45 protein-coding genes are annotated in these 44,266 nt (G+C 60.2%); 22 read left to right on the plus strand and 23 right to left on the minus strand.

Annotation, left to right across the window (positions count from 1 at the left end):
- Positions 1-160 precede the first annotated feature (160 nt).
- On the minus strand, positions 161-313 hold the full coding sequence (locus tag Q8N04_02820; GenBank protein ID MDP3089582.1) for a hypothetical protein: 153 nt from the start codon (positions 311-313) through the stop codon (positions 161-163).
- A 322-nt stretch (positions 314-635) separates the two neighbouring features.
- Here Q8N04_02820 and Q8N04_02825 point away from each other — a divergent pair, with 322 nt between their 5' ends.
- The gene (locus tag Q8N04_02825; protein MDP3089583.1) at positions 636-1,613 is read left to right on the plus strand and encodes a serine hydrolase domain-containing protein; all 978 of its coding nucleotides are present in this window, start codon (positions 636-638) and stop codon (positions 1,611-1,613) included.
- Positions 1,614-1,651: 38 nt separating this feature from the next.
- On the opposite strand, the gene Q8N04_02830 is transcribed toward Q8N04_02825, so the two are convergent.
- The gene (locus Q8N04_02830) at positions 1,652-2,563 is read right to left on the minus strand and encodes a hypothetical protein (protein ID MDP3089584.1); all 912 of its coding nucleotides are present in this window, start codon (positions 2,561-2,563) and stop codon (positions 1,652-1,654) included.
- 207 nt (positions 2,564-2,770) lie between these two features.
- On the opposite strand from Q8N04_02830, the gene Q8N04_02835 reads away from it, so the two are divergent.
- Both Q8N04_02835 and Q8N04_02840 read left to right on the plus strand, forming a co-directional pair.
- Positions 2,771-3,304 (plus strand): hypothetical protein, encoded by a 534-nt coding sequence (locus tag Q8N04_02835; GenBank protein MDP3089585.1) that lies wholly within the window; start codon positions 2,771-2,773, stop codon positions 3,302-3,304.
- Positions 3,305-3,340: 36 nt separating this feature from the next.
- A complete protein-coding gene (locus Q8N04_02840) occupies positions 3,341-4,309 on the plus strand; it encodes an AEC family transporter (protein ID MDP3089586.1) in 969 nt (322 codons plus the stop codon).
- A 3-nt stretch (positions 4,310-4,312) separates the two neighbouring features.
- Here the strand turns inward: Q8N04_02840 and Q8N04_02845 are convergent, their stop codons facing one another.
- Positions 4,313-4,666, minus strand: coding sequence for a helix-turn-helix transcriptional regulator (locus Q8N04_02845; protein MDP3089587.1), 354 nt, complete (start codon positions 4,664-4,666; stop codon positions 4,313-4,315).
- A complete protein-coding gene (locus tag Q8N04_02850) occupies positions 4,663-5,001 on the minus strand; it encodes a type II toxin-antitoxin system RelE/ParE family toxin (protein MDP3089588.1) in 339 nt (112 codons plus the stop codon). Before Q8N04_02850 ends, Q8N04_02845 begins: the two co-directional genes overlap by 4 nt.
- Before the next feature lie 133 nt (positions 5,002-5,134).
- Here Q8N04_02850 and Q8N04_02855 point away from each other — a divergent pair, with 133 nt between their 5' ends.
- The gene (locus tag Q8N04_02855) at positions 5,135-6,019 is read left to right on the plus strand and encodes a lipase family protein (GenBank protein ID MDP3089589.1); all 885 of its coding nucleotides are present in this window, start codon (positions 5,135-5,137) and stop codon (positions 6,017-6,019) included.
- Positions 6,020-6,079: 60 nt separating this feature from the next.
- On the opposite strand, the gene Q8N04_02860 is transcribed toward Q8N04_02855, so the two are convergent.
- The 8 genes from Q8N04_02860 to Q8N04_02895 form a co-directional block, all read right to left on the minus strand.
- A complete protein-coding gene (locus Q8N04_02860; protein MDP3089590.1) occupies positions 6,080-6,376 on the minus strand; it encodes a helix-turn-helix transcriptional regulator in 297 nt (98 codons plus the stop codon).
- 28 nt (positions 6,377-6,404) lie between these two features.
- Entirely contained in the window at positions 6,405-6,749 is a 345-nt protein-coding gene (locus tag Q8N04_02865) for a type II toxin-antitoxin system RelE/ParE family toxin (GenBank protein MDP3089591.1), read from the minus strand.
- Between the two features lie 143 nt (positions 6,750-6,892).
- On the minus strand, positions 6,893-7,906 hold the full coding sequence (locus tag Q8N04_02870; protein MDP3089592.1) for a methyltransferase: 1,014 nt from the start codon (positions 7,904-7,906) through the stop codon (positions 6,893-6,895).
- A 47-nt stretch (positions 7,907-7,953) separates the two neighbouring features.
- Positions 7,954-8,688 carry an FAD-binding oxidoreductase gene (locus tag Q8N04_02875; protein MDP3089593.1) on the minus strand — a complete coding sequence of 245 codons (735 nt, stop codon included), beginning with the start codon at positions 8,686-8,688 and terminating at the stop codon, positions 7,954-7,956.
- A 231-nt stretch (positions 8,689-8,919) separates the two neighbouring features.
- Positions 8,920-10,383, minus strand: a complete 1,464-nt coding sequence (gene zwf, locus Q8N04_02880) for a glucose-6-phosphate dehydrogenase (protein ID MDP3089594.1) — start codon at positions 10,381-10,383, stop codon at positions 8,920-8,922.
- A 62-nt stretch (positions 10,384-10,445) separates the two neighbouring features.
- Positions 10,446-11,498 carry an aldo/keto reductase gene (locus tag Q8N04_02885; protein MDP3089595.1) on the minus strand — a complete coding sequence of 351 codons (1,053 nt, stop codon included), beginning with the start codon at positions 11,496-11,498 and terminating at the stop codon, positions 10,446-10,448.
- Between the two features lie 246 nt (positions 11,499-11,744).
- A complete protein-coding gene (locus Q8N04_02890) occupies positions 11,745-12,332 on the minus strand; it encodes an NAD(P)H-dependent oxidoreductase (GenBank protein MDP3089596.1) in 588 nt (195 codons plus the stop codon).
- A gap of 24 nt (positions 12,333-12,356) precedes the next feature.
- Positions 12,357-12,851, minus strand: a complete 495-nt coding sequence (locus Q8N04_02895; protein MDP3089597.1) for a hypothetical protein — start codon at positions 12,849-12,851, stop codon at positions 12,357-12,359.
- A 312-nt stretch (positions 12,852-13,163) separates the two neighbouring features.
- Between Q8N04_02895 and Q8N04_02900 the strand changes: the two genes are divergently transcribed.
- Both Q8N04_02900 and Q8N04_02905 read left to right on the plus strand, forming a co-directional pair.
- Positions 13,164-13,892, plus strand: coding sequence for an ATP-binding cassette domain-containing protein (locus Q8N04_02900; GenBank protein ID MDP3089598.1), 729 nt, complete (start codon positions 13,164-13,166; stop codon positions 13,890-13,892).
- Positions 13,879-14,814 (plus strand): SufD family Fe-S cluster assembly protein, encoded by a 936-nt coding sequence (locus Q8N04_02905; GenBank protein MDP3089599.1) that lies wholly within the window; start codon positions 13,879-13,881, stop codon positions 14,812-14,814. The genes Q8N04_02900 and Q8N04_02905 overlap by 14 nt, the downstream gene beginning before the upstream one ends.
- A gap of 245 nt (positions 14,815-15,059) precedes the next feature.
- On the opposite strand, the gene Q8N04_02910 is transcribed toward Q8N04_02905, so the two are convergent.
- Both Q8N04_02910 and Q8N04_02915 read right to left on the minus strand, forming a co-directional pair.
- Positions 15,060-15,521 (minus strand): YbhB/YbcL family Raf kinase inhibitor-like protein, encoded by a 462-nt coding sequence (locus tag Q8N04_02910; GenBank protein ID MDP3089600.1) that lies wholly within the window; start codon positions 15,519-15,521, stop codon positions 15,060-15,062.
- A gap of 126 nt (positions 15,522-15,647) precedes the next feature.
- Positions 15,648-16,334: a phosphoribosyltransferase gene (locus Q8N04_02915; GenBank protein ID MDP3089601.1), complete on the minus strand. Its 687-nt coding sequence runs from the start codon at positions 16,332-16,334 to the stop codon at positions 15,648-15,650.
- Between the two features lie 322 nt (positions 16,335-16,656).
- Here Q8N04_02915 and Q8N04_02920 point away from each other — a divergent pair, with 322 nt between their 5' ends.
- The gene (locus tag Q8N04_02920) at positions 16,657-17,595 is read left to right on the plus strand and encodes a M20/M25/M40 family metallo-hydrolase (GenBank protein MDP3089602.1); all 939 of its coding nucleotides are present in this window, start codon (positions 16,657-16,659) and stop codon (positions 17,593-17,595) included.
- A gap of 268 nt (positions 17,596-17,863) precedes the next feature.
- Here Q8N04_02920 and Q8N04_02925 read toward each other — a convergent pair whose 3' ends face one another.
- From Q8N04_02925 to amrS, 3 genes are all read right to left on the minus strand, one after another.
- Positions 17,864-18,376 carry an Hsp20/alpha crystallin family protein gene (locus Q8N04_02925; protein ID MDP3089603.1) on the minus strand — a complete coding sequence of 171 codons (513 nt, stop codon included), beginning with the start codon at positions 18,374-18,376 and terminating at the stop codon, positions 17,864-17,866.
- An 80-nt stretch (positions 18,377-18,456) separates the two neighbouring features.
- Positions 18,457-19,182 carry a BON domain-containing protein gene (locus Q8N04_02930; protein MDP3089604.1) on the minus strand — a complete coding sequence of 242 codons (726 nt, stop codon included), beginning with the start codon at positions 19,180-19,182 and terminating at the stop codon, positions 18,457-18,459.
- 264 nt (positions 19,183-19,446) lie between these two features.
- The gene (amrS, locus tag Q8N04_02935) at positions 19,447-20,511 is read right to left on the minus strand and encodes an AmmeMemoRadiSam system radical SAM enzyme (protein ID MDP3089605.1); all 1,065 of its coding nucleotides are present in this window, start codon (positions 20,509-20,511) and stop codon (positions 19,447-19,449) included.
- 231 nt (positions 20,512-20,742) lie between these two features.
- Here amrS and Q8N04_02940 point away from each other — a divergent pair, with 231 nt between their 5' ends.
- From Q8N04_02940 to Q8N04_02985, 10 genes are all read left to right on the plus strand, one after another.
- Positions 20,743-21,084, plus strand: coding sequence for a metalloregulator ArsR/SmtB family transcription factor (locus Q8N04_02940; GenBank protein MDP3089606.1), 342 nt, complete (start codon positions 20,743-20,745; stop codon positions 21,082-21,084).
- A 71-nt stretch (positions 21,085-21,155) separates the two neighbouring features.
- Positions 21,156-23,480, plus strand: coding sequence for an MMPL family transporter (locus Q8N04_02945; GenBank protein MDP3089607.1), 2,325 nt, complete (start codon positions 21,156-21,158; stop codon positions 23,478-23,480).
- Position 23,481: 1 nt separating this feature from the next.
- Positions 23,482-24,279 carry an outer membrane lipoprotein-sorting protein gene (locus tag Q8N04_02950; GenBank protein ID MDP3089608.1) on the plus strand — a complete coding sequence of 266 codons (798 nt, stop codon included), beginning with the start codon at positions 23,482-23,484 and terminating at the stop codon, positions 24,277-24,279.
- Positions 24,280-24,292: 13 nt separating this feature from the next.
- On the plus strand, positions 24,293-25,555 hold the full coding sequence (locus Q8N04_02955) for a hypothetical protein (protein ID MDP3089609.1): 1,263 nt from the start codon (positions 24,293-24,295) through the stop codon (positions 25,553-25,555).
- Positions 25,556-25,582: 27 nt separating this feature from the next.
- Positions 25,583-26,242 carry a class I SAM-dependent methyltransferase gene (locus Q8N04_02960; protein MDP3089610.1) on the plus strand — a complete coding sequence of 220 codons (660 nt, stop codon included), beginning with the start codon at positions 25,583-25,585 and terminating at the stop codon, positions 26,240-26,242.
- An 81-nt stretch (positions 26,243-26,323) separates the two neighbouring features.
- Positions 26,324-26,677: a DsrE family protein gene (locus Q8N04_02965; GenBank protein ID MDP3089611.1), complete on the plus strand. Its 354-nt coding sequence runs from the start codon at positions 26,324-26,326 to the stop codon at positions 26,675-26,677.
- A gap of 88 nt (positions 26,678-26,765) precedes the next feature.
- A complete protein-coding gene (gene rtcA, locus Q8N04_02970; protein ID MDP3089612.1) occupies positions 26,766-27,827 on the plus strand; it encodes an RNA 3'-terminal phosphate cyclase in 1,062 nt (353 codons plus the stop codon).
- 17 nt (positions 27,828-27,844) lie between these two features.
- Positions 27,845-28,357: a Mut7-C RNAse domain-containing protein gene (locus Q8N04_02975; GenBank protein ID MDP3089613.1), complete on the plus strand. Its 513-nt coding sequence runs from the start codon at positions 27,845-27,847 to the stop codon at positions 28,355-28,357.
- The gene (locus Q8N04_02980) at positions 28,354-28,719 is read left to right on the plus strand and encodes a DUF1614 domain-containing protein (GenBank protein ID MDP3089614.1); all 366 of its coding nucleotides are present in this window, start codon (positions 28,354-28,356) and stop codon (positions 28,717-28,719) included. Before Q8N04_02975 ends, Q8N04_02980 begins: the two co-directional genes overlap by 4 nt.
- Positions 28,712-29,068 carry a DUF1614 domain-containing protein gene (locus Q8N04_02985; protein MDP3089615.1) on the plus strand — a complete coding sequence of 119 codons (357 nt, stop codon included), beginning with the start codon at positions 28,712-28,714 and terminating at the stop codon, positions 29,066-29,068. The genes Q8N04_02980 and Q8N04_02985 overlap by 8 nt, the downstream gene beginning before the upstream one ends.
- Positions 29,069-29,165: 97 nt before the next feature.
- On the opposite strand, the gene Q8N04_02990 is transcribed toward Q8N04_02985, so the two are convergent.
- From Q8N04_02990 to Q8N04_03015, 6 genes are all read right to left on the minus strand, one after another.
- The gene (locus tag Q8N04_02990) at positions 29,166-29,366 is read right to left on the minus strand and encodes a hypothetical protein (GenBank protein MDP3089616.1); all 201 of its coding nucleotides are present in this window, start codon (positions 29,364-29,366) and stop codon (positions 29,166-29,168) included.
- Positions 29,367-29,511: 145 nt separating this feature from the next.
- Positions 29,512-29,733, minus strand: coding sequence for a hypothetical protein (locus Q8N04_02995; protein ID MDP3089617.1), 222 nt, complete (start codon positions 29,731-29,733; stop codon positions 29,512-29,514).
- Positions 29,734-29,811: 78 nt separating this feature from the next.
- Positions 29,812-30,258 carry a response regulator transcription factor gene (locus Q8N04_03000; GenBank protein MDP3089618.1) on the minus strand — a complete coding sequence of 149 codons (447 nt, stop codon included), beginning with the start codon at positions 30,256-30,258 and terminating at the stop codon, positions 29,812-29,814.
- Between the two features lie 280 nt (positions 30,259-30,538).
- Positions 30,539-31,186, minus strand: a complete 648-nt coding sequence (locus Q8N04_03005; protein ID MDP3089619.1) for a response regulator transcription factor — start codon at positions 31,184-31,186, stop codon at positions 30,539-30,541.
- Positions 31,183-34,158, minus strand: coding sequence for a PAS domain S-box protein (locus tag Q8N04_03010; GenBank protein ID MDP3089620.1), 2,976 nt, complete (start codon positions 34,156-34,158; stop codon positions 31,183-31,185). Before Q8N04_03010 ends, Q8N04_03005 begins: the two co-directional genes overlap by 4 nt.
- 86 nt (positions 34,159-34,244) lie before the next feature.
- A complete protein-coding gene (locus Q8N04_03015; protein ID MDP3089621.1) occupies positions 34,245-37,280 on the minus strand; it encodes a CheR family methyltransferase in 3,036 nt (1,011 codons plus the stop codon).
- A gap of 238 nt (positions 37,281-37,518) precedes the next feature.
- Here Q8N04_03015 and Q8N04_03020 point away from each other — a divergent pair, with 238 nt between their 5' ends.
- The 5 genes from Q8N04_03020 to Q8N04_03040 all read left to right on the plus strand — a co-directional run bounded on the left by Q8N04_03020 (position 37,519) and on the right by Q8N04_03040 (position 44,062).
- Positions 37,519-37,779, plus strand: a complete 261-nt coding sequence (locus tag Q8N04_03020; protein ID MDP3089622.1) for a hypothetical protein — start codon at positions 37,519-37,521, stop codon at positions 37,777-37,779.
- Positions 37,780-38,379: 600 nt separating this feature from the next.
- Entirely contained in the window at positions 38,380-38,508 is a 129-nt protein-coding gene (locus tag Q8N04_03025) for a hypothetical protein (GenBank protein MDP3089623.1), read from the plus strand.
- Positions 38,505-39,509, plus strand: a complete 1,005-nt coding sequence (locus Q8N04_03030) for a sugar phosphate nucleotidyltransferase (protein MDP3089624.1) — start codon at positions 38,505-38,507, stop codon at positions 39,507-39,509. The genes Q8N04_03025 and Q8N04_03030 overlap by 4 nt, the downstream gene beginning before the upstream one ends.
- 18 nt (positions 39,510-39,527) lie before the next feature.
- Positions 39,528-39,779 (plus strand): DUF2934 domain-containing protein, encoded by a 252-nt coding sequence (locus tag Q8N04_03035; protein ID MDP3089625.1) that lies wholly within the window; start codon positions 39,528-39,530, stop codon positions 39,777-39,779.
- Positions 39,780-39,808: 29 nt separating this feature from the next.
- On the plus strand, positions 39,809-44,062 hold the full coding sequence (locus Q8N04_03040) for an acyl-CoA dehydratase activase (GenBank protein MDP3089626.1): 4,254 nt from the start codon (positions 39,809-39,811) through the stop codon (positions 44,060-44,062).
- The last annotated feature ends 204 nt before the right edge of the window (positions 44,063-44,266 follow it).

The raw sequence follows: 44,266 nt of genomic DNA on the forward strand, positions 1-44,266 counted from the left end.
GTGATCGGCGACAGACAGCCCGACAGCGTCAGGCTACAGATCTGTAGCCTGACGCTGTCGGGCTGTCTGTCGCCGATCACACTGAATCGCGCCGTGACGCCGGCCGATTAGTGCTGAGTCCTGGGTTCTGAGTGCTGGGGCGGGTGTCTTCGCTGGCGGGTTATCGGCGGAATGCGTCCTTCCCCTTAATCACTTCCGAGAGCATCTGGTCCGCCAGCTTGGCGGCAATCCGCCGACGGTACCACCGGCGTACCAGTCCGATCACAACCATGCCTACTGCAGCGGCTACCAGCGCCCAACCTGACTCTTCCATAGAGGCAGCTTAATTCAGTCCGCTGCCCCAGACAAGATGGGGAAGAAACCAGTGTCATTTCCATCGTCCTGCCTGCTACAATTCCGCTCTCGTCGGCCCCCTTACTCCCGACAAAGTGGCGCCAGGCTTAGATTCACAGCAGGTCAACGGATCTTCGGGTTCCGCGTTACACACTCACATGCGACACACCTTCTTCCCGACCATTGGCCTTTCGTTTGCCCTCAGTCTCCTTGCCGGCTGCAGTAGCGGCGGATCGGATACTCCTCTTGCTACGCCCCCGGCAACCGGCCCGTCCTGTTCGGTGGCACAGCTTGAGAGCGACATGGACTCGACCTTGGCCGCTGTTCCGCTGGCCCCAGGGGATACGCCGAACTTTTCGTTCTCGGTCGAACGGCAGGATGGCCGCCGCTACACCTACAACCGGGGCGTCTCCACGCTACAGATCTCCTATGAATCCGCCTCGACCTCGAAACTGGTCTCAGCAGTCATCATTCTGCGGCAGGTGGAGCGGGGATCTTTGCGACTGACTGACAAGCCTCAGGAACGCATTCCAGGATGGCCCATTACCAGTAACAGCAATTCACTCTACAACATGACCTTGGAACACTTGCTCAGTTTCACCTCGGGCCTGACCGATGAGCCGCCGTTTCTTGCGTCGTGTCTCAATCGCCCCAACGACGACTTTGAAACCTGTGTCATCAGTCTCGCGACCTTCAACGCCAACAATGGTCACATCCCCGGACAGGAATTTTTCTACGCCAGCCCCCACCTGCAAGTGGCGGGGCTCATGGCGATCAAGGCGCGGGGCGTGGCCACCTGGCAGGATGTCTTCACGGAATTCAAAACCCAAACCGGCCTCTTCCCCACTTCGACTTATGATCTCCCCTCAGCCACGAATCCCCGTCTGGCCGGCGGCATGCACTGGACCGGCGAGGAATACATGGCCTTTCTCAAGGCGCTGAAGAATGGCTCGCTGTTGAACAGCACCTCCATGGGTCAGCTGTTGGCAGATCACACCGCCTCCGTCGTGATCGCCTATTCACCGGCCCTGGTCGGCGCAGGCGAAGACTGGCACTACGGATTCGGGCTCTGGCATGAATGCCAGAGCCCTACGTTCAATTGCACGGCCGGCACCAGAGTCTCCAGCCCCGGCGCCTACGGAGCCTATCCGTTCTGGGATCGCAGCAAAGACTATTTCGGTCTCGTCGCCCGCCAGGGCGCGCTCGGAACCTTTCCAAACGGCGTCGCCATCGAACGATCCGTCAGTCCCGACGTCGAACAGTGGCTGGCCTGCCCCTAAGAACTCGTTGGATCAAGGAGAGAGGAGATGCGCCCGAATCAAGCGGCCATCTGCTTCACGGCAGGCTTGATTCGCTTGCGCACATGCAGATGGAGCCGATCTTCCATCGCATCGATCAGTCGGTGCAGCTGCGCCTGCTGTAACCCGGTCCGCTTCAGCCAGGGATCACTGAACATCCCCGCCAACAGGCTCATGCAGGTGACAAAGAGGCCTACACACAGCGTGGCCCACACCACCTGCCACACCGACGGCTTGGGCGGGAACACGGAGTAAAACGCGGACCCGAGGCCCGCGCCCAGCACGAAGTGCGAGGCCGCCCGATCGCGAGCCGCCTTTCTGGCGATCTGATCGCCGATTCCGGCAATGCCGAGGGAGTGATCGCCGAACAACATCCATCCCATCATCAGCGTCAAAACCGTCGCCGCCATATCGCACACCAGCCCGCGGCTGGATGAATGGGATTCGAGCACTTTCGTGATGTCGGGCAGGTCCTCCAGTGCCGCCTCGATACTCGCCTGCGACGCTAACAGCGGGACGACGGATTGATCCCGCTTCAGCATCTCCCCCAGTCCATGGGGGACCGTCACACCGGTGCCGCCCTCGCATGGCCACGCCGGCAACTCGGTGGCGATCATGCGTTCGACTTCTTTCTGATACCGCGTCTTGATGCCAGAGGGGAGCAGCCCGACCAGATCGGCCCCGGCATGCCAGCCTAATTTCTCCGGCACCTCGACGACTTTCTTCAGCAACAGATAGGGAATCGCCCAGAGGGTATTGACGGGATGGCAGAGCAGATCGCTGACAAACGACTGCTTCTGCAGCGTGATGGTTTCTTGCAGTGAAAAATGCCGCTCGACAAACCCGTCGACCCGGGCATGACACTCGCCAATATCCCGGTCGATGCAGTCTTCAATCGCCGCCACTGCCATTGCCGCATATTGAGCCGTCACGGGCACCTCTCCTCCGGAAGATGTCTTACGATACAGAACTCTCGTTCACGCTCAAGCAAATCGCCCCTTCGCAGAAGCGTGAGGCCATTCCACACACCTTCGCTCTCACTGGTTTTTGACAACCAGGCGATTCTTGCTATCCTTATCTTTCAATTCTTCTCACCGCCGGCCCGTAGCCGGCGTATCGGCACGAAAGGAGTCTCCCTGATGCGCATCGTTCACGGTCTTCGAAGGGTCCTCGCACTCGCCTGCCTGAGCGGCGCCTTGCTCACTGTGACGCCGACCGCATCACTTGCGTCGGAATTGCGCCAAGGCACATGGACCGGTGGCGCGGGCATCGGCTTTCTGGGTAATACCCCGGATAGCATAGCCTTGGCCTTGAATTTCAACGCGGACTACTTCCTCATGCCGCAACTCTCGATCGGTCCACTGGTGCAATTCGCCTTTACCGGCGACTTGTTTCAAATGGGCGCCTCCGGCCAGGTCAAGTACTGGTTCCACCTTCCGGGCGTCGACAATCGCTTAAAACTGAACATCCAAGGCGGTGTCGGGCTGCTCTATGCCGACCGCTTTAAATCAGACACCTCCTGGCTCATCCCCATCGGCGTCGGCTTGGACTATGCCCTCAATAATAACCTCGCACTGACCGCCACATTCCTGCTCAACTTTACGGACGTGAATACAGGACGTGGGTCAGACGCATCCGTGATGCCGGGCCTCACTTTCGGCGTTCGTTTCTAGCCTCATGCCATCGAGACGGGCGCCCACGAGACTCTCGTGAGCGCCCGCACGCTCTACAGCGCAACACCTCCTCAAACTTTTCTGCTACTCTCCTCCCCCATGCCTCCAGCCCTGCAAGCCTTTCTGATCCTCTTCGTTGTCGGCGCTACGCTGCGTCTGTCGGGCCTGCTCGGAAAACCGCACGCGGAACGACTGGGGCTGTTCGTCTTTTCTGTTACGCTGCCGGCGACGATTCTCGTCTCGCTCGATCGCGTGGCCTTTGCCCCGACGGCCTGGAAGCTGCCGCTGGCTGCCTGTCTGGTCTCGCTGCCATTGGTGTTGGCCTCCTGGACGATTGCACGATGGCTGCATCTCGCCCGCCCGACACAGGGCGGATTCCTCCTCGCCATCGGCTGCATCAACTCCGTGTACTTCGCCTATCCCGTCGCCCTGGCGACGTTCGGCGACGAGGGCCTCGCCCAGGCAATCCTCTTCGACCTCGGCCAAACCGCACTCACTCTCACCGCGCTCTATGCCCTGGCCGTGTGGCATGGCACCGCGGCGCGCTCGGCGCTCACGCGCCTGCTCACGTCGCCTCCCTTCTGGGCCGTAACGATCATGCTGGCGATGAAAGCGGCCGGGCTTCATCTGCCTTCCTGGCTCCATACCATTTTGACGCCGGCGCATCTCATGACCACGCCGCTCGCGAGTCTCGTCCTCGGCCTCTCGATCAGGTTCGCGGCGCTGCGACGGACCTGGCGGCTCACTTGCCTGGGTGTGGCAATGCGGATGCTCGGTGGATTGTTGCTGGGATGGTTCGCTGCCTGGCTGCTGAATCTGACGGGAATGGAACGGGCGGTGGTGATTCTGATTGCCGCGATGCCCTCGGCGGTGACGGCCGTGATCTTCGCGACGGAAACCGGATTGGACGAAGATCTCGTCGCCTCGATCGTGGCGCTCTCGATCTGTCTCGGCGTGGCCCTGCTTCCCTGGCTCCCGGCGCTTGCCGCCGCGCTACTGGGCTAGACCCTACGCTGTAATCTTTCCGACCCTGGCTACTCTTGCCCGAACAGTTCCCCGTCGCCGTCCACGCGCCGCCTTCTGAACCGTTACTTCTACGTCCTGGCCCAGAAGTGAGAGAAAGTGAACGAGGCGCTCAATAGAAAATCCCGCCATCTGACCAGCTAAGAGTTTTGATATCTTGGCCTGGTCGATGCCCAACTGCGCCGCCGCTTCGATCTGCTTCCACCCCTGTCCCTTGATTGTCTCCTGCAATGCTTGCAGCAGACCACTTTTCAGAATCAGCTCGGCGGACTTCTCTTGGGAAAACCCCAAATCCAGAAACACATTCCCGCTACCTTTTGTCACTGTGGCACGCGTCATAAATCTTCCCCCTTTCGCCATCTCAGCAAATCGGCATATCGACCTTTAGCAAGCCGGATATCACTATTCAGCGTCTTCTGGGACCGTTTCTCAAAGACGTGGAGCACATACACGGCCTCCTCGAACTTCGCCAAGTAGAGCACTCGATAGCCTCCGCTCTCATCCCGCACCCGGATTTCATTGACGCCGAGGCCTACCGCCGGCATCGGCGTCCAATCGTCCGGCTCTTTCCCCTGCTGCACCTTGAAGAGTTGATGCCCTACCGTCTCCCTGACATCATCGGGCAAATCCCGCAGGCGTTCCCGCGACGATCCCACAAAATGAACCGGCTTCATCTCGCTCCTGCCTTACTGTGCCCTACTGCATCATATGCCACAAGTGGCATATCTGCAAGGCCCCTCCTTGACTTGCTCCGACGAGCCAGATACAAGCCTCTCAGGATTTCACCTTCACCAGGACGTTCTGCCCATGATCGCATCGCCAAATACTACACCGTTCCGCACGTTCGCCTTCATCGTGACGCTCGCCGGTCTCGTCGCTGCTTCCGCAGGCTGTTCCAAGAGCGCCCTGCCGAAACCAACGCCTTCACAACCGCCTGCGCCCATCGATTTCGCGCTCGCGGTACAGTATGCGCAACGGGCGGCCCTGGTCTATGAGAGCGATGCGTCGATCAAGCAGAAGGCGCCGGCCGGCACAATGGTCTCCTTCATGGTGGAAACGCCCAGAGGGGTGAAGGCCTACATCGAAACGGACGATGCGAAAAAGATTCAGTGGGTGGCCGTGCGGGGAACCGCGACCCTGGAGAACGTGAAACTTGATGTGGACTACAACAAGGTGGTGGACGGACGGTTACAGATCCCGCTGCACAAGGGTTTCGCCGACACGGCGCTGCAGGTCTATGCCTTTGCGAAGCCGCTGTTGCGGCCGGGCTATGAAGTGCGCGTGACGGGGCACAGCCTAGGCGGCGCGGCGGCGTCGATCGTCTTGATGCTCTTTAAGGAAGACGGGGTGAAGCTCGGTCAGGCGATGACGTTCGGCCAGCCGAAGGTGACGAACCGCGCGGGCGTCGAGAGGTATCGGGGGCTGCCGCTGCTGCGTTTCGTGAACGACAAGGATCCGGTGCCGCTCCTCCCGCCGCTGGATATCTCCACGATCCTCGACGAAGGCCCGTACAAGCATATCGGCCCCGAAGTCGTGCTGAAGGACGGGGCCAACTACGCCTATTTCAGCGACGCCCAGGCGGAGCGCTTCTCTGTGATCTCGTTCTGGAACTCGCTCGGCAGGCAAGAGGTCCCGGACCATTCCATCGCGAATTACCTGCAGAGCCTCCAGGCGAAGACGGGCGTACGGTAGCGCGCGGGGCTCGTGAATCGAAGAGTCATCCGGTCAACAGATCTGGGGGATCGTTCCGGTCTAAGCCGCAGGACGAACTTTCACCGTCAGACGCACCTGCGCGCCAAGCCTCGCCAGTATATCGATTAAGGCGTCCGTACTGAATAAGTCGATGCGCCCACGAAGGAGATCGCTGACGCGGGGCTGTGTCACGCCAAGTATCTTGGCTGCGGATTTCTGTTTGAGGCCGCGTGCCGCGATGATCTTCTGCACCTGAATCATCAGATCCGACCGGACCAGCAAATGCTCGGCCTCCTCGCGCCCAAACCCAAGATCACGAAAGACATTTCCGCTGGACGGTGTGATTTTAGCTTTCATGTGCAGCTCCCTCTCGGCCCTGTTGTATTCAGCGTTGTGTTATGAGCGCCTGATAGCGTTGCCTGACGAGCTCGATGTCGCGTTGCGCTGTTTTCCTCGTCCGCTTCTCAAAGGCATGAAACACATAAGTCGCTTCCGCAAACTTGGCGACATAGCAGACACGATGTTCGACGGCCGTATGGATTCTCAGCTCACAGACGCCAATTCCGATCGTCGGCATCGATTTCCAATCCATCGGGTCCAGGCCCTTCTGAACCTGACGAAGCTGAAAGCCCGCTAGACGCCGAGCGTCTGACGGAAAGGCCTGAAGATCCCGCCGCGAGGGCCCGATCCACTTGATCGTTTTTTTTCGACCACGGCCATAAATATGCAAGTTTCAGTATATGAGTGTCAAGCAACTGGCTCACTGCACGGGGTGCCAGGCGATCAACGCTTCAAGCACTCGTACGTATGAAGGCTCTTCCACCAGACGAAACGCCCCTAGCGGCGAGACCAGCGCAGGTCCCCGACGACCGCCTACTTATAGCCGATCACCATGCCGTCCGGTCCGGCCAGCCGCTCCACCTTGGTCTTCTTGAAGCCGGCTTCTTTCATCCACTTGCGGCAGTCGGCGCCGGTGAAGTCGAAGCCTCCGGGGGTTTCGATCAGCATGTTGAGGCTCATCAGCAGGCCGAACGCGTTCTCCTTGCGCGCATCATCGATGAGGGCTTCATGGACGATCACCGCGCCGTTCGGCGGAAGCGCCTCGTAGGCCTTGCGCAGGAGCATCAGTTTTTCGTCGAGGTTCCAGTCGTGGAGGATGTGGCCCATGATGATGACGTCGACCTGCGGCAGCGGCTCGTTGAAGAAATTGCCGGGACGGAACTGCAGCCGCTTTGCCAGGCCCTTACTCCGGGCATAGGCCTCGAACACCGGGTGCACGACCGGCAGATCCATGCCGAGCCCGGTGAGGTGCTTGTGCGCGAGCGCGATTTCGACGGCGACACCGCCCTGCGCGCAGCCGACATCGGCAAAGGTCTTGTATTTCTTCCAGGCAAATTTCTTGGCAATTCCGCGGCCGGACCCGATGCTGAGGCCCGTCATGGCCTTTAAAAATCCTTCCAGCCGCTGCGGATCGCTATAGAGCGTGCCGAAGAAATCGCCGCCGGTCTTCACTTCATTCTGCGGCTGGCCGGTGCGAAGCCCGTCGGTCAGCGAGCCCCAAAAGTGATACAGCCGCGCATTGCACATTTCGAAGATGCCGCCGATATAGGACGGCTTGGCCCGATCGAGAAACAGCGCGGTTTCCGGCGTATTCGCGTAGCGTGTGCCGGTACGCTTCAGCATCCCCAAGGCGACCAGCGCATCGCAAAAGTCCCGCGCGCTGCGCGGATGCAGACTCAGCCGCGCGGTCAACTCGTCCAGCGTGCGCGCCCCTTTCGCCAACTCGGTGAAGAGCCCAAGCTCGATCGCACTCAGCAGGGTCTTCGACCCGAAAAATCCGGAGCCCAACTCCATGACCTTCGCCGGTGTCAGAGGCTTCTTTGCCACGGTGCGATCCTTTCGTCAGGGAGTTATGCCGATCGTTGCGCGTCCGTTTAGTCTTTCGCGGCGGCGGCTGCATCGTAATACTTTTCGCGATAGATGGGGCACAGGCCCTTCTGCTGCAGAGCCTTCGTCACGTCGGCAATCATGCCGCCGCTTCCGCAGAGATAGACGGCGAGATGCGCCACCGATGTGACGCGCTCTTCCACCAGTTGCTGCACACGCCCGGTCGCTCCGGACCAGCCCGGCTCGGGACGAGAGAGCGTGAGGACCGTCGTCAGGTTCGGCATGTGACGCGCAAGTGCGATCAAGTCTTCCTGATAGTACAGATCGCGCTGGCTCCGCAGTCCCCAGAACAGAGTGGCTGGTCGGGGATCGGGCCGCTCCGCGTTCGCCAGGAGCATCGACCAGATGGGCGTGATGCCGGTGCCGGTGGCGACAAAGAGCAGGTCACGCCCAGGATCCTCGCGCAGCGTGAAATGGCCGGCCGGTCCTTTGAATCGCGTCGTATCGCCTTCTTTGAATCCATAGAGCAACGTGGAGCCAGGCCCGCCCGACACGCGATTGAACAAGAGCGTGACAACGCCGGGACGGCTGGGTGATGAGGCGATGGAATAGGCCCGCGTGACGAGACGGCCGGTCTCGGGATGCGGGAGTTCGAATGAAATGAACTGGCCCGGTTTGAACTCGATCGTCGCCGGCTCGACGAGCCGCAAATCGAGCTGCCGCACATCGTGCGTCAGATCTTTGATCGACTCAATCTGTGCCGTCACTGTGTGGATACTCACCGTGAACCAGCTCCAACGTCTGTCAAACCGGTGTCGTAGTTGGTGCGCCGGTGGCCGAGTACGCGTCGGTACATTGAGCCTGTAAGTGATGCGAGGACGCTGCCGGCCGACTGTTCCAGCATCCTGCCAGAGACCGGCGCATTATCGGCTAGCTGAGTCCCCAGCGTCAAGAATGGGAGGATGACGAGCGGGTTGAATGACCGACTTGAAGCAGAATGCCATGGAACTGGCTCACCAGCCGAGTTGCCATTGATGGCCCTGTCGCTCTACCAACGCATCCGCCTCGCGCGGTCCCCAGGAGCCGGCCGAATACGGATGGACGACTTGCGTGCCGGTCAGGAGCGGATCGTAGAGCCGCCAGGCCTTTTCCGTGAACTCTGCGCTGACAAACAGGGTCTGGTCCCCGATCATCACATCGCGCAAGAGCGTCTCGTACGCCTCAGGCAGCTGGCCGAATGCTTTCTGATAATCGAATTGCAGCGCATGGTCGCTCAGCATGAACGGCCGTCCAGGACTCTTCACGGAAAAGCAGAGGGAGAATCCTTCGCTGGGCTGCAGAGTGATCAACAGCTTGTTGGACGCGATGCTGCCCGGATCGATGGACGGAAAGACGTGAGCCGGCGCCTCGCGGAAAATGACGGCGATCTGGGTGAGCTTCCTGGGAAAACGCTTCCCGGTCCGCAGATAGAACGGGACGCCCTTCCAGCGCCAGTTGTGAATCTCCGCTTTCAACGCGACATAGGTTTCCGTGTTGGAATCCCTCGGCACGCCCGGTTCCTCGCGATACCCGGGGATCGTCTGGTCGCCGATCTGCCAGGAGGTGTACTGGCCGAACACGACGTCTCGCTCCGCAATCGGCGCAATGGAATGGAGCACTTTCATCTTCTCGCTCTGAATGGCCGCCGCATCGAATGAGACCGGGACCTCCATCGCCACGACAGTCAGGAGCTGGGTCAAATGATTCTGCAGCATGTCGCGCAGCGCGCCGGCCTGTTGGTAGTAGGCCCCCCGATGTTCGACGCCGAGATCTTCAGCCACGGTAATCTGCACGTTCTCGATGGCGTCGCGCTTCCAGAGCGATTCGAAAATCGGATTGGCGAACCGGAAGGCCAGCAGATTCTGGACGGTTTCCTTTCCCAGATAGTGATCGATCCGGTAAATCTGCGATTCGTCCACATACCGGTGCAGCGTGGTATTCAGCTGGCGAGCCGATTGGAAATCGTGCCCGAAGGGCTTTTCGAAGACGACGCGCACCCACCCGCGCCCCTTGAGCAACCCCGCCCGATCCAGTCCTTCGATGGCATTGGGCGCGATGTCCGGCGGCACAGCCAGGTAGAATACGCGATTTCCCGGCATGACGTGTTCCAGTTCAATGCGCCGGATGTAGGAAGCTAACGCGGCATAATCATCATCCGTCCCGCGACCGATCGTGTGGTAGTAGAGACAGGCGTCGCACCACTCGCGCAATTCGTGGTCGTTGTGCCAGCCGGCCTTGTGCAACCCTTCATGCGCCCAGAGCCGAAACCCGTCCTCACCGACTTCAGGCAAGGCCGCACCCACAATCAGTGTGTTGCGGGTTTCCAGGATCCCCTGATCCCGCAAATGATAGAGCGCGGGCAGCAGTTTGCGGCGGGTGAGATCGCCGGTGGCTCCAATGATGACAAAGACGTGCGGCTCAACCTGCTGTGGCGGCATGCGATCCGTTCCTTCCATTCCCGATCATATCGACTGCGGTCCCGGCGTCCCGCCACCCAGCGCTAGGATAAACCATGCTGCTCCCGCCCGATGCGGCCGTCGTAGCGGTTTGTGGACTTGAACAACTCGAATCGCCCGTCCATGGCGTAGCGGGCCACGCGAGTCCGCAGCCCCTGCATCTCGGCGACCGTCATCGGGACGTAACGCCGCATGATATCGAGATTCTGCTGTAAGACTTCCCGTGAATCGATGCCGCTGACCAGAGCGGCGATCGGCAGACTCAACACATACCGCAACGCTTCCTCCGGTGTGACGAGACCCTGCTTGATCGGCTCGGCATTGCCGCTCAGGCTCTTCATTCCAATCGGAGCGATGCCCCGCTGCGTGAGGACCGGCAGCACCTCCTGCTCGAAACTCCGATAGGTTCCGTCAAAGACATTGAGCGGCATCTGGCAGGTGTCGAAAGGAAAATCATGGGCGAGCATTTTCAGATGAATCTTCGGATCTTTGTGTCCGGTGAAACCGATGAACCGCACCTTACCCTGCCGCTTCACTTCGAGCAAGGCCTCGGCCGCCCCGCCCGGCGCAAAGTGCCGATCCGGGTCGTCGAGATAGACCACTTCGTGAATCTGCCAGAGATCGAGATAATCCGTCTTCAGGCGGCGGAGCGATTCGTCGAGCTGCTGCAATGCCACCCGCTTATCGCGTCCGTGCGAACAGACCTTCGTCATGAGAAAGACCTGCTGCCGCCGGCCTTGCAGGGCCTTCCCCATGAGCTCTTCAGAGCGTCCGCCGTTGTACTCCCAGGCATTGTCCAGAAAGGTCACGCCTGCGTCGATCGCTTCCTGAAGGATGCGAATCGCCTCGACATCGTCTTCGATTCGGCCCCAATGGGCGCCGCCGAAACAGAGCGCGGAAACCTGCACGCCGGTTTTCCCCAACAGGCGCTTCGGGATGTCCCCGGTCGTAGACGAGCGCACCGGCTCCAGCGCATCCGCCAGTCCGCGAGTGCCGCCCAGCGCAACCATCGATCCGAGCGCACCGAGCGCCTTCAACAGCTGCCGACGATTAAGCGACCCTTCCCCGCCATCTCGATCAAGCCTTCGTGATTTCATAGTGGAGCCTCCGAGTCCTTTCCTTCCTCACCCCCACCACCACAAGGCGGATGATCGGACGGACTGCTTCGACTGCGACATCGCGCCATTTCCAATGCTCCTACAAAGCTTGCTGAAACTTTCTCTTCGGAGGGCGGTCTGGTCGGTCTCCCACTGCGCGCATCCAACGAGCACCGCCCGCAACGCGAAGATTCGATCACATTTGCGTGCGCGTTGGGCGAGCACAGGAGACCGACCGGACCGCCCTCACTTCCCCACATCCCCCAATCCCCGCATCTCATCCAACCAGTCGGCCCTCTGACGGTCCGTCAGCCCGTCGATAGATCCGATGATAGTGGATTTCACCGGGCCGATGCCACAGAACCAGAGGGTGTTGCGCTTGAGAGATTTGAGACTGTGGGCGAAGAAGATCCAGCGGTACACAAACGCCGGCATCCCCATGGTCACGACGATGCGGGCCGACTTTCCCGTGAGCAGCTTTTTCGCCATCCCGCCGGACTTCTGATACTCGAAGGCAAAGCCCGGACGCAGAAGCTGTTCCAAGAACCCTTTCAGTAATGCCGGCATCGATCCCAGCCAGAGCGGATAGATGATCACCAGGTGATCGGCCCAGGTCACGACATCCTGCGCCTGCTTGATCGCTTCCGGAGGTTGGCCCTTCTCGAAATCCTGTTTTGTCCGCAAGAGAGGAAAGTCGAGCGCCGCCACGTCGATACGCATCACATCATGTCCGCCATCCTCTGCCCCCTTGGCATATTCGTCGGCCAGCGCATGGCAGAAATGTCGAACCGTCGAGTCGGGATGACCCTGAATGATGGCGATATGCTGTGCCATGGGAGCCTTACTCGCTGTGGCTATCTAGAAGAGTGGATGATGCGGCGCACTGCTGGGCGATACGGACTCCGTAATCCCGCCCTTGTTGCCGAGGAACCGCCAGGCCCCGTCTTCGTAAATCAGATAGTGAACCTCGTTGGCCCAGCTATCGATCGTGATGGTCTTTCCTGACTCCTTATCGATGCCATAGAGCCCGCCGGTACAGGTGACCGAGGCCTTTTTCACTTTTACGGTCTGCATCAGCTTCACGTCGGTGAACACATGACGGGAGGAGAGATCGCGATAATGCACAAAGACTTCGGCCCAGATGCGACGGACATCGGCCGGCTTCAGACCATAGTAGTTATAACCTTTTGCATAAAACGGCATGAGGGCCTCAATGTCGGCCTGCCGCACCGCCGCATCGGCTTGATCGAACGCCGCCACGACATCCCGCATCAGCGCTTGGTCACGCTCCCCCACCACCCCCGGCACGACCTCGACATCGGCAGCAACCGGCGCCGGAAAATAAAGAGACATGAGGGCAAGAACGCCCCCCAGCAGCACAACACTCAGGATAAAACTGTTCCGTTCCATATCGATTGAAAAAGCAATGATGATGCCAGGCGCTCGACGTCCGCGCGTAGGAACTTCTCTCGCCAGAAAAGACGGTTCTGATGTGATTGCCGGGGCGCCGACTCCGCGAGTTGGGGCCTAACTCCCCAGCCTCCACTTTTGCTCTGCTGCACAATGCACCAATAAAAGAGCCGGACAACCGGCAACTGCCACGTATCCAAGAGACCGGGCCGGGCATACCGGATGCATTTCCTCTCAACAAGGAGATTTGCGCCGATGCCGGTTCCCCTGCTCGATATTGCTGCGCTCACCTTCGAGGCGGATCATCATCCCATCCTGGATCGGCTCGACTTGTCGATCCAGCCGGGAGAGATTCATGCCCTGCTCGGCGCCAACGGATCGGGGAAAACCACGCTGGCCTATGTGTTGATGGGATGCGAAGGCTATGGGCCGAGCGGAGGCCATATCGTATTCAACGGGATAGACCTGTTACCGCTCAAGATGTATGAACGGGCCAGATTAGGACTCACGCTCGCCTGGCAGGAGCCGGCGCGATTCGAAGGGGTCACGGTGCGCGAATATCTCAGCCTGGGAAAGCCGGACTTCGATCCGGCCTCGGCCCTCAGGCAAGTCGGTCTTGACCCGGACCGCTACCTGCATCGCCGGGTAGATAAATCCCTCAGCGGAGGGGAACGCCACCGGATCGAACTCGCCTCGGTGTTATCCATGAACCCGAAGCTGGCAATCCTCGATGAGCCGTCGGCCGGGATCGATATGCTCTCGATTACACACATTATCGGCATCATTCGCGCCGTGAAAGCCGGCGGCGGATCCGTCATCTTGATCACCCATCAAGAGGAGGTCGCCCTCATCGCCGATCGCGCGTCACAACTTTGCGCCGGACGCATCATCTTCTCCGGCAGTCCCCGAGAAGCCGTCGATCATTTCCGCGGGCGGGCCTGCGTCCGTTGCGACGGGGAGGTGTGTACCGATGTCCGACCTTGACGACCTCAGACGCACCCTGCCGATGGTCGGAGCTGAACCCTCGATTCTCGATGATACGAGCATTGCGCATGTCGTGGCGCATGGGCATCACATCCTGAGTCGGCGGACGGTGCCCGGAGTCCGCGTGGAGCTGGAAGAAACGCCGGATGCCATTATCGGGAAACTGATCGTCGAAGCGGGTGCGCAGATCGCTCAGCCCATCCACATGTGTTTCGGACTCGCGCATCCGACCGGAATCCAACAGATCACAATCGACGTCCAGATCTGCGAAGGGGCGCAGGCGCGCGTGCTGTCCCATTGCCTCTTTCCTCTTGCGCAAGCGGCGGAACATCGCATGCAAGCCATGATGGAGATCGGACCGGGTGCATCGCTGACCTATACCGAAGGCCACTACCACGGCCCCCATGGAGGCATGCGGGTCTTGCCCCATGCGACAATCAAGATCGGCAAAGGCGCGCGGTATTTTTCGGACTTCTCGCTGCTCTCCGGCTCAGTAGGCACGCTCGACATCGACTATCTCGTGGAAGTGGAAGCCGACGGCCTGGCCGAACTCAGCGCGAAGATCTTCGCGCATAAGACCGATCACATCACGCTCAAAGAAGCGGTGATGCTCCGCGGGGAGCGCTCACGCAGTCTCATCAAGACCCGCGTGGTGCTGGAAGATCAGGCGCAGGCCGACATCGTCGGCATTACTGAAGCCTATGCCAAAGGCGCGCGCGGCCACGTCGATTGCATGGAGATCGTGCAGGGCCGGGCCCATGCCAGCGCCATCCCGATCGTGCGGGTCTTCCACCCGGAAGCAAAGGTCACCCACGAAGCCGCCATCGGCAGCGTGGACAAGAAAGAACTCGAAACGCTGATGGCCCGGGGGCTGAGTCCCGAGCAAGCGGTCGAAATGATTGTGAGCGGGATTCTGCGGTAAGCCGGGAAATCTAGCACTCTCCAACGTCTCTCTCACGCCTGGCAAGCTGCATAAAGACGCTGCTAGAAAAACGGAATGCAGATGATCCGAATAAACGGACCAGCGGATCACGATCTTGCCGGATACTCAAAAAGTTCGTCCAGCAAGGCCGCAGCGAGTGAAGGGCCGAATCGTACCCTCTGGGGTACGTTGAGGGTCTGAACGATGCGAGAACGCTGCTGGCGGACTTTTTCAACATCCGGCCTCTACCGGCCAAACCGGCCCATAAGTTGCGCCTCTGCGAGGACATGCCCCTTGCAGGCCTCCAGCACCTGACTCTTGGTTGCGCGCGGCTTCAGATTCAGGACGGCATCCAGCGCATAGAGCTTGAAGTAGTACCGATGAGGCTTCCCCGGCGGAGGGCAGGGACCTCCGTAGCCGACCCGATTGAAGTCGGTCAGGCCTTGCAGCGCGCCGTCGAGCCAATGGTCTTTGGCAGGAATGCCTTCGGGAAGCCCGCGCAAATCGAGCGACAGGTTATAGATCACCCAATGGACCCACATGCCGCCCGGCGCATCGGGATCGTCTGCAATCAGAGCAAAACTTTTCGTCTCGGCTGGTGGCACACTCCAATGGAACGGCGGCGACAGATCGTCTCCTTCGCAAGTATACCGGTCCGGAATCCGCTCACCCTCCTTGAATGCCGAGCTCGTGAGTTCAAACGCCATGACTTCTACCTCCTATAGACCGAGACAGAACCAGGCGCAGGCTTCACGACCGTGCCGGCCACACTTCCCATACAGTCTTCGTGAACGCTGCGCCGCTACGGAAGTTCTCGATGACGAAGAGACTCCTCATCCCGCACTTCTCCCATTCGGCAAGAGTGCCCTACGCACTTCTTCCAGGCAGGCCATCACTTCGTCATCCTCCACCTGGGGAAACTCTTCATAGAACTGGCCGATACCGAAGAACCAGTCGGACGTATGCAACACGACCACCTCATCGACGAGCGTCTTCAACTCCGCCACGATCCGGGGTGGCGCCACCGGCACCGCCGCGACGATCTTCGCCGCCTCCGCCTTGAGCAATGCGCCGAGGGACGCAAAGAACGTCGCCCCTGTCGCAATGCCATCGTCCACCAGGATAACCGTCCGGCCTTTCAAGGAAGGAAGGGTGCGTCCGCCACGATATCGATTGAGTCTCCTGCTGATTTCACTCTTCTGACGTTGCGTCTCCTCCTCCAACTGAGCGCTGCTCACGTGGTATTCGCGGATGACATCTTCATTCATATGCCGATAGCCGGTTTCAGCCAGCGCCCCCATCGCAAGTTCGGGATTCGAAGGCGCTCCCAGCTTGCGTGTGATGAACACGTCCAACGGGAGTCGCAATGCCAGGCTGATGTCATAACCCACTGCCACCCCGCCACGCGGCAAAGCGATGACGATCGCATCCTTCGCACCCTTATAACGGAGCAGCTTCTGAACGAGCCGTTGACCGGCATCATGCCGATCCTTGAAGAGGCCAAACTCTTGATCCGGCATTATGTGATCTCCACTGGCCAGGTGATTAAAATCGTCACCGCATCGAGAACGTGTTGCGGAACAAGGGGGAACGTCCTCCGGCACCGGGGAACGGCCACGGGTCCGCCTTAGAAAGCCACCCAAAGAACGATGAGCAAAACGAGTGCCCGGCACACGATCAACTGTGTACACAGAACCTGCTGTGCCTTCAGAAGAAGTTGGAGATAAGACCGGGGCTGCAACCTGCCGGTAGAAGATACTGGGGGAGATTGCCACAGCGTCCCCGGAATACTGCGGCACGGAGGGGCAATCCCGCAGGCGCCGGCTGCCAGACTGTGCGATAATGACACGTATGATCCGTATGCCGGGCGACAGCTTTCGAGGATCTCTCCCTCCACTAACAGACGAACAACGCAGGCTGGAGGATGACCTGCGCGCCTCCGTGCAACAGCTCGCGGGCACGATCGGAGAGCGCAATCTGTTCCACTATAAGCAACTTGTTGCGGCGGCAGAATATATCCACGCGACGCTCGCTGGTTTCGGCTATGAAGTCCGTCGACAGAACTACCTCGTGTCCGGCCAGACCTGTGTCAATCTGGCAGCGGAGGTGCGAGGGACGGACAAACCAGAAGACATTCTCTTGATCGGCGCCCACTACGACTCCGCCCAAGGCAGTCCGGGGGCCAACGACAACGCCACCGGCGTGGCCGCCCTCCTCGCTTTGGCACGCGCCTTCGCCAGGACGAAACCATCGCACACCCTGCGATTCGTCGCCTTCACCAATGAAGAGCCGCCGTTCTTTCAGAGTCGCCACATGGGAAGCCGCGTCTATGCGCAACAGAGCCGTGCACGGGGTGAGAAGATCCTGCTGATGCTGAGTTTGGAGACGATCGGCTATTACTCCGAAGAGCCGGCTAGCCAGGGATACCCTTTTCCCTTCAGCCTGTTCTATCCCCCCACGGCGAACTTCATTGCCTTCGTGAGCAATATGGACAACGCGTCATGGGTCCGGCAATTGTTGACGGCCTTTCGCCGCCACGCGCAATTTCCCGCCGAAGGAGGAGCCCTGTGGGAATGGATTCCCGGCGTGGCCTGGTCAGACCACTGGTCGTTCTGGAAGGAAGGCTATCCCGCGGTGATGGTGACGGACACCGCACCGAATCGCTATCCGCACTATCATACGGCCACCGACACGCCGGACAAGATTGACTATGCCCGCATGGCCCGCGTTGTCTCCGGTCTGCTTCGGGTAATTGAGGACGTGGCAGGAGGATCACGGTGAATGAGCGGCCCGTACAGCGGCGCGAGAACGCCGCTGGCGGACCTTCTCAATAACCTGCTAGTCTGAATTTCCTTTCTTCCAGAAAATCCACACGAGCACCGTCACCACGACGACCGCGAGGATCATTTCAAAGACTTCAGCAGACATAGCGTCAAACAAAAAGATCGGAACCATGGTGAGTCATCCGAACCACGCCGGCGCGAGATGAGGCGCAGCATGCCCCGCGCCTCACCCAATGCAGCCCATCGGCCGGTTTCGCTCAGCCCCGCTACTCGATCTTGACCGACACGGCTTGCTTCTTGGCTTCTTCCGTCTTCGGCATCCGGACTTCCAGCACGCCGTCTTTGAACGAGGCTTTGATGTCACCGCTCTTCACTTCGCACGGCAGAGCGACCGTCCGTAAGAACGACCCGTAAGATCGCTCCCGGCGATAATAGTCGTCTTCTTTGACTTCCTTGTCCTCTTTCTTCTCGCCCTTGATCGTCAGATTCTCCCCTGTGAGATTTACCTCAATGTCTTCTTTGTTCATGCCGGGCAGTTCGGCCTTGACCACCACGCTGTCCTTCTCCTCATAGACATCGAGCGACGGCATCCGGATGCCCAGCGGACGAATGGGCAACCAGCGATCTCGCCCGAACAGACTGGGAAACGGACGACGCCACATATCATCCATCACGCGCTCCAGCCAATGTTCGAATTCTTCTCCGCGCGACACGACCTCACCGGACTTCTTCGTGGCGACGGCCTTTTCTTCTTTTTCCTCGGTAGCTGCTTTGGACATGATCACTCCTCCTTGTTGGTGTGATGGAACACTTTGCGCGCGACCGCCGACGAACAACGATCACACGGCTTGGTTCCCGTTTATGGACGGACTTCCAAACGATTGATGACTTTATCGACGCCGAACACGCACCAGGCGTCGAATTCCGCCATCTCCTTCTGCGGTGCGGACGGCGCATCGCCTTCGAGGGTCACCACCGATTGCCGGGCGGCCACGCGGATACGTTCACCGTTTACGAATGGGTCTTTTTTTAAGACGATTCGCACGGCTTTCGCCATCTCCTCATCCGAGTCCGGTTGATCCGGGATCACTTCCATTCCGTTGATGACATCGCGGCTGCCGGGCACCCACCAGGCCAGCACCCCGGCCAGGCGTTTCTGCGTGAGCCCGGTCACATGATCGTCGAGCAACACCACGCCCTCGTTCACGGACAGGCGAATAGCCCCGCGAGGTTCGCGGGTGACCTCCCGAACGGTTTCAAGCTGCTCTTTGCGAATCACCTGGATCGAACAATTCAGGAGGGAGGATTCCTGGAGCAATGCATCACGCACCGCATCCAGAATAGCCCCGTCCCCCATGCGAGTGGCGGGCGTCACGTGGAGACGATCCACGATTCCGGTCACTCCCGATACGGCGATCGCCAGTTCCATCGCCAGTTTCTTGGCGGCGATATGCTCCGCCTCGCCTTCCAGGGTGAGCACGCCGTCGGCAAATTCCATTGTCACGGAATACTTGTGCAAATTGATGCGCGGCTCACGCTCCAAGGCCGCACGAACCTCTTTGAGGACTCTCTCCCGCTCCGACATCAACGATTCCTTTCATGGACGTCACGCACTGGTCACTCCTCCGTAAAGCAACGGGAGTGCCATACCTAAGCTTCTCGCGAAACCGTTGATGATTCAGGTGATGCTGCGAGCGTGGCTGTATCACTCACGCTGAGAGCTCACGCGCCCTGTGGACTAACTCCCCAGTGACAGCGTTTCCATGCCGCAGAATGCGACGGTGAGGATAGGCCTATCGCCGGATCGGGAACGCGGCGGCAGCGGATCAAAGCGATGAGTGTGCTCTTATCAGAAACGGTTCAAGAGGATGGGCACCCGTCTGGATCCCCAGTGCCCCGGCTGTGCTTCGAACACACCGGCGCAAGGCGTCTGACAGAAACGACATGCCCCATCTTCCGTCACATTCCACGCACTCAGCTCATACCAATCCCGGACAATGAGCTGCTCGTAACAATGGTGGCAATAGGTGCTGCCGCCCTCTCCGTCCCGCACATTGCCTGTATAGGCGTACCGGATGCCGTTCTTCATGGCAATCCTGCGGGCCATGGTCAGCGTGCTCGCCGGCGTGGCTGGAATGTTGAGCATCTTATAGTCCGGATGAAAGCCGCTGAAATGGATCGGCACGTCTGGGCCAAGATGCTCCACCACCCACTGGGTCAGCCGTTCGATCTCGGCCTCGGAGTCGTTTTCACCCGGGATGACCAGGGTGGTGATTTCCAGCCACACCTTCGTGTGATGTTTGATGTAGATCAGCGTGTCCAGGACCGGTTGCAGGCTCCCGCCACAGACCTGCTGGTAGAAGCGCTCGGTAAATCCCTTCAGGTCGACATTCGCCGCATCCATGTAGCGGTAGAATTCTTCCCGCGGCTCATCGCAGACGTACCCGGCCGTCACGGCCACCGACTTGATGCCATGCTCGCGACAGGCCTGCGCCACGTCAATCGCATATTCGTGGAAGATGATCGGATCATTGTAGGTATAGGCCACGGACCGGCACCCGAGTTTCGCTGCGGCGCGCGCGATCGTTTCCGGCGAAGCCTCATCCGCCAAAGTATCCATCTCGCGGGATTTGCTCATGTCCCAGTTCTGACAGAACTTGCACGAGAGATTGCACCCGGCGGTTCCAAACGAAAGCACCGAGGTGCCGGGAAGAAAATGATGCAGCGGTTTCTTTTCAATCGGATCGACGCAAAACCCGCTGGATCGCCCATAGGTCGTGAGGACGATCTGATCCTGCTGCCGCGCCCGGACAAAACAAAGCCCTTGTTGTCCTTCTTGAAGGGTGCAATAGCGCGGACAGAGGTCGCACTGGATGCGCCCATCCTTCAGTTGATGCCAATATTTCCTAGACACCACGGAGGTCATGACAACCAGTAGCACTCGTCGGTCACCCCAAGTTCCATGCCGGCATTATACCAGCGACACAGGCACACCAGTAGGTTGTTAAGACACCTTTTGAGCGCTCTAAGAAGTCACACCGGCAAGCAATCGATGAATGCGATGCAGCAAAACGTCAATTGACACAGGATGAGGCTCAGTCTATAAAGATTCCATTCTTTGCAACTTTGCACCAAGTGGTCTTGTATGTCTCACTTCAGATCGGACACGACACTGTTCGAGCACCACGCCGAAGTGTGCAAGATTTTTTCGCATCCCAAGCGCCTTCAAATCATCGAGGCCCTCCGGCATAAAGAATTGACTGTCGGCGAGGTCGTTGATCATCTCAGCCTTCCCAAAGCCAATGTCTCTCAGCACTTAGCGGTCCTGCGCCAGAAAAAGGTTGTCCTGACTCGCCGGGAAGGATTGAGCATTTTTTACCGAATCGCTAATCCCAAGATTATCCAGGCCTGCGACCTGATGCGGCAGGTGCTCGTCGAACAACTTGAAGAAGGGGAACGGCTCGCGAAGCGCCTGAAAAGGCGGTGACTTTTTTTGACTCATAGTTGCAAGATTGCGCGTCCAGTTGACTAGCCGGACATGATGAGGGAGGGCCATCGATGAACAGGTCTGAAACGCCGGCTCCCACGTGGTCGGCGCGCGTGGTGGACGCGACCCTCCGGCTGTGCGTGGACTTCCCGCGGCTGACGATCAGCGTAATCCTGCTTCTCACCGTCTGGGCCATCCTCCAACTGCCCAAGATCACCACCGACACGGACCCTGAAAACATGCTGGAGCCGGACTCGCCCGTGCGGGTGTCCCACGAAGCCACGAAGCGAACCTTCGGGATTCATGAGCTCATCGTCGTGGGTTTCGAGAGCGAGCGGGATCTTTTCAACGTCGACGATCTCACCAAGCTCTTCCGGATCAACCGCGAGATCCTGAATATTCCAGGAGTCATCATCCCCGACGTCTTAAGCCTCGTGACCACCGACACGATGCGGAAGAGCGGGGACACCCTGGAGATCAGAAAACTCTTGGAACGCCCACCGCAGACGCAAGAGGACGCTCGGCAGCTCAAGGACACCCTGCTTGGCAATCCACTGTTCCGGGAAAAACTCATCTCCCAGGATGGGCAGCGGGTGGCCTTCTACATCCCGATTGAGCGGAAAGAGATCGCGGCGCGGGTCACCAGGGAGATTCAGGCGCTGGTCGATACAGAGCCTGGAATCACGGCCAAGATCGCCGGCCTTCCCATGGCAGAGATGGTGTTCGGGGAGCAGATGTTTCTGCTGATGGGCGTGCTGTCTCCACTGGTGATGCTGGTCATCACCGTCGGTCTGTGGATATTCTTCAAGGACTGGCGGCTCATCGTGGCCCCGTTACTCGTCTCGATGCTGAGCGTGCTCTGGACCATGGGGCTGTTGATCGGCCTCGGCTATCCGGTCCACATCATGAGCTCCATGATCCCGATCTTTCTGATGGTCACCGGCCTAGCCGACGGGATTCACATTCTCAGCCAGTTCTACGACGTCTATCCCCGCTATGGAGACAAACGCACGGCCATCCTCGAAACGATGAAAGAACTATATTCGCCGGTGCTGTACACCTCCTATACCGTGATGGCCGGGTTTGGGTCGCTGATGCTCGTCAACATTCCGCCGGTCCGGATTTTCGGCCTGTTTGTGGCCATCGGGGTCTTTGCCGCCTGGATCCTGACCGTGACGTTCCTGCCGGCGTTCATGATGCTGCTCAATGAGGAGACACTCAAGCGGCATTGGAAGGGTGAGGTGGCCACTGGCGGCCTGCTTGTCAGAGTGGCTAATTGGCTGGGGCGCCTGGGGATGGCCAGGAGTTGGGGGGTGCTTCTCGCCGGCATCGCGGTGCTGGCGCTGGCAGGCTACGGAATGGAGCAAAACCGGGTGAATGACGATCCGGTGAAGTGGTTCAAAGCCTCAAGTCCGATCCGGCAAGCCAGCCGGCTCATGAACCAGCAATTCGGCGGCACCTACATGGCCTACCTCGTGGCGGAGGCGGATGCGCCAGACGCCGCGACGAGACCGGAGGTACTCCGTTATCTCGACGAGCTTCAACGGGAGATCGGCCAGGACCCCAGGGTCGGCAAAACCACCTCACTCGCCGACATCCTCCGGTGGATCAACCGAGTCCTGACCGGCAATGATGAGCTTCCGCGTAGCCAGGAGCTGGCCGCGCAGTATCTCTTTCTCTATCTCTCCTCCGGCGGCTCGCCGGACACCTTGGACAATTTCGTGGACTACGGATACCAGCGGCTCAATATCTGGCTGCAACTGAAGACCGGGGACAACCAGGACATGATCGAAGTCATGGAGCGAGTCACGCGCTATGTGACGGCGCACCCGCTCCCGGGGGTCCGTGTCGAGATGACCGGCCCGACGTACGTCAACGTGGTGTGGCAGCAGGTGATGGTCACCGGCATGCTGGGCTCCTTTGCGGGCTCAGTCGTGACGGTCCTGCTGATCATGGCGATCGAGTTCCGCTCGCTGCTCTGGGCGCTGATCGGAGTGGTCCCGCTGTTGATCACCATCTTCGTCTCATACGGTCTGCTGTTTTTCATCGGCAAAGAGATCGATATGCCCATCGCGGTGTGCTCCTCGCTGGCCCTCGGGATCGGTGTGGACTTTGCCATCCACTTTATCTTCCGATTCCGGGAACGCTACCGCCAGGAACGGGATCTCCAGAAAAGCTTGCAGTGGACCTTCGGCGAACCGGCGGTGGGGATTCTCCGGAACGCGCTCCTTCTTTTCCTGGGGTTTGCCGTGATGCTCGCAGCACCGCTGGGTCCCTACGTGACGGTGGGCGCCTTCGCCGCCATTGACATGTTGGTGGGCGCTCTTGCCACATTGCTGCTGCTGCCGGCCCTGATCGTGCTGCTCCAACGAGTGATTCTGAAGAAGGAGGTGTGACGTGAATGGGAAGCTTCTGATGGCGAGATGGGCAATGGCGCTGTTCCTGAGTCTCATCCCGGGCGCCGCGTTGGCCGAGGATCCGGCCTCGCTTGTTCGGCAATCCCAAGCAGCCTTCCACTATGCCGGCATAGACCTCAAGGCCCGCGTGAAGATGACATTGCTCACAAAAGAGGGCCAGCAGCGTCTCCGGGACCTGATGATGCTCCGGAAGAACGAGGCAGGGGGCAACCAGCGGTACTTTCTGTACTTTCACGGTCCGGCGGATGTGCGAGGCACCGTATTTATGGTCTATAAGTACCCCGACCGGGAGGATGACCGCTGGCTGTTCATTCCAGCGCTCAACCTGGTCCAGCGCGTCGCCGCACGTGACAGCCGATCCAGCTTCGTGGGCTCCGACTTCTCCTATGAGGATATTTCGGGGCGTGATGTAGAAGCCGATACCCACAAGGTGCTTCGAGTTGAGGCCCTTGGAAGCCAGCAGACCGTAGTGATTGAGAGCGTGCCGGCGCGGGAGGCCGACTATGCCCGGAAACTCACCTGGATTGACCAGCCCTCCCATCTACCGCTGAAGGAAGAGTACTACGACGTGCAAGGCGCTCTGTATAAGGTTTTCACGGCCGATGAGATCCGGGACGTGCAGGGAGTGCCCACGATCATGAAGCGCACGATGACCAACGTGAAGACAGGGCATAAGACCGAGGTGGTGTTTGAGAGCGTGGCCTACAACGTCGGCCTGGGTGACGACATCTTTACCGAGCGAACGCTGCGACGGCCTCCCGAGAAATGGCTCCGGTGAGAGGGAGTGAGGCATGGCGATGCGTGGTGTGTTCCTGGGTGTGGCGCTGCTCAGTATGGGCGTTGGTATCCTCCCGCTCCGTGTGCAGGCCGAGGAACTCCTCATCCAGGGATTTCTCCAGGCCAACTACTCGGCGCGCCTCACAGGGCTGCAACCTCCAACCTCTGAAGGCGGCGACTTCCTGTTTGGGGAGGAACGGCTCCAACTGCGGCTGGATAAATCCGGCGAGAAAGGGCGGCTGTTTATTCGAACCGATTTCTTCCACGATGCCGTCGCCAATCGACCTGATCTCGAAGTGCGGGAAGCGTACGTGGATACCAGCGTGGGGGGATCTGATCTGCGGATCGGACGCCAGCTCCTGATCTGGGGCACCGGCGACTACCTGTTCATCAATGATGTCTTTGCCAAGAACTGGGGCGCGTTCTTTTCCGGAAGACCCGTCGAGTATCTCCGCGTGCCACAGGACGCGGCGAAGCTGGATCTGAGTGCGGGAGGGATATCCGCCGAAATCGTCGCGATGCCGTTCTTTCAAGCCGACCAGCTCCCCTCACGCGACCGGTTTTATCAGTTTGATCCATTTCCGGGTGCGGCGAGGACCACGCAAGAGCCTGGGATGAGGTACGGGAATACGGAGTGGGCCGCCAGGATTTATGGGAGCGCGGGGGGATTTGATACGGCACTGTATCTCTATCACGGCTTTTTTCGCATGCCGGCGCTCCAGCCAAACAGCATGACGACCCCGACTCTCGTGAACGAGATATTCCCCCGGTTGGCCGTCTATGGGGCGAGCGCCAGAGGGAACGCGTTGGGAGGTGTCGTGAGCGCAGAGATCGGCTACTACGACTCGCTCAATGATCAATCCGGCCACAATCCGTCCATTCCAAACAGTTCGTTCCGCTATCTCGTGGGGTATCAACGGCAACCCTGGGAGGATTTCACGGTCGGGCTGCAATACTATGGCGAACTGATGTCCCACTATGATGCGTACCGGGCCACGCTGCCATCCGGGTTTCCGGTTCAGGACCAGCACCGGCAGCTCATGACGCTCCGGCTCACGCAACTCTTCTGGCATCAGACCCTGCGGGTGGGCCTCTTCGCCTTCTACAGCCCTACGGATCAGGACTACTACTTGATTCCCGAAATCCGGTATAGCATCAGCGATAATCTGTGGGTGTCAGCGACCGGGAATATTTTCGGAGGACGCCGCCCCACGACGTTCTTTGGCCAGTTGGACGCGAACGACAATCTGGCGGTGACGATGCGGTATGAATTCTGACGCAGATCGTGTGGGAGGCAGCCGCAGATGCCCGTCGTGACGGTCTTTGACCAGCAGACGCAGCAATATGACGACTGGTTCGATGGGCACGAGCCGGTCTATCAGGCCGAACTCGCAGCACTCCGGAAGTTTGTTCCTGCCACTGGCATGGGCATCGACGTCGGGGTGGGGACCGGGCGCTTTGCCCTGCCGCTCGGCGTCCAGTTTGGGCTTGACCCGAGCCGCGCGATGCTCCAAGTCGCCCGAAGGCGTGGCATCCAAGTCTGCCAGGCCATAGGCGAGCGGATGCCCTTCCGCGATCGGCAATTTGATCTGGTCCTGCTCGTCACCGTCATCTGTTTCGTGGACGATGTCCCGGCCTTGTTCCGGGAACTCAGGCGGGTATTGAAGACAGACGGACAACTCATCATCGGGTTCATCAACCGGGAGAGTGAGCGTGGCAGGTTGTACGAAGCGCGCAAGGACACGAGCACGTTTTACCGAGATGCGCGGTTCTATTCGGTCGCGGACGTGGCTGACCGGGTGGAAGAAGCTGGCTTCGGTTCGCTGCGATTCTGTCAGACCCTGTTAGGTGATCCCAGTGAGAGTGCAACAAAGAACCTGGAGGTTCGCGACGGCTCCCGCGATGGTGCGTTTGTCGTCCTCAGTGCCAGGAAAGTTGAACAGGCTAGGGGCGAGGGGCAATAGGCTATGGGCACGGGAGCACAGCTTCAACCACTTGCCTCTAGCCTCGGGCCTCTCGCCTTCTTCAAGGAAGTGAGGTGAACTATGAAGATTCTCTTTATTCTGAACGAGGCTCCGTATGGGTCCGAGAACGTATACAACGCACTCCGGCTGGCCATGAAGTTGCAACAGGAGCATGCTGAGGCGGAGGTGCGGGTGTTTCTGATGGCAGATGCTGTGAACGCAGCCCTGCCTGGCCAAACCACGCCGCAGGGTTACTACAACATCGAACGGATGCTTAAAGCGATCATCCATAAGCAAGGGCAAATCAAGGCGTGCGGAACCTGCGTGGAGGCGCGGGGACTGGACAAACTGGCCCTGATCGAAGGCATCGCGGCCAGCACGATGAGCCAGCTGGCCCAATGGGTCATGGACTCGGACAAAGTGCTGACATTCTGAGTCTCTACTGCGCCGGCAAACCAGCTTCAATAGGCGAAGTCTACCTTGAGACATCAGACAGGTGAGCTATTTACCGACTGGTCGAGCCATGTTAACGATTGACGGGTCCCGCTATTCCGGCAGTGGTTCGATCGTCAGGCAGGCAGTCGCCTTCGCCGCCCTGACTGGCCGGGCCATCCATGTGGTCCAGGCCCGCGCAAAGCGGGAGAAGCCAGGATTACGGCCGCAACATATCCGGGTTGTGGAAGCCATCGCCGAACTCGTCAACGGTCACACGGAGGGGCTGACGCAAGGCTCGCAGGAATTCACGTTCCATCCCGGCCCTCTCAAAACCGGACGACATTATCATTGGGACATCGGCTCAGCCGGCTCGACGACCATGCTTGCCCTCGGCATCCTCCCGGTCCTGGCCTTCGCGGCTTCACCGATCACCGTCGAACTGCGCGGCGGCCTCTTCCAGGATTTTGCCCCGTCCTTCTTTCATCTCCAACACGTGCTCCTCCCGATCCTGCGCCAGATGGGACTTCATGCCGAAGTTGAGATAGGCCGTCCCGGCTACCTGCCCCGCGGCGACGGCATACTCAGACTCGTAGTCACACCCCTCAGCAAGCCCTTGCAGGCCATCGCCAGAGAGGATGCAGGCCCGGTGATACGCTTGTGGGGGATCGCGCTCTCTTCGCATCTGGAAGAACGGCACGTGAGCCGCCGGATGGCGGACGCGGCACAAGATACTCTCGCCGAGGCTGGCCATCGGGCCGATATCGACATTCTGAACGACACAGAGTCATTGCAGCGCGGCGCCGCGCTGGCGCTCTTTGCCGATGAAGAAGGCGCGGTGCGGCTCGGGGCGGACCGGGCGGGCGCCTTGCGAAGAACCGCAGAGTCCATCGGCAAGCGCGCCGCCGGACAGTTGCTTGAAGATCTCACCTCCGGCGCGACGCTGGACCGGTTCGCCGCGGATCAGATCATCCCCTTTGCGGCCTTGGCAGAAGGCGACAGCCGGTTCATCATACCCAGCGTGACCGATCACGTCCTGACCAGCGCCTGGCTGGCAGAGACATTTCTCGGGGCCCGCGTCACCATCGACGGACAGCGGATGGCAATCCACGGAGTGGGATTCTGGCCGAATCATAATCGCACGCGAAGTTAGGCAGGGCACTCCTCCCTATGGACATGCGACAGCCCAATCAGCCGGTCATACGTTTCATGGCCGATGCCATGCTCGGCCGCCTGGCTCGCTGGCTGCGCATACTCGGCTATGACACGGCCTACGACAAGGCGATCACGGACGAGGCCTTAGTCGAACGGGCCCTACGCGAGAACCGATGGCTGCTCACCCGCGATCGTCGCCTGGTCCTACGGAAGCTTCTCCGCGGCCGTCATACGCTCCTTGCCGCTGATGACGTCGACGGCCAGTTGCGCCAACTCCACCGGGACCTCGCGATAGACCTTCACCTGACTCACCAACGAGCGTATCGCTGTGCGGACTGCAATGTCGCCATCACCGCCATCTCGCATGACGAAGCTGCTTCTCTCGTTCCTCCCTTTGTCGCGGAGCAGTATCGAGCATTTCTCCAATGCCCTCAGTGCCGCCGCGTGTTTTGGCCCGGCACCCACTGGCAAGATCTCGATTGTCGCCTCACGGCCATCAAAACGCACAGCGTGGACAAGCGGCCATGAATAACGACAAGCCACCGCTGAGCATCCCGATCCTGCTGCCGCTGCTGCTCTTTCTGCTGTTGCTGGCGATGCTCCCGTTTGTGTTCGGGCCACTATTCACCGTGGCCTTGATCAAGCTCAACCTCGATTCGACGACCGCGCTGCTCATTGTGATCGGGATGTTCCTCGGCAGTCCGGTCAATATCCCGGTGAAACGGATTCCCCGGACGGAGTCGATGGCGGCAGACCCGCTGGCCGTGTTCGGATTGGCCGGTCGATGGCCTTCGACCATGCGTGTCCGCCGGGAAACGATCATCGCCGTCAATGTCGGAGGCTGCGTGATTCCGGTCGCACTGGCGGTGTATGAAATATTCCATGTATGAGATATTCCACCTGGTGGCGGCAGGCCTGCAACCGCTCTCCGGATTGCTCCTGGCGATCTTCGTGAACACCATGGTCTGCTACTGGATGGCGCAACCGATCGAAGGGATCGACATCGCGATGCCGGGGCTCTTTCCTCCCCTGATCGCCGCGATGAGCGCCTTGCTCCTGGTGCCGGACCAGGCCCCACCTGTCGCCTTCGCCGCCGGCCTGCTGGGCCCGCTCATCGGCGCGGATCTGCTCCACCTTCGCGACGTGTCCAAAATCTCCACCGGCATCGCCAGCATCGGCGAAGCCGGCACGTTCGACGGGATCGTGTTGTCGGGAATTGTGGCGGCGTATCTGGCGTAGGACGGGATGACTCGATCCATGCCCCTTCGATCACGTTGACAGCGGCGGAGGGTTGGAGGGTCGGCCCGGATGACACCGTCGGCGGCCGAAAGTCCCTTTACTTCAATCCCCTGTAGGGATCATCGAACCTGGCACCGCACTCGCGGCACTCGACTTTACCCGTCCACTTGCCGGCTCTGGTCATGACGTTGTCGATCAGCCGGCTATGGGTGCAGGCGGCCGCACTCGTCGCTTCGCGGCTCAGCTGAGTGGCCGCGCTGTCCATACTCACCTCCGGACTTCCTGAAGCCTCTTTCATTTTTTCCCCTCCGTATCGCCGCCTCGACGCAGGTCCCCCTGTCCACTCACCGCCCCCCCCGCCAGCCGTCGCTTGAACGAAGGCCCTGGATCGACAAAGGCCGCCACTCTCCTCGCTCGACTTCCCGCCGGCCTGATGGACCATGTCACACCTGCACCACCGGGGCGTGAATGGCCTGGACCCTATACGTCCTGCCGTCGTCCAGGGTCATGCGAATCTGCCCGCTCCGGCTGAGATAGTCGACCGCAAGAAAGACCTCGTTCCAGCTGAGATGCGGACACAGCGCACCGACCTCTTCGAGCGGACAATCGGTGCCGCGCTGCTCCAGTGCGTCATAGACCTGCTGGATCATCGTCTCGATCCTCATCGCACATCTCCCTCCCGCACGTGCATCGCACCGTCACCAATTCAACCCGCGAGAAACCCTCAGCGCATCGGCGGCCGTTCAGACCGGAACAGACCCCGAGGTTAACGCGCCGCCCCCAAGCTCCTGCTCCCCTCCCACCCCCAGCCCGACATACCGATCACCCGCGAGCACATGCAGCAGGGCTTGAGCCAGTTCCGCGTGAAGCGCCGTTTTCTTGAGAACGTAGCCGCGAGCCCCCGCAGCGAATGCCACGGTCACAAATGCCGGCTCCTGATGGCTCGTTAAGATAATGACCCGGCTCTGCGGCAGGCACGCCTGGAGCGCCCGCGTGGCCTCGAGGCCATTCATCCTGGGCATCGAGATGTCGGTGAAAATAATGTCCGGCTTCAACCGTTGCGCGGCTTGCACGAGCGACTGCCCATCCGTCACCGCTCCGACCACCTCGCCCAATTCGCCTACGAGGTCCCGCAAGGCCATCAGCAGATCCGGGTGATCATCGGCAAGTAAGATGCGAGGTCTAGCCATGGATCAATACCCTCCAGCCCACAGAACACGAGGATATCGTAGGCTCCATAGAGGGGGGCTGGAACTAGGGAATTCCCTGGCGGCGAGGAGCAATCCTACCAGAGCTTCATGGTCATGAGGGATGGAGGAAGGTGGAGGAACTGAGGGTAAGCAGGATGCTCAAAAAGCCCGCCAGCAAGGCCGCAACCGATGAAAATACCGGAGGCGTAGCCTCTGGGCTACGTTGAGGATGTTTTCAAGGCGAGAACGAAGCTGGCGGGCTTTTTCAGCATCCTGCCTGTTAGAGGCCGGTGATGCCGTGGGTGATGGCATACTTGGTCAAATCGGCGGTGGTATGAAGGTCCAGCTGCTGCATGACGCGGGACTTATGGAACTCCACCGTTTTCACCGAGACATTGAGGATCGTGGCAATCGCCTTCGTGCCGTGGCCTTCAGCGACGAGCTGCAATACCTCCCGCTGGCGGTCGGTGAGCGCGGCGGATGCAACCTTGGCTGCCTCGCCGGTGGATGGCTTCAGGACCGATTCCAGCACATCCTTCGTCAGCGAGGGCGTGAGATAATGTTGGCCTTGGAGGACGGCCTTGATCGCCAGACCAAGCTCCGACGCGGCGGAACGTTTGAGGAGATATCCGGAGGCTCCGGCCTGAAAGGCCTCGGTCGCATAGGTCGGACTGGCATGCATGGTCAGAAAGATGACTTTGCTTTCAGGAACGAGCTTCCTGAGCTGGCGGGCCGCGTCAAACCCGTTCAAGAGCGGCATCGAGATGTCCAGAAGGATCAGGTCCGGCCGCAGTCTCTGCGCCGCCTCCACCAGCGCCCGGCCGTCCTCCACGGCGCCGACCACATCACACTCAGCCTCCACCAGCTTCCGCAAGCCGGCCAGGATCAGCGAGTGGTCGTCGGCCATGAGGACGCGCGGCTTCTTCATGCGCCCTCCTGAGAGCGGGGAACCCAGACACAGACCTTCGTCCCATCCGCCGGAAGGGAGTGGACGCGGAGAAACCCGCCCAAGAGACGCGCGCGTTCCTGCATGCTCACCAAACCGAGTCCTTTCTTGCGAGCGTCCTTGCCCTCAAGGTCGAACCCCTTGCCGTTATCGCGCACCGACACGCCGACCCCCTTGGACGATCCGCTCAGTCTGACCGTCACATGGTTCGCCTGGGCATGTTTGAACACATTCTGGAGACTCTCCTGCATGACGCGGAATAGATTGGTTTTCACGTCCGGTGAAAGCGCCTTCGGCGCCTCGCGGGCTGTAAACGTCACCGGCACCCCTGTCCGTTTCGTAAATTCGGCGATATGGTCTCGCATGGCCACCTCCAAGCCGACGTGATCGAGCAACGAGGGATGTAGATTGTACGCCAGATCGTGCAGATCGTCGGACAGCCGCCCGATGCCGGCATGAATTCTCGCGAGCTGCCGGAGAATCGGCTCAGGAAGATGGACGATTGAGCTACGCTCAATCGTCTCCAGTTCGACCGCCAGCGCCGCTAGCCGCTGATTGAAGTCGTCGTGCAGGTCGCGCGCGATCCGCTTACGCTCCTGCTCCTGCGCCGTCAACAATTTTTCCGTGAGCGCTTGGAGCTCTTCTCGATTTTCCCGGAGTACGGACTGGCTCTGCTGAAGCGCCAGCTCGGCCTGTTTCTGGGCCGTCACATCGGTGGACAAGGCCAAAATCCCTCTGACCAGGCCGGCGTCGTCGCCATCAGGCATATACTGCGTGCTCATCCAGCGAGCATTGCCATTCGGTAAAACCATCGGATACATAAACGACACCGCCTGACCTGCTAAGGCCTCCCGGAGGTACGGTTCGAACTCGTCGAAATTGATCTCACCCACCACGTCCTTGACAAGCTTCCCTACCATGTCCGAGACGGGTCGTCCGAAAAACTCTTCATGCCGCTTATTCATAAAGCCATACCGTAATTCAGTATCGATATACGCATAGAACGCCGGGACGTTGTCCGCTAAGAGATGGAATTCGCGCTCTTGATCCCGCAAGGAATTTTCAGCCCGCTTGCGTGCAATGGCCGTCGCCAACCCGTGGCAGACGGATTCGAGGGCTTGCAGCGTCAGAGGGGATGACGCGTGAGTCCCGAACAGTGCGAGCACACCGAACACACGGCCTTCGACGACGAGCGGATACCCGGCAAACGATTGCAAGCCGTTCTCGCGCATCCACTGCTTGTTCGGCAGGCGGTCGTCCTGAAGGATGTCGTTCGAGATTATTGCACCGGCGCCCTGAGCAATTTGTCCGATCTTCAGGGCCCCCAAGGGGACGCGGCGGAATTCACCGTTACGATTCACCGAAAGCCCGGCGCTGGCTGTAAGATGAAGGCACTCGGTCCGGTCCTGGCACCATTCTACCTTGTGACAGTGCTCACAGAGGTCTCCAGGCCCCATCGTCCAGATTCTTGCAAAGGCGTATCCCAAACGCGTGACGATGGTGTCGGTCAATTGCTGGAGCAGGACATTGAGAGGCTTGTCTCGATTCAACGCGAGGCTCGCCTCGGCGACAAAGCCCGACAAGCGCGCGCGTTCAACCAATTCATCCTCTGTCCGCTTCCGGTCGGTAATGTCATGCCCCAGATAGATCAGGCAGGGAATGGACCCGAGTTGGATCGGCTCGACAGAGACCATGATCGTCCGAATCTCTCCGGACTTGGTCCGGAGCAACCCTTCCCGATTGTGGAGACGGCCCCGTTCCTGAATTTCCTGGAGCACAGACGCGCGCTTCGATGGATTGGCCCAGAGCCCCAACTCCAGAGTCGTGCGACCTATTACTTCCTCTCGCGTGTACCCAGTCAACCGGCTAAATCCCTCATTCACATCGCAAAACCGGCCTTCTGGCAGGGTACTGATCCCGACAGCGGAGGGAGTCCAGTTGAAAAGAGCTTGAAAGTGTTGTTGCGACTGAGTCAGATCCTCAATGAGCCGGTGTTGCTCTTGCTCCGCCCGCTTCCGCTCCGTGACATCGCGCAGAATCACGGTGAAGAGCGTCTTGCCGGCGACCAGAACCCGGGAGATTGAGGCCTCGAGGGGAAACTCCTCTCCGTTCGCTCGCAGACCGAACAAGGTGCCTTCTCTCTGCATCGCACGGGAGGGCGCACCGCTCTTGGCAAAGCGGCTCATATGACCGTGATGCGCCTCTCTGTACCGTTCCGGAATGAACCGGTCGAGCGGCTGTCCGATCGCCTCGGCGGCCCGGCAGCCGAACATAGACTCTGCCGCGCGATTGAAAAGCACCACATGCTCCTGCTCATCAACCGTAATGATGGCGTCCATCGCCGACCCGATAATCGCCTCAAGTTGCGTCCGTTGTGTTTCGAGCTCCTGCTCAGCCCGTTTGCGATCACTGATGTCCAGGAGCGACGTCCGCCAATGCGTGATGCGTCCCGGCTCTTCGTGGACCGCGAGGCTCTCCAGATAGACGCAATCGGCGGCGCCGGCCTTTTTCCGGATATGCATCTCACAGTTCTGTCGGGTACCGGTCTTCAGAACCTCCTGAACATGCCGATAGAGCCGGTCCTGATCCTCCGCTGCCACGAAGCGCGTGAGCGGTTGTTCGATCAGCTCATTCCGGTTGAGGCCAAGCAGCATCCCGGCCCTCAGACTGGCCTCCACGATTGTGCCGTCCCGATCCAGCGTGAGATGGCCGGCGGGGGAAAAATCGTAGAGAGCCACATAACGGTCGCGCGCCACTTCGAGTGCCACCTGGGTCCGGCGCAGCTCGTCGTTCTGCATCTCCAGCTCGATCTGATGGACTTGCAGCTCGTGCACCAGCTGTTGCACATCCTTGACCGGCATGGCCACCACGTCACGGTTCGTGACGTGCAGCCGTTCTTCCGCCTGCAGGCGAAGCGCTGTGTCCTTCGTGGATCCGTCTGGTTTCTTGGCCATCTGAACACCCTTCTTAAGACAGGCGGTCTCAAGGCTGAAGGGGGAAAGGCCGAAGTATTCGGGACTCCGACCTTCCCCCCTTCAGCCTACTCCTCGGCCTTCCCGCCAGGCCCCCTCACCTCTTCCATGGCTAACAAAATTCGGCCCGGTTGCGCCGCCTCCTGCTCGACTCGACGGCCATTGAGTGCCAATACCCGACGTCCGATCTGGGGGAACGTCTGGTCCACGATAAAGTCCTGGAACGAGCGGTTCTTCGGCAGAATCTCTTCCAGCAGATGGCGTAAGTCTGGCAGGTTCCAGGCCCCGTTGCAGAGGTGGTAGATGAGCTGCTGCTCGACCTCGCGCGGCGTTACCTGAAACATCCGGTAGAAGGCCTGGTTGGCCGAGACCACGCGAAGCTGGTCGTCCATCACAAGCAGAGGTTCGCGTATCGTCTCAACGATGCTGACGGCCAAGCTGCGCGCGGCCTGGACGACCTGCTCGGATTTCTTCAACCGGGTGATGTCCTGAAACGTCAGCACGAGCCCCTCAATAGTGTTCTTGGTGGTCCGATAGGGCAGAATCCGCATGACAAACCAGCTCCCGTCGGTCGCCCGGACTTGCCGCTCCTTGACGGTGAGCGTCTGGAGCACGTCCCGCGCATCCTCCGACAGCCGGTCATAGCTCAGCTTCGAGACGATGTCCGACAGGGGGCGCCCGACATCGACGGCCATCAGGCAGCTTACCCGCTTCGCCTCCGACGTGAACCGTTTGATGCGCAGCTCATTGTCCAGAAAAATGGTGGCGACCTCCGTGCTGTTCAAGAGATTCTGCAGATCGTCGTGCGCGTCCGAGAGGTCGTCGAGCTTGCCCTGGAGCTCGGAATTGACGGTCACCAGTTCTTCATTGAGGGATTGCATCTCTTCCTTCGCCGTCTCCAGTTCCTCGTTGGTACTTTGCAGCTCTTCGTTGGTGGACTGCAATTCCTCGTTGGCGGACTTCAGCTCCTCATTGGAGGTTTGCTGTTCCTCGATCGTGTGTTGCAACCGTTGCTTCGTGAACTCCAGTTCCTGCAAGAGCCGGGACTCCCCTTTCTTCATTGGTGCGGCCGTTCGCGCCGGTGCGCCCTTCCCTACGGCGGGCTTCTCCTCCCGCACCTGGTCAAACGTTACGAGAAATAGACCCTGGAGGGCCTCCGGCTCGACAATTCTCTTGACGGCCAGGTTGACCAGGATGGCGCCGTCGCTAGTCTTCACCTGCACGTTGCGGCGCAGAATTTCGTCCTTCTGGCTGGCCGCCCGATGGAGCGCGGTCGCCAGTTCGTGTCGCAATCCTTCCCGCGCCATCTCCACCACGCGGTGTGTCGCCGGGCCGGGCGCCGGCTCAAGATAGGAACCGGTGTGGCCGTGGGTGTAGACGACCTCACCCCGACCGTTCACGAGGACCGCCGACGGCGCGTAGCGCGAGACCAACAGCTGCTGGATGAGATCGGCAATCGGGGCGGGGCGCGTGGTGGGAAGAGGCACCTCGGCCTCCGCGCGGGTCTCGGTGCCCCCTTGCATCAATCCATGAGGAAACCGTTCCAGGTGAGGAAACGTCGCTGGTTCCGCCGTCCGCCTGAACAGCTTCCATTTCCGGTCGATGACGGTAAAGAGCGAGTCGAACTCCCCGACCGCTTCGGACGTACCGAGAAACAGGATGCCGTTCGGCTTCAAGGCGTAGTGGAACAACGGCAGGATTTTGTGTTGCGCCTGGGCGTCCAGATAGATCAGGAGATTGCGACAGGACAGGAGGTCCAGTTTCGTAAAGGGGGCATCGGTCAGGATGTTATGCGTGGCAAACACGACCAGATCACGAATCTCCGTCTTGACTCGGTACCCGCTGTCTTCCTTGGTAAAGAACCGCTGTAGGCGCACCGGGGTGAGGTCCCCGGCGATGCCGACCGGATAGAGGCCGGCGCGGGCCTGGTCAATGGCCCGGCTGTCGAGATCGGAGGCGAAAATCTGGACGGTGAGCCGGAGCTTCTTCTCCGTCAGGTACTCACGAAGCAGGATGGCGAGCGAATAGGCCTCTTCTCCGGTCGAGCAGCCGGCGACCCACAGGCGCAGGGTCGTGCCCTCCGGCTTGCCCTCCACCAGAGCAGGCAACACTTTCTGTTCAAGGACCTCGAAGGCCTGGGGATCGCGAAAGAAGCTGGTAACCCCGATGAGCAGTTCCTGAAACAGGGCATCGAGCTCATGCGGATTCGACAGCACAAACCGGAGATACGACTTCAGATTTTCGATCTGGTGCACGTTCATCCGGCGTTCGAGGCGCCGCTGAATCGTGTTCTCTTTGTAGAGGGAGAAATCGTTCCCGGTCCGATCGCGCAAGAGGATGAAGAGCTTGCGCAGCGTCTGAGAGCCGTCTCCTTCAGGGAGCGGCAGCGCCGGTTTCGTTGAGCTGCGCGCATAGGCGCGCAACGGCTCCGCCATCTGCCCCGGCGGCTGGACCACATCGATCACCTCGGAGCTGATGGCGCTGCGCGGCATGTTCTGATACTTGGCAGACTGCGGCTCCTGCGCGATCGTCATGCCGGACTCGGCCTTGATCGCGCGCAACCCCACGGTGCCGTCGCTGCCGGTCCCGGACAGAACGATCCCGACGGCTCTGTGCTTCTGGTCTTCCGCCAGCGAACGGAAGAAGTAGTCGATGGGCAGGGGCACGCGATCCTGTGAGGGCGGCCCCATGAGGTGCAGGATGCCGTGCAGGATCGCCAGGTTGGTGCCCCCCGGCGCCATATAGACGCCATTGGGCTCCACCGCCATCCCGTCCTTGATCTCCACCACCGGCATTGCGGTGCATTTACTGAGCAGGCTCGGCAGGAGACTGACATGGCCCGCATGCTGGTGCGACACCACCACGAAGGCCATCCCGCTGGCGGGAGGCATGTGGCGGAAGAACTCTTCCATGGCTTCCAACCCGCCGGCGGAGGCCCCGATCCCGACGATCAGGAACCCGAGCGGTTCTGGTGGCAGGCCAGCCGATGGAGCTGGTTGCACGGAAGGAAGGGGCAGGGCACCGCGTTTCTTCTTGGCACCCTTGGGCTTGGCGCCGATCTTTGCAGGGGTCTTCTTGCTCGTCTGCTTTCGTACCTTGGCCACAGAATCTTCTCCCCGAAGCGGACGGAGAACCCGGCATCGTACACACGTGTCGATGAAAAGCCGGTCAGAAATCGGAGTCTAGGCTCTTTCCCCCTTTCCAGCAAGCGAGACAACCGCGGCCGGACCGGCACTAGTAAGGTCTCAATCCAGAACCAGGGTTTCTCCGAGTGTGCCCGGTCCGGCGCCTGTCGTACAAGGTGAGCGAGAATACATCCTGTTATATCGCGCGGGAGATCCTATGCTTCAGACAGACTCTCTTGAGTCGGCCATCCGCCGGGAACTTGGACGGGGCGGCCCTTGCACACTGGAGGAACTCAACGAACGTTTACCCTACTATTCTTGGAACCAGGTGTTTGCCGCCATCGATCGGCTCAATCGTGAAGGCATCGTGACCGTCCAGCGACCGGACTCGTTAGACTACACCCTCTCGCTCGCTCCCACTCCCCCTTCGAAGCACAGCAAAACATATCGGTCTGAATCCGGGACGCACCTACACTGAGCACGCGCCCAGCCGCCGGCAGGCTATCCCGGTCATTCCTCTTGCGATGCCTTCACCTCATTCCACTTATTCCAGTCGTGCAGGCGTGACACCGGACGCATGTCCGGCTCTCCGGCGATCGCCCCAGATCCTCTCTCATCCTCACTCCAGCGATTGTGGCACTAGTACATTGCTCTGGAGGAACTGGTGAGTTCCCCAGTTTCACAAACGGCTACGAATCGCCATGATCTCCCCATCAGATCCGCGATCGGTTCCGCCATATGACCACATATCTGTTTCCTGCTGGCCGGGTGAATGAAGGAGGTGGCACATGTCTCGCGAAGGACTGTCCATGCAGAATGCTCCTCGCGCGCCTTCCGCTTCGATGAGCACTCTGTACATCGCACCGCAGCTGCTCCCTGTCTGTTGCATCTGCGGATTCATTCGAGACGAAGCGGGAGGTCGTCCTCAGCACGGGCGCTGGGTCGCGCAACGGGCCTATCAAAAGATACATGGAGGGAATCTGGCGGATTTCTCTCTGACGCACACTTACTGTCCGAAATGTTTGGTAAAGGTCCAGAAGACTGTTCGGCAGTACCTGCGTGAGGGAGGAACAATGCGATGACATCGCGCGCCGGCGCGCAAGACCGCCGGCCGGGCCTCCACGCACAGGTCGGCCGCACGGAGCGGAAACCGGCATCACTCGGTGAAACATTCTTGACCGTGACGATCAGGAGGGCGACATCGTGAGTCCGCACAACACATCGGATCAGCTCTGGTCGATTATCCTGGCAGGCGGGGAAGGCTCGCGGATGAGCGCCTTCGTGCATCGGTGGCTGGGCCGGCCCACACCCAAGCAGTATTGCGCCTTCGTCGGCACACGCTCCATGTTTCAACACACGCTGGATCGGGCAAGCCGGCTCACACCGGCGGACCGCATGGTCGCCGTCGTCGCGCGCAGCCATCGGCATGATGCGCTCGCACAATGGGGAGACCGGCGGGGCGGCACCATCCTCTTTCAACCCGCCAATCGCGATACGGCGGCCGGCGTGTTCCTGCCGCTGACCTATATCCGCGCCAGGGCCCCGGAGGCCACCGTCGTGCTCTACCCGTCGGATCATTTCGTCTATCCCGAAGACCGGTTCCTCGACGCGGTCCGGCGCGCGGTCCGGGTCGCCGAGTCGCGCACGGATCGGGTAGTGATGCTGGGCGTCGCCCCTGATCGCCTGGAACTGGACTACGGATGGATCCAGCCCGGCCGCCCCCTCGAGAGCCGGGACGGCGAACCGGTGCAGACCGTTCGCTCGTTTCTGGAAAAACCCAATGCCGCCCAGGCCGATGCCGCGTTGCGGGCAGGCGCGCTCTGGAACACGCTGGTGTTGGCCGCAAAAGTTGATGCGCTGTGGAAGCTCGGCTGGCAATGCCTGCCGGATATGATGCGGCGCTTTGAGCAATTGGGACAGGCCATCGGAGGGCCGGAAGAAACGCGGCTCCTGAACGCCATGTATCACGATCTGCCGATGCACAATCTCTCGTCCGACCTGCTGCAACGCGTCCCGGACCACCTTGCGGTGATCGAACTCACCGGCGTGCTCTGGAGCGACTGGGGCAAGCCGGAACGCATTGCCGAAACGCTGCGGCGGATCGACCGGCGGCCGGCGTTCCCCTTGACCTGTCTCGACCATCCATTCGTTCCCTTCCCGGGGACCGCCCCGGAAGCAGGGCTGTCTCCGGGTGTGTCATTCCTATAATCCAAGGAGGAAACAGCCATGAAGTCCGTCACCATCAGCACGACCAAGCAGGAGCGCAAAGCACCGGTTCCCCAGCAACAGCAGCCGTCTAAAAAGACGGCGACGCAGAAGTTTCACGTGCTACCGCAGGCGCCCTGTGGTGACCTGAACATCCTCATCGCGAAGCGGGCCTATGAGCTCTACAGCGAGCGGGGTTATCGGCATGGCAATGCAATGGAGGACTGGCTCGACGCAGAGCGGGAGATTCTGAGCCAGATCCCGCCGGTCTAAGAGGATCGCACAATTCCGGAGGGTCTCGCATGTCCTACGTCGGCGTAAATATCGGCGCACTCACGGTGAAGGTCGCAGCCCTTCGTGGTGAGGTCAGGACCGCCACGGTGCTGGCCCATCAAGGCCGCCCGCTGGAGATCCTCGCCGAGGTGCTCGCCCGCCCGGAGTTTGCCGACGCGGAGTACTTCGGTGTGTCCGGCCAGCTCGGGCATGTATCCGAAGTCGCGGCAGTTCAGCGGGCGCTCCGCGAGGTCGGCGGGACGTTTGACGCGGTGGCCTCGCTCGGCGGCGAATCCTTCCTCGTCTATCTCCTCATGGACGGCAGAATCACCAATGTCGTGTCCCACAATAAATGCGCGGCGGGCAGCGGGGAGTTTTTCGTGCAACAGATCGGCCGGATGGGACTGGGCATGGAGGAAGCGATCCAGCGGTCCTTCAGCGGCAAGGTCGTGCCGCTGGCCTCACGCTGCTCGGTCCATTGCAAATCGGACATCACCCACAAGCTGAACCGCAACGAGGCCACGCCCGAGGATATTCTCCACACGCTGCACGACAGCATGTCCAACAAAGTGATTGCGTTGCTGGAGAAAGGCCCGCGCGACCTGAAACGGGTCCTCTTGATCGGCGGTGTCACGCGCAACGAGGCCATGCTGGCGTCGTTGCGGGCCAAACTGCCGTCCACGGAATTTGTGGTACCGCCGGAAAGTGCCTGGTTCGAAGCCTGGGGCACCGCCCTGCTCGTGCGGGACTCACCCAGCGAGATGGCCCCGAAGATTGCGGCGCAGCCTGGCCTCGGCCGTCTCCCGCCGCTTCATCTCTATGGCGAACAGGTGCAAGTGATCGCCACCCCGCCCCGACAAGCCCCTCCCGATGGGCCGCTGGTCCTGGGAGTCGACGCGGGCTCGACGACCACCAAAGCCATCCTGCTCGACCCTTCGACACATGCGGTGGTGGCCTCCTATTACGGACGCACGAAGGGAAATCCCGTGGCGGCCACCCGCGAATGTCTCCAGGCGCTCATCGAACAGGTGGGCAATCGCCCGATCGGATTGATCGGCACGACAGGCTCGGCCAGGGAACTGGCCGGCGCCTACCTCGGCACAGAATACGTCTACAACGAGATTTCGGCCCATGCAGCCGGCGCCACACACTTCGATCCTGACGTGGATACGATCTTCGAAATCGGCGGGCAGGACTCCAAGTACATCTATCTGCGCAACGGCGTGCCTATCGACTATGCCATGAATAACGCCTGCTCGGCAGGCACCGGCTCCTTCCTGGAAGAAAGCGCCCACAGCGATCTCGGCATCAGCGTCTCGGACATCGCCGACCTGGCGCTGGCCGCTCCCTCCCCGGTGCACTTCAAAGCGACCTGCGCGGCCTTCATCAATTCCGACATTCGCCTCGCCCAGCAACAGGGCCATCCCCGCGACAACATCATCGCCGGACTGGTGTATGCCATTGCCGACAATTATCTGAATCGAGTCAAGGGACCGCGTTACGTGGGAAAGAAAATATTTCTGCAAGGCGGCGTCGCGCTGAACCGCGCGGTCGGCTATGCCTTCGCCCACAGCGTCGGCCGCCAGGTCGTGATTCCGCCCAGCCCGGAATTGCTCGGCGCGCTGGGGGTCGGGCTCCTCGCATTGAAACGAGCCGATGCGATGCCGGGTCATACCGTCGATCTGCTCACCCTCGGCGCACCGGAGATGAAACTCGTCGGCCGATTCACATGTGGCGCCTGCAAGATGTACTGCAGCATCGACCGGTTCGAAGTCGCAGGACGCCGGTTTCCCTTCGGGGGCCGCTGCAGTCTCTATGAAAATGTGTGGAAACGAAAGGCCAGGACCGCCGCGGCTCAAGATCTGGTCGAGAAACGCGCCGAGGTGCTCTTTCAGGTCACCCCCGCTTCGCCCGCAGCCATCCCGAAGCACGAGCGGGTGGAACGTACCTCCTGGGGCGTGGGGCCGGCCTATGAAAGCGCGAAGGCCTTTGTGCGTGAGTCCCTGGGCCATTCCAACGGCAACGCGGTGGCGAGCGGCACCCGCATCGGTATTCCCAGAGCCCTGACGACTCACTCGCTGTTTCCGCTCTACTCCACGTTCTTTTCTCGTCTGGGCATGGAGGTCGTGCTGTCCGACGTGGACCCGCGGGGGGACCTCAGTTCGCAATCGGGATTTTGCTTCCCTGCGCAGATTGCGCACGGCGCCGTCTTGGACCTGGTCAAGAAAGATGTGGGCCTGATCTTCATCCCGCATGTCGTACGCATGCCTCACCCGAACCAGTGCAAAGATTCATATCTCTGCCCGATCACGCAAGCCGGACCCTATTTCCTGGCCAAGGCCTTTCCTGATCGCCGCTTACTCTCGCCCGTCTTGGAATTCATCAACGGTTACGAGACCTGCACCGCCATGGTCGACATGGCTGTGGCAGAACTGGGAATCCAGCGCGAGGCTGCCACCGGCGCCTGGTCAGCCGCGGTGCAGGCCCAGACAGGCGCAGAGCGTACGCTCCGTGACCTCGGGAAACAGGCGCTCGATGACGCGATCGCGGCTGGCAAGCCGGCCATTTTACTTGCCGGCCACAGCTACAACGCCTTCACCCCGGAAGCCTCGCAATCCGTCGGAAAAAAACTCTCCAGCATGGGGATCTCCGTCATTCCGGCTGATTGCCTGCTGTCATCGGGAGAGGGACCCACCTCCTGGCACTTTGCGAACATGATCTTAAATGCCGTCGGCATCGCGAAGCAGCATCCCAACTTATTTCTCTTGAGCGTCAGCAATTTCAGCTGCACCATCGACGCGTTCACCCACTCCATGCTCGCGTCTGAATTGGGATCGAAACCCTACCTGGTTCTCGAAATCGACGCGCACACTGCCGATGCCGGAGTTCAAACCAGGCTGGAGGCCTTCCTGGACATCATCCACAACTACCGGGACGTGCAATCTGTCGGCGCCAGCCCTTTCATTCCCTGTCGGCTTGTTGCGGGCGGCCGCGTCATCCGATCGAACGGCGAGTCCGTGCCGCTCACGGACCCCCGGGTAAAGATCTACTATCCGAACTTCTCCCCCTACCACACCAGATCGCTGGCCCTGGCGACCGGCTGGCTCGGGCTCCACCCTGGCCAGGTCGTTCCGCTGGACCGGGCCCAACTCGATAAGGGGCTGCAGCACACCTCCGGCCGTGAATGCCTGCCCTTGCCGATCTGCATCGGCCAACTGCTCCAGATCCATGAGCAACGCCAGCCCGGAGAAATCGCGGGATTCCACATGGTGCAGGGCGGCGCGCCCTGCGTCACCGATGCCTACATGGGCTACTTTGAGCGGTTCATCGCCGAACAACGGCTGACCGACCTCTTCCTGTTCAGTCCCCAGCCGGAGAACGACTACCTCGGCTTCGGTAAAATCGTCCTGGCGCAGCATCTGTCGCTGGCGGTCATCCTCGCAGACATTTTAGTCGAGATCGAGCATGTGCTCAGGGTTGTGGGACAGCAGGGCTCCCTCGATCGGCTGAGGGAGGAATGGGAGCGCTTCGCCCAGGGAGCTCGCTCACGCGACGAATTCCATGCCACGCTGCCCTCGTTCGTCGAGCGCCTGGCGCAGCTGCCGCGCAACAAAGATCCGCACACCTGCCCGCGCGTGGTCGTGGCCGGCGACTTCTTTACCCGCTTCAGTTCATTTTTCATGGATGGAGTGCGCGACCTCTATGCCGAGCGGGGGATCATCCTCAAACCGGTCGATCTGAGCGAACTGTTTCTCTATATCGCCTATCATCCCATGGCGGAAACGGCCGGCACCTGGGGCATGAAGCCGGGCGGCATGGCCCTGGCCAAAGCCTGCACGAGGATGTTTGAGCCGGAAGGGAAAGAATATATTCAGCAGTGGATGGCCTACCAGACCTTGCAGCGCGAGGAGGAACATTACCGCACGCTCTTCCGCGAGACCGGTCTGCTGGTAGCCGCTCCCAACGCGGTCGCCTCCATTTTCGAGAGAGGCGCCGAGCATGTCTCGCCCGCCATTTATGGCGAACTCCTCCCGATTGTGGGCAAGGGACTCGAAGCGGCCCATGAGGGGTACGACGGCATGCTCGTCATCGGGCCGTTCAATTGCCTCCCCTACCGGATTTCAGAGGCTATTCTCAAACCGCTCAGTATCCAGCAAGGCATGCCCATTCTCACCTACGAGAGCGACGGCTATGCCGTGTCCCCGTCAGTACTCAGGCAGGTAGACGTCCATATCCAACAGGTGCTGGAACATGCGGCTAGAAACCATGTAACACCTGCATGATATGCAGCTCGGTTCATTTCACCGAAGGACTCTTCCTATGATCACCTCGATCGCCTTCACCGTCTATCCGGTCTCGAACATGGAACGGGCGCGGGCCTTCTACGAACATGTGCTTGGGCTTCACAAGAGCTATGACTATCAAGACATCTGGGTGGAATATGACCTTGCAGGTTCGACCTTCGCCATCACGACGACGGAGATGGG

This window comes from Nitrospira sp., assembly GCA_030692565.1.
Taxonomy (GTDB): domain Bacteria; phylum Nitrospirota; class Nitrospiria; order Nitrospirales; family Nitrospiraceae; genus Nitrospira_D.

Bases quoted from the DNA above. Each gene is read 5' to 3' on its own strand.
- Q8N04_02820 (MDP3089582.1), bottom strand. From the start codon at position 313: ATGGAAGAGTCAGGTTGGGCGCTGGTAGCCGCTGCAGTAGGCATGGTT.
- Q8N04_02825 (MDP3089583.1), top strand. From the start codon at position 636: ATGGACTCGACCTTGGCCGCTGTTCCGCTGGCCCCAGGGGATACGCCG.
- Q8N04_02835 (MDP3089585.1), top strand. From the start codon at position 2,771: ATGCGCATCGTTCACGGTCTTCGAAGGGTCCTCGCACTCGCCTGCCTG.
- Q8N04_02845 (MDP3089587.1), bottom strand. From the start codon at position 4,666: ATGACGCGTGCCACAGTGACAAAAGGTAGCGGGAATGTGTTTCTGGAT.
- Q8N04_02850 (MDP3089588.1), bottom strand. From the start codon at position 5,001: ATGAAGCCGGTTCATTTTGTGGGATCGTCGCGGGAACGCCTGCGGGAT.
- Q8N04_02855 (MDP3089589.1), top strand. From the start codon at position 5,135: ATGATCGCATCGCCAAATACTACACCGTTCCGCACGTTCGCCTTCATC.
- Q8N04_02860 (MDP3089590.1), bottom strand. From the start codon at position 6,376: ATGAAAGCTAAAATCACACCGTCCAGCGGAAATGTCTTTCGTGATCTT.
- zwf (MDP3089594.1), bottom strand. From the start codon at position 10,383: ATGCCGCCACAGCAGGTTGAGCCGCACGTCTTTGTCATCATTGGAGCC.
- Q8N04_02885 (MDP3089595.1), bottom strand. From the start codon at position 11,498: ATGAAATCACGAAGGCTTGATCGAGATGGCGGGGAAGGGTCGCTTAAT.
- Q8N04_02890 (MDP3089596.1), bottom strand. From the start codon at position 12,332: ATGGCACAGCATATCGCCATCATTCAGGGTCATCCCGACTCGACGGTT.
- Q8N04_02895 (MDP3089597.1), bottom strand. From the start codon at position 12,851: ATGTCTCTTTATTTTCCGGCGCCGGTTGCTGCCGATGTCGAGGTCGTG.
- Q8N04_02900 (MDP3089598.1), top strand. From the start codon at position 13,164: ATGCCGGTTCCCCTGCTCGATATTGCTGCGCTCACCTTCGAGGCGGAT.
- Q8N04_02905 (MDP3089599.1), top strand. From the start codon at position 13,879: ATGTCCGACCTTGACGACCTCAGACGCACCCTGCCGATGGTCGGAGCT.
- Q8N04_02910 (MDP3089600.1), bottom strand. From the start codon at position 15,521: ATGGCGTTTGAACTCACGAGCTCGGCATTCAAGGAGGGTGAGCGGATT.
- Q8N04_02915 (MDP3089601.1), bottom strand. From the start codon at position 16,334: ATGCCGGATCAAGAGTTTGGCCTCTTCAAGGATCGGCATGATGCCGGT.
- Q8N04_02920 (MDP3089602.1), top strand. From the start codon at position 16,657: ATGACACGTATGATCCGTATGCCGGGCGACAGCTTTCGAGGATCTCTC.
- Q8N04_02925 (MDP3089603.1), bottom strand. From the start codon at position 18,376: ATGTCCAAAGCAGCTACCGAGGAAAAAGAAGAAAAGGCCGTCGCCACG.
- Q8N04_02930 (MDP3089604.1), bottom strand. From the start codon at position 19,182: ATGTCGGAGCGGGAGAGAGTCCTCAAAGAGGTTCGTGCGGCCTTGGAG.
- Q8N04_02940 (MDP3089606.1), top strand. From the start codon at position 20,743: ATGTCTCACTTCAGATCGGACACGACACTGTTCGAGCACCACGCCGAA.
- Q8N04_02945 (MDP3089607.1), top strand. From the start codon at position 21,156: ATGAACAGGTCTGAAACGCCGGCTCCCACGTGGTCGGCGCGCGTGGTG.
- Q8N04_02955 (MDP3089609.1), top strand. From the start codon at position 24,293: ATGGCGATGCGTGGTGTGTTCCTGGGTGTGGCGCTGCTCAGTATGGGC.
- Q8N04_02960 (MDP3089610.1), top strand. From the start codon at position 25,583: ATGCCCGTCGTGACGGTCTTTGACCAGCAGACGCAGCAATATGACGAC.
- Q8N04_02965 (MDP3089611.1), top strand. From the start codon at position 26,324: ATGAAGATTCTCTTTATTCTGAACGAGGCTCCGTATGGGTCCGAGAAC.
- rtcA (MDP3089612.1), top strand. From the start codon at position 26,766: ATGTTAACGATTGACGGGTCCCGCTATTCCGGCAGTGGTTCGATCGTC.
- Q8N04_02975 (MDP3089613.1), top strand. From the start codon at position 27,845: ATGGACATGCGACAGCCCAATCAGCCGGTCATACGTTTCATGGCCGAT.
- Q8N04_02980 (MDP3089614.1), top strand. From the start codon at position 28,354: ATGAATAACGACAAGCCACCGCTGAGCATCCCGATCCTGCTGCCGCTG.
- Q8N04_02985 (MDP3089615.1), top strand. From the start codon at position 28,712: ATGTATGAGATATTCCACCTGGTGGCGGCAGGCCTGCAACCGCTCTCC.
- Q8N04_02990 (MDP3089616.1), bottom strand. From the start codon at position 29,366: ATGAAAGAGGCTTCAGGAAGTCCGGAGGTGAGTATGGACAGCGCGGCC.
- Q8N04_02995 (MDP3089617.1), bottom strand. From the start codon at position 29,733: ATGAGGATCGAGACGATGATCCAGCAGGTCTATGACGCACTGGAGCAG.
- Q8N04_03000 (MDP3089618.1), bottom strand. From the start codon at position 30,258: ATGGCTAGACCTCGCATCTTACTTGCCGATGATCACCCGGATCTGCTG.
- Q8N04_03005 (MDP3089619.1), bottom strand. From the start codon at position 31,186: ATGAAGAAGCCGCGCGTCCTCATGGCCGACGACCACTCGCTGATCCTG.
- Q8N04_03010 (MDP3089620.1), bottom strand. From the start codon at position 34,158: ATGGCCAAGAAACCAGACGGATCCACGAAGGACACAGCGCTTCGCCTG.
- Q8N04_03020 (MDP3089622.1), top strand. From the start codon at position 37,519: ATGCTTCAGACAGACTCTCTTGAGTCGGCCATCCGCCGGGAACTTGGA.
- Q8N04_03025 (MDP3089623.1), top strand. From the start codon at position 38,380: ATGACATCGCGCGCCGGCGCGCAAGACCGCCGGCCGGGCCTCCACGCA.
- Q8N04_03035 (MDP3089625.1), top strand. From the start codon at position 39,528: ATGAAGTCCGTCACCATCAGCACGACCAAGCAGGAGCGCAAAGCACCG.
- Q8N04_03040 (MDP3089626.1), top strand. From the start codon at position 39,809: ATGTCCTACGTCGGCGTAAATATCGGCGCACTCACGGTGAAGGTCGCA.